This is a genomic window from Argonema antarcticum A004/B2, from assembly GCF_023333585.1.
Classification (GTDB): domain Bacteria; phylum Cyanobacteriota; class Cyanobacteriia; order Cyanobacteriales; family Aerosakkonemataceae; genus Argonema; species Argonema antarcticum.
This window is the reverse complement of sequence record NZ_JAIQZN010000017.1, coordinates 26926-84596: the sequence shown is the minus strand read 5'-3', so window position 1 is coordinate 84596 and position 57671 is coordinate 26926. Positions and strand designations below refer to the sequence as shown.

Sequence of the window (57671 nt, the reverse complement as noted above, 5' to 3'; positions counted from 1 at the left end):
CTACAGGATAGTTTTATAGGCTATATCAGAGCTATCTCTGATAATATCCAAAATCACTATTTCCAAAGATTAAATTTTGTGCTTCTGGGAGTCGCCAAGCCTTCTGAATTTTTGAGCGATAAAGGGGTCGCTTTGAATGTGGGGACGCAGATTGAAATAGGAAACCTGACGGGGGACTGCCAACCACTGCATAAAGGACTTGAAGAAATCACAAGCGAGACTAATAAAATTCTCGAAATTATTCTGGGCTGGACGGGGGGACAACCTTTCTTGACACAGATTATTTGCCATTTGGCAGCTCAGCAATGTAAAATAGATCGGCCAGTAAGTCGGGAAGGTTATATCAATGGTATAGTACAAGATAAAATCATTAATAACTGGAGGGAACAGGATAGACAATCACATTTGCAAGAGATTGAAAATTATTTAATCAGAATTGAGGAGAATCAGAAACCAGACAAGCTGGCCGCGTTAAATTATTATGAGCTAATTTTGGCACAAGGTTTTATTCTATGGGATCATAGAGAGAATAGCCATTGGGACTTGTTGATTTCAGGTTTAGTAGCTAAAGAGGTGACAGAAGGAGGTAAATACTTAAAAATTGCTAATAAAATTTATGAAAAGGTTTTTAATGATAATTGGCTTAAATGTGTCAAAAAACAACTAGGGTCAAAGGATGAGGTAGTGATGACTAATAGTGAACTGGTAGACAAAGGACTCAGATTACTTCGAGAGGAGTTGTTGCCTTTCGTTGAAAAGGAGATGACAGAACACTGTGGGAGTAATTGGCTACAGCGCCCAGAAGTTGAGAAGATTCTACAGTTGCGACCTAGACCAAGGAATGAGGCTTCTCCTAATTTTGATATTCAAGCATTACTCAACATCATTGAAAAAAATTGGAGGGATGTTTTCAGCCAAATTCTTGAGCGAGAGAATCGTAACTTAATCATCGAACTAATGAACTGGCGTAATAGAGAGGCTCACCAGGAAGTATTCACTACCGACGATACTTACCGAGCACTCGACAGCATAACTCGTTTGCTCAAAGCTGTTTCAGCTTCAACAGAAGGAGTAGCTGAAGTTGAAAGAATGAAAAGCGAACTGTGGCAGACAATGGCTCCTGAGCCGCAGCTTTTAGTTAATATTCCTGTATCCAATTCAAATCCTGTTAGGAGAGATTCTTTTATGCAACATAGAGCGCAAAAAATTACCAGTATTATTGAGAAGCGTCGCCCACTTGTACAGAAAATCGAAGGTGTAGAAGCAAATTTGAGGGAGCTTGACTCAGCACTTCGGGAACTTGAGTCTCACCGCAGTCAATTACTAACAAGGGTGGATGATATCAGCATCAAAGGACGATTGTTGGATGTTGATTTTCTAAGAATTCAGCTTAACATTAACACTGAATTAGATGCCCTAGCAAAACTTAGAATTAGATTCTCCCGTGACACACTGAATATTGGGGTTGTTGGGCGTGCAAGGCAAGGCAAAAGCCGCCTCTTGCAAAGCCTCACTGGTCTTACAGCGGCGGAAATTCCCGATGGCGATCGCCAGCATTGTACAGGCGTTCGCAGCATTATTCGCCACAATCCTAGCGTCGAAACTCACGGCGAAGTATTGTTTTATTCCGAACAATCATTTCTAAAAGATGTTATCTGTCCTTACTACGAAAAACTACGCTTAGGTGTCAAACCAACCACACTGGCAGAATTTACCACCAAACCCTTACCTCCCATGCCTAGCGACCTACCCGGCTACGCTGAACCAGGCGCTATGTACGAACATTTGACCAGATATCATGCTAATTATAATAGATATGGTAATCTGCTCAATTCACCCCCTCGTCGTATTTCCAAGGAGCAAATTCGGGAATATGTAGCTCAAGATGATGCCAATGGTCAGCGCGTATTTTTTAACTATTTAGCAGTTAAAGAAGTCAAAATCATTTGTAGTTTTCCCAATTCAGACGTAGGTCAGATTGCTTTAGTAGATATGCCCGGTTTAGGTGATACTGGGATTGGAGATGAAGAGCGGCTGATCAAAACACTAGGTCAAGACATTGATGCTGTGCTATTTGTCCGAATGCCTAAGCCATCTGGGGATTACTGGGCTGATGTTGATGTGCGATTGTATGATAGCGCTCGTACTGCTTTAGTTGATTTGCCGCTCAACTTATGGTCTTTTATGATTCTTAATAGAACCGAGGCTGGATCGAAAAATGGTGACAATTCTCATAATTGCCAAGACTTAGCCAGTGAAATTCATAAAAAACGCATTGAGGTGGTTGAGTGTCTGAATGCTAACTGTGCCGATGTTAACGAAGCAAACACCCTCGTTTTGGATCTAGTTTTGAACTACTTAGCTGCTAAAATCAATGGATTGGATCAGCAATATGCCTCTGCCTGTCAAGAACGGCTAATCCAACTTCAAAGTGCGGTGAGTGCAGAACTAGAAAAAGCACGTCAAGCTTTAGTAAAAGCGTCTCGATCTCAAAATGAGATGGGAGTATTTGAACCCCTCTTCAAAAAGCTAAACACCAGTTTAAAAGTTGCTCTGGTGAAACTGCTAGATGAATTTAATCAACAGCGGGATGCTGAAGACGTAAACTTTTTTAAGCCGAAAGTAGAGGCAGCTATCCAAGCTTGCCGAGAGGATACGGGAATTCCATCACTTGAAGAGATCGAAGAGCGACACGGCTCCACAGGCTCTTGGAATATTACCTACGATGGGTTTCTCCATCGACTCAGAACCACACTGACTAGGCACTTCGGCTCAATGGACACGGGGCTAAAACAAGCGGTAGATTATGCAAAAGATCGGGTAGCGGATACGCTAGTAAATGTGGGACGTTTGGGAGGTTTGACGACTGTACGAAGTCCTGAATTTCTCAAAGTCCTCGCAGATATCGTACCCGACGAACAAAACCATCTGAAAACAGCCTTCAAAAAACTCTGGGACTTCAAAATGGCTTATGAAGTCAATTTCCATTACCGGATTCGCCAGCATTTAGATGACTTGACACCCGATAAAACTTCTCTGCGCCCCTCTCAAAGTCCAACACCTCAAGAAATCCTAGAATGTCTTGATGAAGTGCAGAAAACTACTCTTTACAAGTGTCAAGAAGCCTTAGAATCAATGTATGCCGAACCCAGCCAAGCTGCTTTTGCGGCTGTCGAAGAGTTCATCGATCAGGTAATTCGGGCTGAAGAGGCTGAAACTGATTGGCGAATCTTTCTTTTTGAAGTGCGATCGCAAGTGTGGCCTTCTGAATTCGAGCCTGTAGGTGAAGGATCTGATGTGCGACGGGAGTGGCAACAATTAGTAGTACGGGCAGAGACAGCCAATCAACCCCACTCGATGCTATTTCTTAATTAAATTTTCAACCAGTCAAGGAGTTTTTCATAATGCCCGAAGAAATTAAAATTATCCTGCTTGGTTCCACTGGGGTTGGCAAGACCAGTCTCTTAGCTTCTATGTATGAACAGTTCCAGACAGTTGGTAGCCTGGGAAATCTGCAACTCATTCCTCAAGGGACGAGTGCAGATACTCTCAATAAGCGTTTGACTGAGTTGAAAAGTATGCTTGCTCGTGGCAAACAAGGAGATTTTACGGTGCGACCTGGGGAGGGAATTCAGGGAACATCAGCCACTGACCCCAACTCCATCCGCTCTTTCGAGTTCAATTTCAGTCGGAGGGGGAAAGACCCTTTTATGAAGTTGCATTTTTACGACTATCCAGGGGGCTACATTTCTGAAAAGGCAACAGATAAAGAGCGAGAATTTGTTCAGAAACTACTTAATGATGCAGCCGTAGTGATTGTGGCAATCGACACTCCCGCATTGGTTATGCGTAATGGAAAGTATAACGAATATGTCAATAAGCCCAATCAAATTACCCAGATGTTTAAGGAGGCTTACAAAAATCTCCAGAAACCACGACTCGTGATTTTAGCACCCGTTAAATGTGAGATGGAGATGCGAAAAGGAGAGAAAAGTGCAAACCAACTTCTGAACTCTATCAAAAAGGAATACGCAGCATTGCTTAACTTCTTTGAATCGCCCTTTTTAGCCTCACAAGTTGCAGTTGCTGTGACTCCAGTTCAGACATTGGGTTGTGTAGAGTGCAGCAGGATGGTAGAACCTACTACAGATTTTCGCCCCGTTTTTGGATTTAAGAAGTTCCCGACTGCTGATGCAGAATATAAGCCAAAGGATACCGACCAGCCCTTGCGATATCTGTTGGAATTTTTAGTGAAACTTCATTTGGATAACCGAAATTTTGCGGTGGAGTTGTTTGCCAGTTGGACAGGTTTAGATAAGCCTCTTAAGGATGCTATCATTGAGTTTTCTGAAGGTCGAAAGACTGATGGAGGATTTGCGGTAATTCAAGAAGGAAATCATTTATTAGACATTAGGAGTGAGTAAGCTGTGAAAATTTATGTTGATAGTCGTGGCTTTTCTCAGGATTACGATTACCGCTGGATTGAAGTAACTGAAACTGAACAAAAACGACCAGAAGAACTGCCTTATATCTTGAGGAAGACGGCTGAATTAATTGAGATTGATGCTGCTTCTGTGGTACTGGCAAGGAATGGTTCTTGGTTAGCTGATAGCTATTTAGCGGAATCCATACAATCAATTCGAGAAAAAGGGGTAAATCGAGAAGGCTTTAAAGCTTTTAAGGATTTACTTAGTCAAGATTTAAAGGCTTTTTATAATTCTGAAAATAGGGAATTAATTTTGTTAATTACCGCCATAGAACCAAGCGATCGCAGAGATTTTATCGATCGTCAAATTCGTATATCTATGGCTTGGATTTGTGAAGCATCTGATGATAATGAAAAATTATTGCGGTGGTTGGCGATTATGGCATTAGAGGAAGATAATCTAAAATCCTTAACCAGAGAAATTAACCAAGCAGTAATTTTTGGTGGTGAAGAAGGGTTTGAAGTTGATTATCAAGCTGTTCTTCAATTAGCTGAATCAGGTAAAATTCAAGAATTGCTTATGGATGAACCACCCGATGCCAATAACGTGAAACTTGGATATGTCTCGCCTGAATTGAAGGCAGAATTGGTTAACGATCTTAAAAAGTATCGCCTACCCCCAAGAGAATCACCATTAGTTGTTGTTACAGATATTCAGACAGAAGATACTCTGATAGAAGCGCAAGTCTGGCGGGGTTTATCCCGCCTAGTGAATGCAGATGGGTGGAAAGTTATTTCTAAGTCTGACAAGGCAACATTTTCAAATTTTAATAATGAAGATCGAAGTCAACATATTCTGAGGGTATTATTAAGTAGTGGAATTTCGCCTTTTCTATTAATAGTTTTTTTTTGGGTATTATGGCTTTAATATATGTCACAGTTTATTAATAGCTTCTATAACTTTTTGAAGCAATTTGAAAGCTACTACTATTCAGGAATTAAGGGTGAACCTTTACCCATTGATTCCCCTATCTATGTTCATAGAAAGGCCGACGATCAACTTTATCAATTTCTGCGAACTACGGAGCCTAATTTTTGTACTTACTATATTTTGTCAAGCCCTCAAATGGGTAAATCTAGCTTGATGATTAAAACAGCAAGCAGATTACGTTTTGAAGGATATATTTGTACTCAACTTGGTCTAAAAATATTAGATCCACCCTTATCTGATGACATTCTATATTTCGGAATTCTACAAAAAATTTGTCAAGGATTTACAATTTTAGGTGAAAGTCTCTATCCCCAGCTAGAGGTATTTTGGCAGAAGTCTCAAGAGTTGACTTCGGGAAGCCGATTTATAGAATTTATTAAGTATATTTTGCAGAAAATCAAGCCTGCAAAAATTATCGTATTTTTAGATGATATTGAAATTTTGATGGACTGGAATCTGCAATCTAGCTTGATGGGTGTAATTAAGATTTTATCCGAATCAGAGGAAGAATGTTTACAAAGGTTAGCTTTTCTGGTTTTGGGAATTGCTGCGCCTTCTGACTTGTTGTTTGATACTGATTATGTATTCAATACAGCTAAGATGATCGAGCTTTCTCCGCTACAGGGAGATTGTCAACCGTTACTGGCGGGGCTAAGTAAGGTTAGCCAGAATCCAGCCGGGGTTCTGAGGGAAATTCTTTGGTGGACAGGGGGGCAACCTTTCTTAACACAAATTTTATGTGATTTGGTGGCGAAAAGTATTAAAATCAAAGAAGGAGAAAATTCTGTTAATAATCAAATCGAGGGATTGGTTACAACTAAAGTTATACTAGCCCAAACAAGACCAGAGATAGTATTCCGGCACTTTCAAGCAATTGAAAGTTGGTTTAGTCAAGGCGATCCCAAAGAATCTGGGGATAAGTTATTAGCCTTAAGGTTATACAAAAGGCTACTACAGAATCCTCAATCTGTTAAATTTCGTGAAAGCAGTCGCAGCCAAAGGGATTTACTGATATCAGGGTTAGTAACTAAGTCCTATGAATTTCTAGGTATTTCTAACCCTATTTACCCACAGATATTTAACCTAAACTGGGTTGAAGAAACACAAAAAATAGTCAAACAAAAGAGAGATGTTATGGCAGATCAATTAGTTTACAATCGCGATGTTTTCTTTTTAATTGATCGGAGTGGATCGATGATTCTCCCCGACGCTAAAACTGGAGGAAAGAAACGTTGGGATTATTTGCAAGAGACTGTTCTCGGTCATGTTGATGAAATTCTCAATGAAGAAGATCCTGATTGCGGTAAAATTTGTGATGAAATAACACTTTACTTCTTTAATGGTAATCAACGTCCTGGAAGAGTATATACTCTGAGGGATGCTTCTCAGGTACAAGATCTCTTTCGTGCCAAGGAAAATAAGCCGGGTGGCGCAACTTATATAGCGCTTACTTTGCAAGAAGCTGTAGACACTTGGTTGGCTAATCGAACTGATGAGAAAGGTGCTTTTTTAGTTATTTATACAGACGGCAAACTTGACGATCGTGACGAATTTGTTAACGTCATTGGGAAAACCTGTGAAAGAGTTAACAGCCAAGATGATATTAAGATTTTGCTGATCGGGGTTGGCAGTGAGGTTGATAATGAGGCAACCATCGATTTTTATGTAGGGCTTGACGCTGGTGCTAAAAAATTCCGATCTAAACAAGGAGAGCTTTGCAACATTTTTGTCTTTGATTTGATAGATGATGTCATGGATGAAGGTCTCATTTCTGCTCTTCAGCGTCAACTGATACCCGATCCAAACAGAGGATTAGCATCTTGGATAGAAAAACGTTATCCAAATATTTACAAAAAGTATTCAAAGCCACCAGGGAGTTAAGGATGACGCTCTTCATTACAGTCAGTGGTCATGCTCAGAAAACTATCTTTCAACGAAACTGGAGTATTAATGAGGCATTATTGCAGCAAATTGTAGTTATTAGTAGGTATTGTTTTTCCTTATCCTAAAAGAATCCTGGGTAGAGTCAATACTAACACCCAGCATAATTTAGAGGTAATTATGAAAAACACTGCAATAAAAGCGACCATGCTTACCGCATTTACCTGCTTGATGGTGGTTACAAATCCTAGCAAAGAAGCTTATGTTGAATCTCTGGCGTGGCAGTTTCAAGGTACAACCTGCAAGCAGGAGCAGCTTCCGGTTGGTGTGAAAGCAGCTTGCTACACCCTCGCACCTTTGCCGCTTGATGCGACAAAATCCTTACTAAATGGCTACAGTCGTCGCCAAGATTACCTCCTTTTCAGTATTTACACCACCGACTTGTGGGGCATAAAAAATCGCAAGTTTGGGGCATTCGGCAACTTTTTGTGGTAGATAGCTCTCTGCCGAGTATTACACCGAATGAATCTGAAGTTTTACTATGTAATACTCGGAAAGATGTTTACTCAATGGTATCTATAGGCCCTAAAAACTAAGGCTCTTCCGTACTTAGTGTGCTAAGTTAACTTAAATTTATCGTCAAGGCTTTGCTACGTAAGGCGTTGAGTTATTTACACCCAAAGCTTGGTTATGGCAACTTGCTGCGGATGGGCAATCACCTTGAAATCCCTGCCAAGCTTTGCGCGTAGGACACAAAAAAACTAATCGTTTCGCACACTAAGTACGGAAGACCCGATTCTTTCTAGCAAATCGTATAGATATTCAGTCTTGACAGATCCGATGTTTTGAGAAACTTCTGGCATAAAAATTAAGGATTTTCTCCATTCTGGAATTTTTCAAACAGCTTGAAAAAATTATCTAGTGCATCTCTTTCATCCGCCGAATAAAAGAGAATAATGCTATCCCATCCGTGAGATGAAGTAATATTATATCTTTTCTGTATCCAATCTTGAAACCCGTTAAATTCCCGTTCTTGATCTGTTGGAGGCAAGCCAAGATCTTCTCTGGCACCCATGTATCCATCTAAAAACGATCGCAGACGGGTAATGGAACACCTACCTAAGAACATACCAGGTCGCTTTTTGATTTCTTGCAGCATCTCATAGAGATATTCAGATTTAACCTCTGCTATTCTCTGACAAACTTCTGTCATAACACTTTCCTTTAAAATTCCTCTTCTGTTACTTGAAACTGTTCGCCATAATGTAATTTCCCATAAAATAACAGATTATTCATCCATTCAGATCTGGTAATTCCATCATGGTGATGGTTATCAAAAACTATTTCTACTGCGTTGATAAAAATTGCAATTCCTTCATGGCGACCATTTGAGGAAATAGGATCTCCTGGCACGCTATCATCATAAATGTAGCTACTTCGACCTATCGTTGTTCCTGTGAAAAGTTTGATGCGCTTACCGCGAATGTTCTGAGATAGCAAATAGTTTTTTATTGCTGTAGCGCATTCAACGCACTTAAGGTTTTCATAAGTGCTGGCTCTAGCTCCAACTTGCAGGATTTGATCGGCACTAATCTCAGGTATGTTTAGCTCCTGCTTTAATTAGCTATAACGATAATACCATAACGGAAATTATTACCAAACTTAAACCTGAGCAATAAGCATTAAGGGGGTCAACTATCCTTGGGTCAAAAAACAGGATTCATATAGGCATTAAGGGTGCCATCAAATGTTCAGTCTGCTCGTGAGGCAATTTAGTGGGTAAATTGGTGAGTAGAGCTAAAGGAATTTTCCGTGCCAACCGGAAATATTACGGATGTTGAAATATTCTCATAGCTTGGTACGATCGATCGGTGCAGCTACAATCTAAAATACTTAGAGCCAAAATCAAAAATCGATATGAGTCATCGTCAAGATGGGATTGAGCCTCACGGCGGTCAGCTAATTAATCGCATTGCTACACCCGAACAAAAACAAGAATTTCTCTCAAAAGCCGACTTTCTGCCACGAGTGCAACTAAATGAGCGAGCAGTTTCCGACTTGCAAATGATCGCCATTGGTGCATTTAGTCCCCTCAGCGGCTTCATGGAACAGGCAGATTACGAGTCAGTCGTTGCCAATATGCGACTGGCGAACGGTTTGGTTTGGTCGATACCGATTACCCTTTCGATGACAGAGGAAGTTGCAGACGCTCTCACTGAAGGCGACTTGGTACGCTTGGACGACCCCACAGGAAGCTTTATCGGCGTTTTGCAGCTAACCCAGAAATATTCTTACGATAAAACTCGCGAAGCGATTAACGTCTACCGCACTGATGACGAGAAACACCCAGGTGTGCGGGTTCTTTATAACCAGGGGCCAATTCATCTGGCGGGGCCGGTGTGGTTGCTGGAACGGGATTCCCATCCTCTATTTCCCAAATACCAAATTGATCCAGCCTCCTCAAGGCAGTTATTTAAAGAACACGGCTGGAAAACCGTTGTAGGTTTCCAAACTCGCAACCCCATCCACCGAGCCCACGAATACATCCAGAAGTGCGCCTTGGAAATCGTAGATGCCTTATTTCTGCATCCCTTGGTAGGCGCAACGAAGGATGATGACATTGCAGCCGATGTGCGGATGCGCTGCTACGAGATTATGATGGAACACTATTTCCCGAAAGACAGAGTGATTCTCGCCATCAATCCGGCTGCGATGCGCTACGCGGGGCCAAGGGAAGCGATTTTCCACGCGATGATTCGCAAAAACTACGGCTGTACTCACTTCATCGTCGGACGCGATCATGCTGGTGTAGGAGACTACTACGGCACTTACGACGCTCAGTATATATTTGATGAGTTTGCGCCATCTGAATTAGGTATTGTGCCGATGATGTTTGAACACGCTTTTTATTGCACCGTTACGCAGGGTATGGCAACGACGAAGACTAGCCCCAGCACTCCGCAAGAGCGCATTCACCTGTCGGGAACGAAGGTGCGGGAGATGCTGCGGCGGGGTGAGTTGCCGCCGCCGGAGTTTTCAAGACCAGAGGTAGCGGCTGAACTGGCAAAGGCGATGCACCAATAGTTACAGCCGTTGTTAGGTGAGTGAGGGACGAAAGAAACCCGGTTTCTTGGAGAAACCGGGTTTCTGAGGAGTAGAGAAAAGCTTTTTAACTCAAATAGGCTGATAGCTGAATCCTAGAAGGCAAATAGCTAACTATGAAGCGACGGAGTTTTTTGCAACGAGCTGGCTGGGTAATGGCAGCCTTGGGAGTAGGAGAAGCTGGGCTGGTGATGACGGGAAATCGCTATTACCGAGTTTTAGCGCAACCCAGTCCTCGCAAGTTGGCAATGCTGGTGGGCATTAACCAGTATTCTGGGAGTTCGCTTACGGGTTGTCTGACTGATGTGGAACTGCAACAAGAACTCCTGATACACCGATTTGGCTTTGTGCCAAGCGATATTTTGGTCTTGGCCGATCGACAAGCTACAGGACAGAATATAGAAACGGCTTTTATCGAGCATTTAAGCAAGCAGGCTAAACCGGGTGATGCGGTAGTTTTCCACTTCAGCGGCTATGGTAGCCGCGTCGAAAGGATGAATGAGGAAGAATCATTAATCCAAAATCCAAAATCCAAAATCCAAAATTTGTTAGTGCCTGTGGATGGGGTGGCGAACGGGGTGCTGGAAGAAACGCTGTGGTTGTTGTTGCGATCGCTCGATACCGACGCAGTGACGGCGGTATTGGATACTAGCTATACTGACCTGGGTACTGGGCTTTGGGGTAATCTGCGATCGCGATCCCAACCCCAACAACCAGCAGGGCAGCCAAGTGCCCAGGAGCTAGCTTTCCAAGCACAACTTCGACTGAATTCAAAACTCAAAACTGCAATTCCAGGGGTAGTGCTGGCGGCAGCAGGCCCTGATCGGCAAGCATTTGAGGAGCAGTTGAATGGTGTGGGTACAGGGCTGTTCACATTTGCTTTGACTCAATATCTCTGGCAATCTACCCCAGCGACTACCGTTCAAGTCAGCTTGTGTCGGGTTGCTGCCACGATCGAGCAAATGGTGGGAAACAAACAGCAACCTATGCTGGTAAGAACAACCGATGATTTGGCCCTAAAAACCAATCCCAAGCAAAAATCGCTGACTTACCACCTTTTTCCCAACAGTTCGGAAGCTGATGGCGTAGTAACGGCTGTGGAAGAAGATGGCAAAGCTGCACAGTTGTGGTTGGGGGGACTGCCGATCGCTATTCTGGCGTCTTATGGGGTAAATTCTCTTCTTACTTTGTTACCGCTACCGGGTTCTGAAGCTGTTGGGAATAGCCCACGGCAACTTTTGATTCGTTCCCGCGAGGGTTTAAAAGCAAAGGCACGAATTTTCCCGTTGTTGACTGGCGAAACCTACCAATTGCAAGCTGGACAACTTGTGCAAGAATCCATCCGAGTTTTGCCCCGCAATGTCGGCTTAACCGTAGCTATTGATAGCAGTCTAGAACGAATTGAGCGAGTGGATGCCACCAGTGCTTTTTCTAGTATTCCTAATGTTTCATTGGTGGTGACGGGGGAACAACCTGCTGATTGTGTGTTGGCTAGAGTGCAAAAGAGGGGACTCTTGACTGGGGAAAAGTCTTCTTCTCCGATTTACTATTCCCAATACGGTCTGTTTTTACCCGGTTTTTATCTGAGTCCCAATACGGTGGGAGCAGAGGGAGAGGCGGTAAAGACGGCGGTGCAAAGGTTGGTTCCCACGCTGCAAACGCTGTTGGCGGTTAAGTTGTTGCGCTTGAGTGGGAATGAAGGCGCTTCCCGTTTAGGTGTTCGGGCGACACTGGAGATGGTCGATCCCACCGAACAGGTGCTGATGCAACGAACCACTGTCCGGGCGACTGGGCCTGCCCCTGCAAGTGATTCGGTTTCCGCAGATCTGGCTGAAAATGCGGCTCTTATGACAGATTCAGGGATGATTAGTTTGCCGATCGGTAGCCGCATTCAGTACCGAGTTCATAACTACAGCGATGTTCCTGTCTATTTTATTCTGCTCGGTACGGATAGCAGCGGTAATGCGATCGCTCTTTTACCTCCCCATTCTTTCGCCAATCCCAGCGGTTTGGAAACTAACCCGTTACAGCAGCAGGCGGTAGGCATTGGTGAGACGATCATTTTACCTGCTGCTTCCAGTCCTTTTAAATGGGTTGTCCAAGGCCCAACCGGATTGAATGAAATGCAACTCATCTTGAGTCGTAAGCCTCTGACTCAGACTTTGGCGGCTCTGGAAAGTACCCAACATCCCAGAGGAGATTTTCAACGCCTTGGTATCTTAGTCAGTCCTTTAGAGGTAGCGCGGGCAGTTCTGCAAGACTTACACCAAGCTAGTCTTCCTGCTGCCGAAACTGTAGCTGCAACCCCCGATTCCTTCGCTTTTGATATGAATGCTTGGGCAACTCTCAGTTTTATTTATCAGGTTGCATGAAGATTAACTATTGGATTGCCTGTGCTATTTTCTCTGTGGGGCTGAAGGTTTTTGCAGCCCCGACGCCCCCACAGCCGATATTTTTTGCCCAGCTAAAGCCCGCTGCTGAGATTTCGCAGACTGAGCGCGAGGAACTGCAACAGCTGCGCCAAGAGAAGGAAATACGCGATCGCGTCCAGACGGAAGTCGATCGGGCCTTTAGCCGCGCTACAACTTTAATCAATATTTTGCTATTCGTGATGACTCTGTTTCCCTTTGCGACGGCTCTTGGCGTTTGGCTTCTCCGTCGCAGCGTCATCAACCAAATTGTCTCTGAAACCAGAAATGAATTAGAAAAAGAAGTCCAAAAACAACTGGAAGCTGAAGTAGCAGATGAATTTAAAAAACAAGCCTCAGCTTTTCAACAAGAAATGCAGAAGTTAGAAGCGGAATTTGTATCTCATCTGTCTCAATTGCAGGCTTTATTTATAGATGCACAACAAGAAAAAGACAGAATAATTAAGGAACTTTCTCAACTGACCCCAGACTCTCTACAAGAAGAAATAACCCCAGAAGTACAGCAACGAATCCTAGATTTAACCCACCAACTAGAAGTTTTAACAGTAGAAAACTCACAGCTAATTTTTACAGCAGAAGATTACGTCAAGCAAGGAGATGCTTTCTTTTTTGATGGTCGATATGACGATGCCCTTGCCTACTACGATAAAGCGCTGAAAATTAAGCCAGAGGATGCAGATATCTGGTTTTTAAGAGCATATCTTCTCCAAAAAATGAATCGTTACGAAGAAGCGATCGCTGACTACGACAAAACCATTGAAATCCATCCCGATGAAATGGATAATTGGTATTACAAAGCTTGCTGTTATGCTTTGCTAGGAAATGTCAAGCTAGCAGTGGCAACCCTGGAACAGGCAAGCTACCTCAATGTTAGATGTATAAAATGGGCTAAAGAAAACCCTGATTTTGATGGGATTCGGGATGATATGCTATTTAAAAATTTGATTGCTGGTGGGGTTTCAGAAGTTAAAAATATATCGGGCAATACCGGCGAAAAAAATAATTTTAACGAACAAGAAAATGAAAGCTTGAGTCTTCAAGCTGCATCGGAGATACCGACTCTTGCCGAACCAGAAATCGAAACTCCTCAAGCTGAAAATGAAGAAACAATCTCTGCTAATCCTGGCGAAGTTTTGAGTGTCGATGAGTATTTAGAACAAGGTAATGTACATTTCGCTGAAGGTCGTTATGTAGATGCAAACAATTGTTATAACCAAGCGCTTCAAATTGAACGCGATTTCCCTGAAACTCGTTATCAAAACGCTCGTGCTTATGCTAGGCGAAGGAATATAAATCCAGCCATTGGAAATCTGCAATGGGCAATTGATATTGATCGTAAGTATAAAGAAAAAGCGAAAATTGACTCTGCTTTTGATGAAATGCGAGAAAATGAGCAATTTCAGAAATTAGTTGATGAATAGTCATTAGTCAAATTGTCTGTTGTCATCGTTGGTTAAATTTTTACCACAGATGAAGACAGATGAACACAGATAAACACAGATAAGAATAAGAATAGGAATTTTTTAGGTTATCGATGCGTAAGGACATGATATGATTAGTGACAATTATAGCCACAGTCAGATATGTTCCTTGTACCCAAACTGTGTTCGATTCATCTGAGAAACGCTATATTGGGGTTGTCGGATTGAGGAACTGCCATGAATTTAAGGTTGATTGCGATCGCAACAAGTAGTACCCTTCTGCTCGGTTACGCTGCTGCTGCCTTTGCCAATGAGCCCTACAAAACCAGCAGCAATCAGGTGATAGTGCCTGGACTGCAACCGCGACAGACATATTCAGTTCAGACGACCTATAATAACGGTCGGGAGGACTCCATGTTTGTGAGCAGCAATGCCTGCGGTGAAGCGGTAATTTATAATTCGACAAATTATCAGCGTGTCACTATAAACAACCAAACTATCAGACCTTTCACTCTATCAACCAAGGGTCAACCATACTGCAATCCGCAGCAGATTCCTACGAGTACTACAGGGCAACCATCCAACAACCGACCACCTGCTAACAGATAAATCTGTTTACAAATATTTTTTCAATAACAATCCTAATTTTTCTTTTGTAGCCGCCGAAACCTTATCCAGGGGAGTAAGAATGGCATACTTTAAGGCTGAGTGAGCATCAGATACAGGCGGATTTTCGACTAGACGCCGCACAGTTTCTTGGATAACTTTTTGGGCATTTATTGCATTGCGTTGCAGATTGGCAACCACCATTTCTACAGTAACGCCGTCATGGTCTGGATGCCAACAATCGTAATCTGTTGCTAGCGCTAACGTTGCATAGGCGATTTCCGCTTCTCTTGCTAACTTCGCTTCCGGTAAATTCGTCATCCCAATCACCGTTGCACCCCAACTGCGGTAAAGATGGGACTCCGCCTTAGTGGAAAATGCTGGCCCTTCCATACAGACATAGGTGCCGCCACGGTGCAGGGTGACATCTGGTAATTCGAGACTGGCAACTGCATCTGCCACAACTGCCGCTAGATTTTTACACACTGGGTCGCCAAAAGCAATGTGCGCTACAATTCCTGACCCGAAAAAGGTGGATACTCGATTTTTAGTGCGATCGATAAACTGATCTGGTACTACCATATCTAGAGGTTTAACTTCCTCTTTGAGAGAACCAACAGCTGAAGCTGAGATTAAATACTCGACGCCCAACTGCTTCATCGCATGGATATTAGCTCGGAATGGTAGTTCTGAGGGCAAAAGAGTATGATTGCGATCGTGACGCGCCAGGAAGGCAACCCTCGTCCCCTCTATGGTTCCCAGAATTAAAGCATCGGAGGGCAGCCCAAAAGGCGTCTCAATTTGCACTTCTTCGACATCCTTGAGGGCTTCCATTTTATAAAGGCCACTACCGCCAATAATCCCAATCTTCGCTTGAGCCATGTTAATAACCTTAGATCTTGTTGCAATCCAAGCTATTTTACTGGCAAATGACTTATCATTATATAAAGTAAGTTAATTTTGTCAGTGACCTGTATCACTCGCTTGGTAGGTACAGTTTCACAATTATTTTATAATTAGATCACCAAGTAATGTTAGAAAATGTCTGATACTGGGAACACTGAGTTAAGTTGGATACACAAGTTTTCATACAATGATGTCACTTCAAGCTAGTTTGCCTAAAGTCGAAGTACAACAGGTCATTGAGCGGATTTTGGCCCTTCGCCAAATTAGTAGGGCTGACCAACGCCTATTGATGTCAGCATTGTTATCTCAAAATTCACTTAGCGACATAGATGAGAGCCAAATCAAACGAATATTTGACGCTCTGCAAAAGGGTATGCTCAGAGTGGTGGATTAAAAGATATGTCTCAATCCTTTAGCGGAAGCAGAAGTCAATCTCAGAGATTGGCTGCTATTGTTCTTGGAATAAGCGATCGCACTTCTACGGCAGTTATATTTAGGTAGAGCGATCGCTTTATTGTTATCCATAATGTACGCCATTGTCTGAGTGAGATTAAAATAAATTTACATTATTCAAAATAGCTCGCTGTTATGGTATGGGAATGATAGCTCAATCCTCTCCTCGCAACAGCCAAAAACCAGTATAAGTCATTCCCGAATCATCAGGTTGCACCAACAAAAAGTGCAGTTTTTTACTCAGCAGCAGGCGTCCTTCGTACATCTGTGCAGACGCCGCAACTTCCTCATCTGCAAAAGTAGCGACAACCCACCTGTCGTTCAGCCCAGTTTCCAATACTAAACCATCTGGCGTACCTTGGATATAATTAAGAGATACTGGGTGGGATTCTTGTATCCAGCGAGCTATTTGCATCGATCGCTTTCCACCATCAATTACCACACCGGGAACTGCAACTGTTGATGAAATTCCGAGATTGATGGGTAAGAGAAAGTCTGGCATTTCCAGAATAGGAACAAGTCGCTCGGTAAATGTTTCTTGAAGATCGCCAGCACTAAGTGTCGCAAATCGCCAGCGCTCTCCCCAAAATTTTTCCGGTAGGGGTATCGGGGGTGGTTTTTCGATCGCTAGGGGAGCGTAAGTTTCGCCGGTGTAACCTTCCATGCTGGCGTATTGTTTAGCTCTTTCCTCCAACCATTGCTTTAAAGCATAAGTGCGGCGAGTTGCTTCTACCGGAATTCCCAGCTGCTTTCCAGTCGCTTCAATTAAACCTAAAGATTGGGGACGGAACACTTGAATTAAATCTGGCAGATTATTATACGATCCGGCTAGGATCAGTAACTGACAAACAATCCAATGGGGAGAGGCTTCCGACTGGGGACAGAAGGCGCTATGAGTTAAGCTACGCGATCGATCGCAAATCAATAACTCCCACAACGCACTCCCGACTTCATCCTGCAACGGACGACGATAAAAATCAATTTGCCAAATAGTCATTTGTCATTGGGCATTGGTCATTGGAACGGGGAAGTGACTAATTGTCTTTACCTTCTCCACCGCAAATTGTATCATTGCCGGGGTCGCCGTAAAGCAGGTCGTTATCTTTTTCGCCACAAACCTTGCGATCGCCTCTAACCGTCCCGTCAGGTATCGTTACCCGCACCCGCCGCCGATCGAGTGTCCTAGTCCGGTTTCAAGCCAACAAAGACGTGATGCGTGAGCGCTAAGCAGGGAAAATCAAGCAAGGGTTTCGGGATCTATGCCGAGACTACGCAATTTTTCCGTCAACACCCCTATTCGTTCTTCCGGCGTTAATAAGCGTTGTCCTCGATCGTCATACCAATAAAGCCACTCTCGCATTATACCCTGATAAGTTCCTCTTTCATTCCCAATTCCCAACCCAATTTCCGGTAACCAAATTGGATTTCCCGACTGCAATTCGTATTGACCATTAACTAAACGATGCACTTCCAAACGTGGCTTTCTCCGACGTTTCGGATTATAAATTACATAAAATAACACCCCCAAATCAGCATAATTTTGCATCTTGGTGCTGTATTCCCCTCGATAAGTTTGGGAAACCACTTCCAGCATCAAAATTGGAACTCGTTTTTCTTCCCAAATTGCATAACTGGGACGTAAATCTTCATCTATAATCCTTTCTACTCCCAAACTGAGAAATCCATCCGGTACATAGGGAGGTTTTTCGCCATCATAGTACACTCCCATATCAACGCCAAAAAACCAATCCATTCTATTCGCCCAAACTATTGCTAGTATTGCTTTGAGCAAACCGGGAATCAAATCTTGCAGTTCGTTATCCACAGGAGTATCATCTGAATCTGGTAGTTCTTCCGTAGAGGGCCAATAGCGTTGAACGTCGTAGTTTAGCATAGAGAAAATGTGAATTTAGATTTTTCTTTTTGCCAATCCAACCGTTACAAGTATTTGTTAACACACCGAAGGGAAAGAGGAAGATTGGATTTTTTTTACTTTTGTATTATAGCACAACTAAGTAGGTGGGCATAATTAAACGTAAAACTGCTGAGCCCTTAGAAACCGGGTTTCTCCAAGAAACCCGGTTTCTGGGTCTTCAGTTTATTTACACCCACCTACTTATCGCCAATAAGTATGGGGGTTTCCGTTTGCCCTTAGCAAGAGTACAATAAACTAAATATTAATTTCCAGTCCTGCCAAACAAAGATATCAATATGCCTGCCGAAAACCTACCACTTGCAGAATCTCAGCCAACTTTGTCAGTCAGCAATGCAACTGATAACAACCAAACGATAACTGACCCGCAAATTTTAAAATTAGCTTTGGCAACAAAGCTAAAAACTATGACCGCAGTTCAGGGAGATTTTTATTTCCCATGTGTGCCATCAATGGTGGAAGAATATGTACAGTTACTGGTAGGGTTGCTTAAGCTTTTAGGGCAAAATCCGACGCCAGAACATATTAATAATTTGCGTCAGTTAATTGAAAAAGGTATATCGGATGGATTTCACCTTTCACCTCATGCGCGGTTAATCGTCAACTACCAACCAGCGGAACCAAATAAAGGTTTAGCTGGTGGGATTACCATGAATACCAAAGTTCATGTAGAAACGCTAGCAGATAAATATAAAACTTGGCCGGAAACTAGGAAAGATCCTTTATTTGGAAGTCATCCCGATGCGAAAGTGATGGCAGTTTTATCCCAATTAGGCGACCCGGCGCGGACACCAATTTTAGATGTGGGTGCGGGAACGGGTCGTAACAGTATACCATTGGCAAAGTTAGGTCACCCGGTTGATGCGATCGAACTCACGCCTATTTTTGCCGAAAAATTGACGGCATCTGTTACATCCGAAAATTTACCGATCAAAGTCATCCAAGGTGATGTTTTAGATCCGTTGTTGCGGGTGAAGCCAGCTTACTATAAATTTGCGATCGCATCCGAAGTTTTGTCTCACTTCCGCTACACCGATCAAGTGCGTTTGTTCCTAGCTAAAATGTGCGATGGACTGCAAACTGGAGGATTGCTTTTGTTCAGCGCTTTTTTGGCTGCAAACGATTACGAACCAGATATCTTGGCGCGGCAAATGTCAGAACTATCTTGGTGTTATCTGATCTCACGAGATGAACTTAAATCAGCTATGGATGGTTTGCCATTGGAAATGATATCAGAAGAATCTGCCATCGAATACGAACAAAATCACCTACCAAAAGAAGCATGGCCTCCCACAAGTTGGTATGTTAGTTGGGCAACGGGTCGCGATTTATTTCCCCTGCCACAAAATCCGCCAATGGAGTTAAGATGGATACTCCTGAAACGAAAATAAGTACGTGGCGTAAATAAACTGAACAACCAGAAACCGGGTTTCTCCAAGAAACCCGGTTTCTAAGGCCCTGGAGTTTTACGTTTATTTGCTACGGTGGGAATTGGTGTGCTGGGGAAGGCTGTGAAATTGCTAGCTACAGCACTTTCGATCGCCAGAGCGTCAGCAATTTCTCCTCTGCTTTGTCCCAGAGAGGCTAATTGCGCCCAGCGATCCTGGGGGTCTACTTTTTCTGCTGGAGGCTTAGGGGTTCTAGTACGACCCATTGCGCTCCGCGAGAATAATCCACTAATCAGAAGCGCCGCTTTATAAACTAGGGGATATGTAGTAATTTGTAGTATACTACGGAATAATGCTCTGGACGATCCAAAAAGCGTCCTCCTGTCAAACTTTTGATTTAAACTCTAATGTCCCTTATACTTACCTGCCCTTCCTGTGGCTGTGATACACCTTCTGAACACAGTTTCTGCACTGCCTGTAACGAACAGACAAGATGTCTTAATAAAGATTGTAACAAAGTTTTACTTCCTGACAAAGAATTTTGCTTTGGGTGCGGTCAGCTAATTCTCAAAAAGGCGGCGTCTCAGGGACAGTTAAACAAGTATGTTAGAAGCATAAAACAGGTCGGAAAGAGCTATGAGGAACACACTGAGTTGAGTGTCTCCGATCATGCTGTAAGTGAGTTAGCTCCATTTATGGCAGCACAGATAACTTCACAACCACCGCAAAGACCAAATTATACACCAAACCAAAGTAATTCTACGGTACCTTCGCAAAAAATAGTACCTTCTACCAACTTACTGCCCATAGTTGAAGAAGCTCCGCAATTGCCTGCTGATACGTCTCAAAATCACCATGCTGAAACAAATGGCTCTGGAGTATCTAAATACTTTGAGCGTGATGGTGAAATGCTTATCCCAAATATTAAAGACTTCAAAGGAAAGAATTGGGCAGAGCAGCAACGGCGCTTTATACTGCTTTATACCAAAGCATACTACGATTTTTTTGGGCAACCAGTTCCATCTGAAGACCATTTTAAGTTAGCTGCTAAAAGGGCAAGTATTCTAGATACAACTAATTTTCCTAAATACTTAACTGGGCTTAAGCGCCAATACTTAAGCCAAATCAGTGGTGGCTACAAGCTTAATCACGATGGAGAGAAAGAAGTAAACAATATCATCGCTCAAATAGAAGACGAGAACGTTGAGGCAGGTCATCAATATTGGCAGAGAAGTGTGAGTGCAACAACTAAAAGAACTCGTCTGAGTAAAGATGATAAAGATAAACTAAAAAAATGGGCGCAGGATGATGTTGAACTTGGAGAATTAAAAATTCGTGATATTACAAAGGCAACAGATTATGCTTTAGTTGCTTTATGGATTATCACGGTGCATCTAAAAAAAGAGCAAGCTATTCGTTGGAATGATGGCTATTACTATCTAAAAGACAAATTTAAAACAATCTCAGTAGAAGCAGAATCATTCAGTCGTGCTATGTCAAAGCAAACTAACGAAAAATATTTTCGTAGAAGCGGGGAATTATATTACCTCACTTCACAAGGACAGCAAATAGTGGAGGGTTGGATAAATGGAAAACCTATTGATTCGTTGATTGACGTAGAAAACGATATGGATGACTAACGATGGGAATAGTAAAATCTCAAATTATTGCAGCTTTATCACCGCCGTTGCCAAATGAAATTGTGACACGCTTGCTTGATGAATATTTAGGCATCAAGCGACATTTAGCGTTCCGAAAATTTCGACCAAGTGAACTAAACGGTGGTCGATTTGCTGAATGTATCTTGCGTCTCATTCAACATTTAGATAACCCGCCCTATACCTCTTTCGGTACCTCTTTGGGAAACAGCGATGCTATCATAAGGCACGTTGAAGCGAATACAACATTACACGAATCCATCCGATTATTCATTCCTCGTCTTACACGAATACTTCTTGATATGAGGAATCGCAGAGATGTTGCTCATGTAGGTGGTGATGTTAGTCCAAACTACTCAGACTCTCTTTTCATAGCTCATAGCGCTGACTGGATTATGACTGAAATTCTTCGCATCTACTACAGTTGCTCGATTGACAATGCAAAAAAAATTGCTAACAGCCTTAACGAAATCGTTTTACCAGTTATCGCTGATATTGATGGTTTTATCCGGGTGCAAAATACGTCATTAGACTTTACACGTAAAACCTTGGTCATTCTTTACTATAAAAGCCCTGCTAAAGTCAAAGATTCTGCTCTAATAAAGTGGACAAGATACTCTAACCCATCAAAATTTAAGAAGGAGATTCTTGCGAAATTAGATGGTGATGCTCTCATACATTATGAAAATGGAATTTGTACTCTCTTGCCTAAAGGTATTGTGTATGTAGAAAACCATGTTCCATTGGAACTTATAGCTTGATTGCTTATTGCATGAATGGCATTAATACATAGAAGGATTATTGAGATTATGATGCAATCGTAGGTGAAATTGTGCTAGGGTTTCGGATTGGTAGAAAGATTTACCCCCAAGTGGACTGTCGCTTTGAGTCATTGATGTTCTTATCTAATAAGTAGTCAAGTAGAGGACTTACTAAGAGATCCCCCCAAACCCCCCTTTTTAAGGGGGGCTTAGATCGCAAAACCTAGATTATACCATTTCTCTAAAAGAATGCTACAGTCTGCGTCGTTGACTTTACTAGATACAATCAACCTACTATTGCTACTGTTGCATGATTTTGGAGAACTGGTATTATTTAGGCGCTGGCGCTGGCTAGAATTGGCTCAAGTTTAGCTGCACTTTCTGGTGCGTAAATTTGAGTTACGTAGTCAGCGATCATGCGATCGGTATTGAATGCAGGCGAGTTTGTTTTAATCGACGCCTTCATCATCTTAATCCAACCGTGAGGAATCCCGTTTTTATCTTGGTTATAGTAGAGAGGAACGATTTCCTCTTCCAGTAACCGATAGAGAGATTCAGAATCAATTCGATCTTGCAATTCTTGGTCGCTGGTGTTGGCATCTTCGCCAATTGCCCAACCGTTAGTTCCCTTTCCGTTAGCATCGGCAATATAGCCTTCGCACCACCAACCGTCCAAAACGCTGCAATTGATACCGCCGTTGAAGCAGACCTTTTGACCGCTTGTACCGGAAGCTTCCAAGGGACGACGGGGGTTATTTAACCAGACATCCACGCCTTGCACGAGTTTCTGGGCAGTGTAGATATCGTAATTTTCGATAAAGGCGACGCGATCGCGAATTGCGGGATGTTTGCACCACTCCATCAACTGCTGAATAATTCGCTTACCTTGTTCGTCTGCTGGGTGAGCTTTACCTGCGAAGATAATTTGTACAGGTCGTTCCGCGTTGCCAAAAATCTTCAAAGCTCGTTGGGCATCGCGTAAAATTAGATTACCGCGCTGGTAGAGGCTGAAACGTCGCGCAAAGCCTAGAGTCAAGACTTTTGGGTCTAGCAGCGAGTCCGCTATCTCGACAAAATCGGGTTCTTCCTCCAGCCGTTCTCGTGCTAGTTTAATGCGATCGCGCGTGTGGGCAATCAAACGTTCTTTTAGCATTTGGTGTCGCCACCACATCTCTTCATCGGGAATTTCGTCTACTTTCGCCCACATTTTGGAGTCGGCGGCGCGAGTTGACCAATCCTCGCCTAAGTAGTCAGAATACAAGTCTGCCATCAGAGGTGCTGTCCAAGTGCGGGCGTGGACGCCATTGGTAATGTGGCCGATGGGAACTTTATTTTCAGCTTTGTCAGGATAGAGGATGTGCCACATTTTGCGAGAAATTTCGCCGTGGAGTTTGCTGACGCCGTTAGCAGCGCGACACATCCGCAGTGCCAAAACAGTCATGCCGAAAGGTTCCCAGGGATCGCCCAGACGACGAGCTCCCAAAGCCAAGAACTGATCCCGTTCCAAACCCAGTTGCGGCCAATAGTGGGCGAAGTAGGAGTCCATCAAATCGGGAGAAAAAGCATCGTGTCCGGCGGGAACTGGAGTGTGGGTGGTGAAGACGCTGCGATCGCGCACCGATGCTTCCACATCGTAAAATGACTTGCCAGTGCGTTGAATTTCTTGCCGCGCAACTTCCAGGGTGCAGAAAGCCGCGTGTCCTTCGTTCATGTGCAAAACAGAAGGCTTGATTCCCAATGCTGTTAAAGCTTGTACGCCGCCGATTCCCAGTACCACTTCTTGGGCGATGCGTGTGTCTTGGTTACCGCCATACAGGTGTCCGGTCAACCAACGATCGATCGGGTCATTGTCCTTGCGATCGGTATCCAGCAAGTAAAGATTAACACGACCGATCCGTGCCAACCAGACTTGCACTTTGACAATCCGCTGCCGAATTTGCAGACTAACCGCGATCGGTTCCCCGCGATCGTTTTTCAACAGCTCGATCGGCATTTCCTCAAACGAATTGTCGTCGTAGTGTTCTTCTTGCCAACCTTGGCGATTCAAGCTTTGATGGAAGTAACCCTGACGGTACAGCAATCCTACACCAACTAAAGGCACGCCCAAATCCGAAGCCGATTTGAGGTGATCTCCCGCTAAAATCCCCAAACCACCTGAGTAGATGGGCAAAGATTCGTGGATGCCAAATTCGGCGCAAAAGTAGGCGACTGGGTTTTTGCGAGTAATTTCGGGCGCAACGCGAAAGGCCCAAGTGTCTTTTTCCGTCATGTAGCGATCGAACTGTTCCGCTAGTGCCTTCACCCTTTTGATGTAAACTGGGTCATTAGCTAGCTGCGTCAATCGCACGTAGCTGGTAGATTCTAGCACTGCAACGGGATTGTGCTTAGACTCGTGCCATTTTTGGGGATCGATGTTGCGAAACAAGGATAAGCGATCGCCCGTCCAACTCCACCAGTAGTTGTAGGCAATGTCCGCCAATCGCTTCAGAGGATAAGGTAACTTCTCACGCAACTTCTCAATCGTGGTCATAGAAAGGTCATTCGCCATAGTTTCGGATTCTGTTGTTTCTTGTGCTAGCCAAACAAAATGCGATCGAGTCGCCTCATCTTCAAAGCTCTTCAACAATCTGATCGACTCGATTAACTTATTCCTTAGTTGTATGTTTCGCGCATCTTGTTGAAATATAGCATTATCAGATTTTAAAACTGAGTAATGTGTTTTTTTGCACTTTTTAGGGTATGATTCTGAATCATCTCATTTCCCGTAGCATCGATTGCCTAAAAAATCGCTCTTTTATCTGTGTTTATCTGTGTTTATCTGTCTTCATCTGTGGTAAAAATCTAACCCCCGATCGCAACAGACAATTTCCAGGATCGCTCTTACACTACCGATGTAACCGGACACAATATCAAATTTTATAAAGCACTTTCTCAAAAATCCTCTCAGTTTGTCAAGTTTTTCTCAAACAGGAGAGGCAGAAGGGACAATAAGGAAAATCGTAATTGCCAAAACTTATGCAATTTAGCAACCTAATCGATTAGCATCGTTTATATGTACTTGGGAAACACACTAGCAAGTCCCTCCCCCACTCTCCCACTCCCCCACTCTCCCATTCCCCCACTCTCCCACTCTCCCACTCTCCCACTCTCCCATTCCCCCACTCTCCCACTCCTATGAACCCTGCCCTAACTCAATTTGGAAATCAAATGTCCCGCTTAACTGGCGTGCGGGCGATTATGAAAGATATTAAAGAAACTTTGCAAGCTGGCAAAGGGCAGGAATTTATTAACTTAAGTCCTGGAAATCCGGTGATTTTGCCGGAAGTTGAGCAGATGTGGCGGGATTACACCAAAGAATTGCTCGATAGTCCAGATTATGGTAAAGTAGTTTGTCGCTACGGTGATTCTCAGGGTTATGAACCATTAATTGATGCAGTAGTCACCGACTTTAATCGCCGCTATGGGTTGAATCTCACAAATCGCAACATTCTGATTACCCCAGGCAGTCAAAGTCTCTATTTCTACGCTGCTAATGCCTTTGGCGGATATACCACAAGTGGCGAATTAAAGCAAATCGTTCTGCCCTTAAGTCCAGATTACACGGGTTATGGCGGGGTGACTTTAGTACCGGAGGCGTTATTAGCCTACAAACCTAAATTGGATATTGATGAGCCTAGCCATCGTTTCAAATACCGCCCTGATTTCAGCCAACTCGAAATTAATGAAAGTACTGGTTGCGTTTTATTCTCCCGTCCCTGCAATCCTACGGGAAATGTCCTCACCGATGATGAAGTACGCAAAATAGAGGCTTTGGCTGCGCCTTACAATGTGCCGGTATTAATTGATTCTGCGTATGGGCTGCCCTTCCCGGCGTTGAATTTTACGGAAATGACGCCAATATTTGGGCATAATGTTGTCCACTGCATGAGCTTATCCAAGGCTGGCTTACCGGGAGAACGGATTGGAATTGCGATCGGAGATGAACAGGTAATTCAGGTGCTGGAGTCATTCCAGACGAATATGTGTATCCATTCATCTCGGTATGGACAAGCGATCGCCACTCGTGCGATCGCCAGCGGTAGACTAGCCGACATTGCAACCCAAGTAATTCGTCCCTACTACCAGAAAAAGTTTGATGTAGTAGAAAGCACCATTGAAGAGGCGATGCCCAAAGATTTGCCCTGGTTCCTCCATCGCGGTGAAGGAGCGATTTTTGCCTGGTTGTGGTTGCAGGATTTACCGATAACTGACTGGGAACTATATCAGGAATTAAAGAAAGTGGGTGTAATTGTTGTACCTGGTAGTTCTTTCTTCCCCGGTCTGCGCGAAGATTGGTCGCACAAAAATGAGTGTATCCGCATCAGTCTCACCGCCACCGACGAGGAAATTGTTGTTGGGATGCAGCGTTTGGCGAAGGTAGTGCAAGAAGTTTATTCAGTTGTCAGTGCTTAATAGAAATAAGAATTACAGCCGCAGCTATGTCAAATCAATTAACTCGTTTGCAAATCAAGAATTTCCGTTCTCTGGCGGATGTAGACATTGCAACAGATTCTCTCAACATTCTCTTCGGGCCTAACGGCTCTGGAAAATCAACCTTTCTGGATACAATATGGTTTGTTCGAGACTGTGCCATAAATGGTGTTGAGACAGCTTCCTCTGAGAGAAGCCACGGGATTGGCGCTCTTTGGGATGGAGCAGATGAAGGTGCGAATATATCTATTACTATCCATACTGATGCAGTCGAATACGAAGTTGTATTTGGATATTCTTCGGGAAGAATAGAACCTTTTGTCGGGGAAAAATTGTACTCAAAATCTAGCAATATTTGCCTGATAGACAGAAAGCTGGGAAGTGACAAAGTTGGTTTTTATAACTTTGGGTTAAGGCAACAAGCGATCGTTGAACTTAGAGAGCCAGAAAAACTTGCATTAAGTAGATATGTATATTTTGAAGAAAAAGCTTTTGAGGCTTCTGAGTTCGACAAATTACTTCACTTCGTGCATAGATATCACTCACGGTCAGCTGACTTGTTCCGCATCAAAAATAAAGGCTCAGACTCTAGCTATCAAACTTGGTTATGGGAAAGGTGCCAAAATTTATGGTCAGTTTTGAGGAATCTACAGAGTAGGCGGATGGTTGACGATCGCTATGACACGATTGTTCATTTTATGAAAGAAAGCTTTCCGTCCTTTAACGATATTCTTATCGAAACGACAGGGCCAACTACAGTCTACGGTAGCTTCTTAGATAAAGGACGCCACCAACCAATCCTAGCATCAGGAGTATCTGATGGTCATCTTCAGATGCTAATTCATCTGACAGCTTTATTTGCTGAGGGAGCAAACCGCGATTCCCTAATCTTGTTTGATGAACCTGAAATATCTCTTCATCCTTGGGCTTTGGCGGTTTTTGCCAAAGCAGCAAAACTCGCTACTGAAAAATGGAACAAGCAGGTCTTTATTGCCACTCACTCTCCTGTATTAATTAGTCAGTTCGATACAAAAAATATATGGGCTGCGACAGTTGATGAACTTGGGAAAACAGAGATGAAACGGGTTAGCGAAATGGAAAATATCCAAGATTTACTGGAAGAATATGCCACTGGTTCGCTCTACATGGCTGAGATGATTGCACCTCAGAGTAAGTCTCCATCCGGGGTGCAAAGTGAATGAACAGTCACGATGCCAGCAGCCAGCAGTCATGCTATTTTTTCTATTTTGGATTGATAGTTACAGGCCAAGGCGAACGCGACCATATACCAAAGTTATTCAGGTCGCTTATGGAGTCGGGGATTTGTTATTTTGAAGTCATTCGCAAGGTAGAACAGTTAACATCGATAACTTCAAATAAGCGAAAAATAACGATGGTTGGAAGCGGTCAAACCATCCCTAACAAAGATGCTGAAAGAATTGGATATCCGGCCAGAGATTATCTTAAAAAGCCATGTAGCTATGTAGTGCTGTTGGACGATCTTGAGTACGATCGCGCGGCTCAAGCACAACAAATTTTTGAGCGCTACAAAGATGCGTTAAACACCATTCTGAAAAACCAAAAACATCGTGCCTCTGTACACTTCTTAGTTAATATGCTAGAAGCCTACTATTTTGCTCATGCTGAAGCAATCAATACAGTGTTAGGAACATCTTTAACAGATTATCCGGGGGATGTAGAAACTATCCGACATCCCAAAGGCGATATCAAACAGATATATCGTGGTTTCAACGAGCGCGAAGATGGTGGTAAAATTCTTGATAGTCTAGATATTGAATATGTTTTGTCCCGTCCCGATACTTGTGCATCACTTAGAACTTTATTTGCATGGTGTTCAAAGTGCTTGGGTGAATCTCCGACTGATAAATATCAGCTTCTTGATGGAATATTGAGTGAAATAACGAAACCCCAGTTGGAGGATATCCCATGAATAATTCTGAGTGGCTAGAAATAGGCGAAATTGTCTCGGCGCAAGGTCTAAATGGAGAGGTGCGAGTCTATCCCGACTCGGACTTTCCAGAACGGTTTGAGAAACCTGGGAAGCGTTGGCTATTGCGATCGGGCCAGACTGAACCGCAACCGATCGAATTATTGTCGGGTCGCTATATTCCTCACAAGGGGATATATGTGATAAAATTGGCGGGAGTGAACGATCGCACCCAAGCAGAGGCGTTGCAAGGTGGCAAGCTAATGGTTCCCGAAAGCGATCGTCCACACCTAGAAGAAGACGAATTTCACGTCATAGACTTAATTGGTTTGGAAGTATTTAATCAATTGACTGGCGAATCTATTGGTATCGTTGTAGATGTTGCTTCCGCAGGTAATGATTTATTAATAGTTAATCCTCATTCATCTACTACAAATAAACCAGGAGAAAACACCAAAGAAAAACAAATTTTGATTCCGTTTGTGAAAGCGATCGTACCTGTGGTAAATCTTGAAAATGGGAAAATTGAAATCACACCCCCGCCCGGTTTGTTGGAAATTTGAAACTCAGATCTTGCTTAAGTAGAATTATATAGAATTATATCCGCAATCAGTACATTGGGTTTGTCGCAATTTGTTAGCGAATCGTCGCTTGAACCGTCCCAATCAACTTTCGTGTAGACAACAATAGAACTATTTGCCTTGAAAAGCAGACTCGGTAAAGCCTTCAGGCAGGGTTGTCATTTTCTTCTAGAATCGCTTCAATATCTTGGGCTGAATGGATTACTCTAACAACTTCTATAAATTCATCATTCGCTCTGTAAAAAATGAAGTATTTCTTAAAGTCTTTAATTGGCCATTTTCTTAGCTCTGTCTTGTATATTTTGCCCATTCCAGGCATCAGAGATAACTGAGCAAAAGTCTGTCTTGCCGAGTCAAAAAACCTCAATGCTATGTCGAAGTTATCTTCAGCAATGTAATCAAAAGCATTTTTAAGGTCGAGAGTTGCTTTCGGTTTGACAATAATTTTTATAGTCATGTCCATTCCGCTTATTGAACTTATCAACAAGCTCAGTTTTCATTTGTTCCCACCATTCGTCATTTATTTCAATAGATTCACCACTATTGAGACCTTCAAGCAGCATAGCATCGAGTTTTGCTTGGGCTACACGCTTCTGTTCTTCATGAATTAAATGCCGAAGATATTCACTCGTGGTACTATAACCTCCTTCTTGTATCTGCTCTTGAATGAAGTCTTTCATCGTATCTGGCAGAGTGATGTTTAATGTAGTCATAGGTGATTTCCGATCGACTCATATTTAATATTGGCAAAATTTAACAATATTTGTCAAGTGGCAACTTTGGCCCATCCAAATACGATCGCAACCAAAAGCTTCGACAATCATCTCATTAAAAGATTTAAGCTGTTCCGCATCTAAATTGTATTTTTTGGGCGGGCGGGACGCCCACCCCACAAGAATTTCATCAAACTTGACTTAAAAATTCCAAAATTTTAATTATGCCGTGTCCAAGTGCGATCGCGCTAGACTAAAGGCAACATAATTTCAAATTCTGTGCCGCTTTCAACGTCGGATTCTTCTATGTCTGACGACAGGCTATCGCCAACACCTAGAGAGACACTGCGCGATCGCATCACAAATTGTCCCCCATGCTTTGCCGTCACAATTCGATAACTAAGTGCCAAACTTGTTTCTTTTTCAGTACGTCTTTCGATGGAGAAAGATTCCAGAATCTGCTTTTGCGCGTTCTCAGATAAACCCGGCCCATTGTCGGCAATTTTAATTGAAACCCAGCGAGGTAATGGTTCATTTGTATTGGCCACAGGTTCCAGAGAACAAACTTTAGTTGTGATTTCAATCCGAGGTTTGCGGCCAGGATGCTGTCGAATTTTGCCTTGAAATTCCATCGCAAATTTTTGGTGAACTGCTTCGTTGAGCAAGGAATGAACAGCATTAATCAGAATATTCATAAATACCTGATTTAATTGCCCCGCAAAACAAGGTACAGGAGGTAAATTACCGTAGTCTTTAACTATTTCGATTTCACTTGTCAGACGGCTTTTGAGCAGTAGCACTATACTATCTAGCAAACCGTGCAAATCCGCTGGCTTCGGATAAACTTCATCAATATGGCAGAAGTTTTGCAGACTTATGACTAATTTTTTTAACCGTTCCGCTCCGGTTTTGATACTCTCGATCGCACGCGGCAAGTCTTGTCGTAAAAAATCAAATTCAATATCTTCTTTTAGTTCGGCGATATCGTTTGGTATCTGGGGCAGGTGGTTTTCGTAAGCAGAAACGATCTCCATCAAGCTGTCGGTGTACATCGATACATGAGTTAAGTTTCCCCAAATAAAACCCACTGGGTCTAAAATTTCGTGTGCAACCCCATCCACTAAACGCCCCAAACTAGCCATTTTCTCACTTTGAATCATTTGGGCTTGGGCGCGTTCGTACCGTACCTGAGTTTCTATGCCTCGAATTTGCCAGTAGGCGATATGTAATTCATGAATATCTAACATTTGATAGATGTTCGGTTCTGTTTTGACTACAACGGGTTCTCCCAAAAGTTCGGGCGATCGCCGCAGTGCGTGCTGAGCTGCCGCCAAAATCGGCATACTATCCGGCAGAACTAAAACGTCAGTGCGAGCATAGGTGTAGAGAATGTGCAGCGGTTTGTGCAAAAATAGTTCAAGTCTGTGAGGACGGATCAGGTATTCCAACAACCTCAGCCGCGAGAGCATCCCGGCAAATTTACCATTATCGACCAGGATAGCTCCAGGCAGTCGGGGATATTTCTCAAAAACGCGGGCAACTTCTATACCCAGGCAGTCGCTTGGAACTTGAAAACTGTACAGTCGCAGTTCTCGGAGGGTTGATTCTATAGTGAGGTCTCGATCGCTGCCTTCGGACAAGTGCGGGGGAGAGACAATTTTGTTGTTTGGCACGAGGTATAACTATGCAGGAAGATGGAATCAGCTTCTAAAATAGCCTACCATTTCCACAAGTTTTGGTTTCAATCCAAAGAATAAAAAATAGTAGGTGCAATGCCCAGCTACCCAGCCAATACCTCAACCCAGGGGCAGCAGGATCTCAAATTCTGTTCCAGTAGCCAGTTGGGATTCTCCTAGCGCATCCGCGTCACTTTGCGATCGCGATCGCAAATTTAATTTACCCCGGTGCTTTTCTGTCACGATTTGATGACTGATCGCCAACCCCAGTCCCGTTCCCTTCCCAACAGGCTTAGTAGTAAAGAAAGTTTCAAAAATCCGCCCCTGAATTTCCAGCGGAATACCAGACCCGTTATCAGCAATGCGAACTGCTGCCCATGTAGAATTATCAACTTCGATCACTTCAGTAGCAATTTCTATTTGCGGTTTCCATCCATACGTAGGTTCTGCGTCCGATTCTTTCTTATCCATCAGTGCATCGATCGCATTACTAATAATATTCATAAATACCTGACTCACCTGACCTGAGTAACAGGGTACTGGTGGCAGTTGGCCATATTTTTTCACCACTTCAATGCTGTGTTTGACGCGGTTATGTAGAATTAACAAGGTACTTTCAAGGCACTCATGCAGATCGACAGCTTTTTTATTACTCTCTCCTATATGCGAGAAATTACGCAGACTATTAACTATCTTGACTAATCGCTCTGTCCCCATTTTCATGCTGTCAATCATTTGCAGCATATCTTCTTGTAAAAAATCAAATTCTATTTCTGCCTTAATTTCCGCAATTAGCGGCGATTCTTTGGGAATTTCTCGCTCGTAAGCTGAAATTAATTTAATCAGGTCTTGGCTGTAATTCGATAGGTATTCCAAATTTCCCGAAATAAAGTTAACTGGATTTATAACTTCGTGAGCGACTCCAGCCACCATCTGTCCCAAACTCGCCATCTTTTCAGTTTGCATCATCTGAGACTTGGTTTGTTCCTTCAGTAGCCTTGTTGTCAGTTCGTGAATATGCGACTGGGCGATCAGCAATTGATGGACATCTAACAATTTATAAAGTCTCGGCTCAATTTCAACGACAATCGGTTCGTAAAGTAACTCCGGCGATCGCTGCAAAGACCGCCTAGCTGCCATCACAATTAAAGTGTCGCTTGGAAAAATTAAAATATCCGTATGGGCCAATACATATAAACACTTAATCGGTCGCTTTAAAAACAGTTCTAGTCCGTAGGGGCGGCTCATACACTCTAAAAATCGCCGTCTGGAAATCATTCCCGCAAACTGACCGAGGTCTGTCAAAACAACTCCAGGGAGCAGCTGGTTATCTTCTAACGCCTGTGCTACTTCACTGCCTGGGCGATCGATCTCTATACTCAAATCATAGAGAGACAAGTCTTGGAGGCTTGAGTCCAAACTCAGCCCTTGCGTTTCAGATGAGTGCAGAACTGACATTTCGGGATATGACTGTTTCAAAGCAAACATAATGTTATGTCTCAATAAGTTCCTTTAGTTTGTATAACATGATTCATATTATAATCTATCATCACATTTTTTTGGGGATATTTTTTTAAATCAAAACTTTATATTTGGGAAACTTTAACCTAATAGAAACCTTTTTTTAACTAAAATTTAACCTAGTTACTGTAAATAATTAGATTTCAGATTTTAGATTTCAAAACTTTCCTTTTAAATGTGAAATTTGAAATCTAAAATCTAAAATTTCCCACAATACCTAGTATGGCTATAGAACGCTGACGCGATCGCGTCCCAATGCTTTGGTGTGATAAAGGGCCCGATCTGCCGCCTCGATCAAGCTTGCAGGCGTTGATTCCGAGTCAGGAACCATAGTCGCTACACCCAAACTTATGGTCACATAAGGCATAACGCAAGACTTAATATGAGGGATTTCTAGCGCTTTGACATTCATTCGGATTTGCTCTGCTACAGATACAGCACCAGCTGCTGGGGTGTTAGGCAAAATCACAGCAAATTCTTCGCCTCCGTAACGCGCCACTAAATCCGCCGGTCGCTTTACAGAAGAGCTAATTGCTTGAGCTACTTGCTGCAAACAAGCGTCTCCTCCTAAATGGCCGTAGGTGTCGTTGTAGCTTTTGAAACAATCGATATCGCACATAATCAAAGAGAGCGGTATTTGCGCGCGGCAAAGTTCGTGCCACTTGCTGTCCAGGTATTCGTCAAATCGGCGACGGTTAGCAACTTTGGTCAAGCCGTCAGCAGTGGCGAGGAGCTGTAACTCGAGGTTAGCTTTCTCAAGCTGTTGATAAAGGTTACCAATTAGTTGAGATGCTAATTCGTGAATTTGCGATTGAGCGACAAGTAATTGATGGATATCTAACAATCTGTAAACCTTTGGCTTTATTTCAACCACAATCGGTTCGTAAAGTAGTTCTGCCGATCGCTGCAAAGACCGTCTAGCTGCCATCACAATTAAAGTATCGCTGGGAAAAATTAAAGTATCGGTATTGGCTAAAAGATATAAAGATTTAATCGGTCGCTTCAAAAAAAGTTCCAGTCCGTAGGGACGACTCATATATTCCAAAAATCGCCGCCGCGAAATCATGCCCAAAAGCCGATCGCGTTCTGTCAAGATAACTCCAGGTAGTAGCGGATTATCTTGAAATGCCATAGCTACTTCGCCACCTGGTCGATCGCTTTCCACTGGAAAATTGTAGAGCGACAACTCTTGCAGCGTTGACTGCAAACTGAGTTCCTTCGTCTGTAACGTGGCGAGAACTGATAAGTCGAAAGAGAGCTGTTTGGCAACAAACATTAAGGAATTCCTCGGTCAGTTCTTGGAGTCTATATTGCGAGATGCTAAAAAAACCCTGTAATACCACTACTAACGCAAGTTGCTAGTTATTTGCATCAAGTTACGTAGTTGAGCTTTCTAGCTCTGATCACAACTGGGATAAAAGCGCTAAAGCTCAACTACGTACCAAAGAGCAGCGCTAATCTCATAACTAGCAACTTACATTACTACTTAATTTTTTATTTCTACACAGACGCAGAAGACGCGCAGGTGTCCCAGGCGCAGCGTAGGTATTCATTGCCCATTAATCCTGAAATTTTATACTACCTTATTGTAACTACTTGGAAAGTCAAAATATACATAAAATAATATTTGATCAAAAAAGTTAAATAATCGATAAGTTTTTTTTAACCATGAATTAACCAATTATTAAAGATTAGATCGTTTTATTTAAGATTTGCAGGCTGAGGAGAGTTTTGTGCTATCTGGTTTGCAGCCGCTAAGAAGCTATTTGAAAAATACCAGTCAGGTCTAGAAACCTCGTTTATTGTTGGGGAAGAGTGCGATCGCGCTCGTTGGTAGCAAGAAAAGAAACCCGGTTTCTCGTCCCAAACAACAGAAAACAGTTTGGTATTTTTTTTGGTCAAGGCATTAACGCAAAAAAGAAATCATCCAGAGTAAACGGCACGTAGGAATGAAACTCCACCTTAGCAATGCCGTGCCGGTTTAATTCTAGCTGCTGGGGCAAAGATTCCGATTGCCCATCTGGTAGACTGGGCTGGTTAGCTACAGTGCTAGTTTGACCCAGGAAATGTCCCTCCCGGTTATATGCTGTTAAGACGACAATTCTGGTACTGGAAACAAAGGCTCCGGCCCAGCAGCTGGGTTTGTCAAAATAGGCACTTAGGCTCATTAGATTTCCCATTGGCATGAGGACTGTCGATCCGGATTTGGCCGTAAATCCTGGGTTAGAAGGTTCTATAGCGATCGCACCACTAAACCGGATACCCATGTGGCGATACTGGTCGGTCACGCGCTCAAATGCCGTTAAATCCTCGAAATCAAGCCGTATTAGCCTTGGACTTGCAAGTTCCATTTGGGCCAGTTGCAACATAAGAAGATTAATCTAAACAGCCTAGTAGATAACTACACAAAGCAAATGAATGATTCCCTGTAATCTTGGTCAAAAATTTTGACCGTATGTGCTTACAGAATATCGGTTAATACTGGGGATTGATTCGCCCTTGTGGGTGAAAAGAGGGACTCGATTGGTTAACTGAATCGCGCCTGTTGTCCCCCGAAGTCAGTCCGCTATGCCTAACGGCAGGCTAACGCCAACGCACTTAGCGGTGGGATGAAAGGCGGTCAATCGGAGGTACGGAGATTTCCAAATCTTCCAGAGCGGTGTTACTGAGATACTATATAATAGTAACAAAGCCGACTAAGGAGGTGATGTTAAGTGCTACGCAAGGTTGTCAAAATTCGGTTGTACCCCACACCAGAGCAAGAAATGCTACTGGCTCAATCATTCGGTTGTGCTAGATGGTGGTGGAATTACGGACTGAATAAATCAATTGAAACCTACAAAGAAACTGGCAAAGCATTGAGCCAGTCAGCACTTAATGCACTCCTACCAGGACTAAAGAAAGCCGAAGAAACTATTTGGTTAGGTGAATGCTACAGTCAAATATTGCAAGCTGTAACACTCAATCTAACAGTAGCTTACCGCAACTTTTTTGCCAAAAGAGCAAAGTTTCCTCGTTTCAAGTCAAAACACGGTAAACAATCTATCCAATATCCACAAAAAGTCAAAGTTTTAGATGGCGCTGTCAAGTTGCCGGGAAATCTTGGTACTCTTACTGCCAAAATTCACCGACATATTGAAGGGAAAATCAAAACAGTAACAGTTAGCAAAACACCATCAGGTAAATATTTTGCATCTATCCTGTCAGAAGTTGAAGGTGATGAACCCAAGACTTCAACAGAAGGAAACGTTGTTGGCATCGACTTGGGATTGAGACATTTTGCCATTGTCAGTAACGGCAGCAAAGTGTCTAAGTATGACAATCCCAAACATTTAGCCAAGCACGAGAAGAACCTGAAACGCAAACAACAAAAGTTAGCTAAAAAACAAAAGGGGAGTAATTCAAGATCTAAATGTCGAAAACTTGTAGCTAAAGTGTATGAACGGGTTAGCAATTCAAGGCAGGATTTTCTACATAAGCTTTCACGAAAGCTCGTCAATGAAAACCAAGTTGTCGTAGTGGAGAATCTTCATGTCAAAGGCATGGTTTGTAATCACAAATTGGCGAAAGCAATATCTGATGCTGGGTGGGGAACGTTTACCAATTTTCTATCCTACAAGCTAGAGCAAAAAGGCGGTAGGTTGGTTTCTATTGACAGATGGTTCCCTAGTTCCAAACTTTGTTCTAATTGCTATTACCAGATTGATGAGTTACCACTAGATGTTAGGAAATGGACTTGTCCAAACTGTGGCACTCATCATGATAGAGATGGTAATGCGGCAACGAATATTAGAGCAGAAGGTATCAGAATGCTAAAGGCGGATGGAACAGCCGTTTCTGCTGACGGAGGGGAAGTAAGACCAAAACTCGGACGCAAGTCTAAGTTGGGGCATTCCCCTATGATGTTAGAAGCTCCCGTCATAGTCGTTACTCCGACTTGACGGTGGGTAGTTCACAATGTCTTGACAATGCCTAGAAATAGATAAAGCTCCTCACCACGAATCGAATGACTCAATTGAACAATGCTTTTACCTTATTCCTGAGTTTGCTAGTAGAAGCGATACCGTTCTTGCTGCTAGGGGTTCTGTTCTCAGGTGTGCTGCTGTTGTTTATCGATGAGCGCAAATTGAGTGCAGCTATGCCTCGGAACCCCCTGCTAGGAGCTTTAGTTGGCAGTTTAGCGGGCTTCCTGTTTCCAGTTTGCGAGTGCGGTAACGTCCCCGTAGCGCGGCGGTTGCTGATGCAGGGGATACCTGCACCAGTGGCGATCGGGTTTTTACTCGCAGCTCCCACAATCAATCCGATCGTGATCTGGGCAACTTGGACAGCATTTCGGGATCAACCAGAAATTGTCGTGCTGCGGGTACTATGTTCCTTGAGCATAGCCACCATTGTTGGCTGGATATTCAGCGCTCAGACTGATTTGCGACCCCTGCTGCAACGACAAGTCGCCAGCGCGATGCCAACACCCAAACGCCGAATTGCTTGGTCTGAGATCCCCAAACTGGAAAATGCAGCTCCTGCTTTGTTGCAGTCCGGTACTTTTTTACTAAGCGAACCGGGTAAAGTCATCCGAATGGACGCGGCAACATTCCCCGTGACCGGAGCATCTGCGGCGGTGAGTAAACCTGTAAAATATCGTCTGAGTCTGCTTCTGGACAATACCGTGCAGGAACTGCGGGAATTAGGCGCAGTATTAGTACTGGGGAGTGCTGTAGCAGCTTCTATTCAAGTTCTAGTTCCCCGCGAAATTATCCTTTCCGTGGGTAATAGCCCGATCGCTTCTATAGTAGCGATGATGGTATTGGCAGCAGTGGTGTCAATTTGTTCAACCGTGGATTCCTTCTTTGCCCTCTCCTTTGCTTCTTCATTTACCAGCGGTTCCCTGCTAGCATTTCTGGTATTTGGCCCGATGATTGACCTCAAAAGCATGGGTTTGCTGCTGTCAATATTCAAACCAAGAGCGGTATTTTATTTATTGGCTCTAGCCGCTCTACTTACCTTCTTGTTTACCTTGATCTATCAATTGGCATACTAATGAGGATGGCAAATTGGCTCTTCTGTATTTACTATCCTATTTGAGCAGAGGAGCAGAGAGGCAGAGGGGCAGAGGGGCAGAGGAGCAGAGGAGCAGAGGAGCAGAGGAGCAGAGGAGCAGAGGTATGAAAATGTGATTTTTTGAACAAAAAGCATAAGAACTCCCAAAGAGCCGGACAGTATTGAGCTATTCCCCACTCTCCACTCTCCACTCAGCACTCCCCACTCAGCACTCAGCACTCAGCACTCAGCACTCCCCACTCCCCACTCAGCACTTTGCTATACCAATGACAATCCAAAATCCAAAATCTAAAACCCAAAATCCCTTATTACCCTGGCTCGATGTAGTTGCCATAATCGCCTGGGGCATTTTGTTGTTGAAATACTGGATAACAAGCAAGTTATACCTACTGATTCATCCCGATTACTTTTGGTTAGCGATATTAGGTGGCTTTGCTTTGCTTATCATCGGTATTTTAAAAGGATTATCTCTCCTCTACAACGAACAAATCCTCAAGCGTCAACCTTCATCTGTACAAAAGAGATTAATCGCGTCTCTACTTTGGTTAGTAATTTCAGTTGGTGCGTTGATGCGGCAATTGTTTGGGTTTCAGAAGGGGTCTTCGCTGCGCGGGGATAGCACCATCAAGAATGAGCCGTCTACCTTCCCACGTCCTTCATCCAACTCCCAACCTCAACACATTTCCCTATTTCCCCCCGGTTGGAGTACTGGTTTGCTTCTGACAACAGCGATCTTGGGTTTTCTAATTACACCCAAACCGTTTATGAGCCAAACAGCATTATCGAGGGGCATCACGGATTCCTTGTCGATGACGCGATCGCAGCCCCAAGAATTTCGGAGTGCAAAACGTCCCGAAGATCGATCGCTCATCGACTGGGTGCGAACCTTAAACGCCTATCCAGAACCCGACGCCTATACCGGACAAAAAATCAAAGTGCAGGGCTTTGTTATCCATTCTCAAGAATTACCAGAGCAATACCTACTGCTTTCCCGCTTTGTAATTACCTGCTGTGCGGCTGATGCCTATCCAGTAGGTTTGCCAGTCAAACTGTACGGCCAAAACATCAGTGTCAAAAGTTCCGATTCCGAATCTGAGTCTATCTACACCGATGCTTCGCCCCTAGTCCGCACAGCCTTTAAACCCGATTCTTGGTTAGAAGTTGAAGGTCAAGCAATCACCGAAAATCTGGGAGGTAAACGCCAATTGACTATCCAAGCTAGCTTTATAAAACCTATTCCAGAACCTAAAAATCCATACGATTATTAGTCATTAGTCATTAGTCATTGGTCATTGGTCATTGGTCATTTGACAACTGACAACTGACAACTGACAACTGACAACTGACAACTGACAACTGACAACTGACCACTGACCAATGACCAATGATTAATTCCAAATTCAAAACCCCAAATCTAAAATGGATTGAGCCCCTTGACCGCGTTGCTATTACGGTAATGCTGGTGCTGAGTGTAGTTATTGGGCTGCTATTGTGGCACGGAGATAGCTCATCAGCACGGGTGCGAGATTTCAGCTGGCAAAATAAACAAATTGGATCTGAAGATAACCGCTTCATCCTAACTTTTAGTCGCCCAATGGAACACGCCAGTGTAGAAGCAAATCTGCAAATTAATCCGCCCTTACCAGGAAAATTTAGCTGGGCTGGGCGTAAATTGGCTTATACCCTAATCGCACCAGCCCCATACGGCATTGAGTATAAAGTGCAGCTGCTCCAAGCAACAGACCGATTCGGTAGTTCAGGAGAAAAAGGAGCTAACCTCAAGCCTTTTGAGGCTAAATTCCGCACACGCGATCGGGCCTTCGTTTACTTGGGCGTAGAGGGTAAGGACGCGGGTCGGTTGATGCTGGTCAATCTCAGTGCCGCCGAGCCGAAACCGATCGCTCTGACGCCAGCAGACCTGGTAGTGAGCGATTTTATACCTTATCCCGATTCGCGTCGCATTTTGTTTTCCGCTAACGATCGCACATCCCAGCGTCAAGCAGTGCTGGAACAAAACCTCTACACCGTCACCACAGGTATCGCACCCCAATCCCCAAACACTGAAGTCACAAAAGAGGAACCAGCTGGTAAAGTCAGGCTGGTTCTAGACAAGAAAGACTACCAAAATCTGAAGTTCGACCTGTCACCGGATGGAAAAACCATTGTCGTACAGCGCCTAAATCGACGCAATCCTGGGGATTTTAGCATTTGGACAGTCAAGATGGATAGCTCAGATCGCCTTACTGCTAAACCCCTAGAAGGCCAACTGGGAGGCGATTTTTTGATTACCCCCGATAGTAAGGCGTTAGCGATCGCTCAAGCACAAGGATTAGCGATCGTACCCCTAGAAACACACCAAGATAAACCGCTCGATTTCTTGCCCAAATTCGGTATGGTGGCTAGTTTCAGCAGAGATGGTACAGCAGCGGCGATGGTGAAATTTAACACAGATTACACGCGATCGCTCTATTTAGTAACCAACCAGGGAGTTGAGAAAGAACTTTTGCGGATAACTGGCTCAATTATGAGCGCCCAATTCGATCCGATGGGGCAGACTCTTTATTGCCTCCTAACCAAACTTATCCCAGGACAGCAATACCAAGAACAGCCATATATTGCCGCCATTGACCTCAAAACAGCCGAAATGAAACCACTTTTAGTGCTACCAAATCAGCGACAGGTGGAAATGAACCTATCCCCAGATGGCATCGCCCTACTATTTGATCAACCTCTCGCAACACCCTTATCCGCAGGGGAACAATCTGATGCCCCGCGAACAGATAGTGGCGAAGCAGTTACTTCCAGTACCCTCTGGCTATTGCCTCTAGTTTCAGCCCCACCCACAGAAGGAAAGCCTGCCCAGATGCAGCCAGAACAGTTGCCCTTGCCCGGTTTTCATCCCCGTTGGCTCCCCTAAAGTCAAAAGTCAAAAGTCAAAAGTCAAAAGTCAAAAGAAAACAGGTGCAGAGGGGAGGGGGTAAGAGGGGAAAAGAAAGAATTGTTCACTTTTGAATGAGTGACTTTTGACTAATCTGCTGCCACTTTTGCCCAAATATTAGGGGTCGTAATGCAAGTACAGGATTTTCTGGCTCGATATAAACAAGGAGAGCGAGATTTTGCCCACATTGACCTTAGTGGAGCTATTCTCACCAGCGTCAACTTGCAGGATCTTGACCTTACAGGCGCTAATCTCACAGGCGCAAATCTCAGTTGGTCATTTTTGAGTCGCAGCAAACTTTACGGTGCCTGTCTTCGCCAAGCCGACCTCCGCCATACTACCTTGGCCGGTGCTAATCTCGATCGCGCCATTTTGAGCGGGGCAAATCTTAGCAAAGGGGATTTGCGTTTCGCTCACCTGCAAGAGGCTGATTTGAATTGGGCAGTGCTAGAAGAAGCAGATCTAAGCGGTGCCGATCTCCAGGGCGCTAAGCTGGATCAGAGCAATCTGGAACGCAGCAAATTAAATGAAACCCAGTTGACGAGAGCGGAATTGATGGAGGCGAATCTTCGTCGTTCCAGCTTGATCGGCGCTAATTTCACTAATGCCAATCTCCGCGAAGCAAATCTGGAATCGGCCAATTTGCGAGATGCGATTCTGATCGGGGCTAACTTAACCGAAGCAAATCTTACTGGTGTTTGTTTGCGATCGGCTAATTTGAGTCAGGCAGATTTGCACCGGGTAGTTCTTACAGGTGCTGACTTGAGTGAAGCGAACCTTCACAGTGCTGACTTGAGTCGAGCTAATTTAGCTGGTGCTTATCTGCTAAAAACAAGTTTGAAAAAAGCTTATTTATTAAGAACTAATCTTCAAGATGTATTGTTGCTGCGATCGGATTTGAGCGAGGCTAATTTGCGCGGAGCAGATTTGCGGCGGGCGGATTTGTCTGGTGCTTATTTAAGCGATACGACTTTGAGCGAAAGCGACTTGAGCGAAGCGTATTTAATGGAGAGTCATTTAATTCGCACAAATTTGGAGCGGGCGCAAATGACGGGCGTCTGCATTGAGAATTGGCATATCGAAGATGTCGATCTTTCTAAGGTTGAGTGTCGTTACTTTTTTACTCAGTTCAATCATGCAACTAAAAGTCCAAATCAGCGCTATCCTGTTGGTCGGGATTTGGAACCTGGAGAGCTAGCTAAAGAGTATCGAGAAGATTCTTCTAATATCGAAATCGATTTAACAGAGGAGCCGAATTGGTCAGCGCTGATCTTTACTATAACTAAGATGGAACAGGACTCTCCCGAACTTACTCTGACGATTAAATCTTTTGAATCAATGGCTGGGCAGTATTTGCTGCGGCTGGCGTCGAATCGGTTACTGAATGCGAAAATAGTGCGATCGCGCTTCTTGCAAATCTACCCGCAAATGCTCCAGCGCGTCTTAAGTCGTCATCAGCAAATCCTCAGCCTGCTTAATATTGTAGTTCGTCAGCCAGATTCCGAGCAAACATCAGGTGAAACATTAGACCAACCTGTTGCAAAGAAGCCGCCGGAGCGACCTTCAATGGATAAACAGATGCAAGTGTATCAAGAAGTGTTGCGTCAAATTGAAGCTATTTTGATGTCTCAAGCGCCAGAACAGTTTGTAAATAGCGTGGAACGTTTAATAGATTACTTAAAGCGCCAGGGGATTTCAACTGAGGAAATTCAGAAGAAGGTTATCGGTCAAGCGATCGCACGACGGGCCAAGCGAGATGCGGCTTTTCAAGAACATCTTTTGAAATGGGAAAAGACGGCGAGCGATTCGGCTCGTCTCTCTGCGGTTGGTTCGGCAGTAAGATTGGCGATCGCACTTATCTTGCAACAACCACCTACTTAATCAAGGGGTTAGGAAGTTCAGATGGTCGCCAGAGACCGATCGCATATCCTCCAAATTGCCTTGCATTTTTAACTTACCCTCCTCCACATACACGATCCAATCGGCTCGATTTATCACTCTGGGGCGATGACTGACCAAAATTGTGGTTTTACCTTGTCGATCGTACAACAGTTTATCGAGAACTTGCGCTTCACTTATAGGATCGAGACCGGCTGTTGATTCATCTAAAATTAGCACAGATGGGTCATTGACGATCGCTCTCGCTATTGCCAATCGTTGCCTTTGTCCCCCCGAAAGATTCGCCCCAAATTCGCCAAGCACGGTTTCATAGTTGTCCGGTAGATTACTGATAAAGTAGTCAGCATCGACAATTTGGCAAGCTTTTACAATGCTTTCAAACGTGACATTAGGGGAACCCAAACGGAAATTTTCAATAATCGATCGACTCCAAAAGTGAGGTTCTTGGGGAACGAGGACAACTTGTTGACGTAGACAATCAAGGGAGATATCTTGCTGGTTATAGTTGCCAAGCCGAATATTGCCAGATTGAAGTTGATATAACCCGGCAATTAATTTGGTTATGGTACTTTTGCCGCAGCCAGATCTACCGATAAGAGCAACAACTTTACCACCAGGAATTTTTACACAAAAATCCTCAAGTAACTCAACTCTACCAGAATGGTGAAAATTCAGGTTTGTGCAAATGATATCTGCATCATCAGGAATTTTGACAAAGTTTTTCTGAGACTTACCTTGATTTTCAGGTGTCGCGTCTATGACTTCTGCGATCCGCTCAGTGGCCGTTTTTACTCGCGTGAATTCCTCTACGAATCCGATCGCAGTGAGAATAAATCCTATAAAGTTAGCATTCATGGCGTTAAAAGCCAGTAGCTGTCCAATACTTAACTCTTCTTTAATTACTAAGCTACTGCCAAACCAAAGCAAGGCAATTACACCGATACCAGAAATTAGTTCTGAGAAAGTTTTATTGATAATAGCAATTTGAATAGTGCGAAATGAGACGTTTGCTAAACGACCAAACCGGCTTTGTAACTCTTCCCAAAATTGAGGCGCAGACGAAGTTATTTTTAGTGTCAACGCTCCTTTGAATGTTTCTACCAAAACTCCTTGGTTTTCTGCTTCTAATACTAATAACTTACGAATCTTTTGCTGTAAAGTAGGCAGCAATATCGCTGGACATAGCATTATCGCTATAGCAATGAAACAGGCAAAAGTTGCCAGTTCCCAGGAGTAAAACAGCATTAATCCAAAAGATACAAATGCAATAAACATCTGGCTTGGCAAAACGATCACCACTTGCGAAACCAGCTGATTAATCTCTTGAATATCTCGCAATCTGCTGACAATTTCACCACTGCGACGGGATTCGTAATAGGTGAGGGGCAAGCGCAGAATTTGCCGACCAAATTCCAAAACTAAATTTAATTCCAGACGTTGTGCAAAGTGTGCGACGAGGTTAGATTGCACCAATCCTAAGCTACTGCTAATCAGGTTCATCACCAAAACTGCGATCGCTACACCCCCAAGCAGCTTGGTATCGCCCCTCACCAGCACGTCATCAGTTAAGATTTGAATCAGAAATGGTGACGCTAAAGAAAGTAAACCTAACACAAAGTTGATTAACAGCGCTTCCGCCAGAATACCCCGGTAAGTCCAAACTGGCTTCAAAAAACGCCCAAAACCACCAACTTTATCATTAGGTTGCTCTAAAAATCGGATTGGATCGGGTTCTAGTAAAAGCATTACCCAATCCGTCCAACATTCTGCTAACTGCTTCCTAGAAAAATAAAGAATACCAACTGCCGGATCGGCAATGACATACTTTCTGCCCCGCTTTCCATACAAAACAACCCAATGATAGCCTTTCCAGTGAATAACTGCTGGCAAGGGCGCTTCATTAATTCTGTCTAAAATTTCAGGTGAAGCTCTAACTGGGCGAGCATTAAAACCTAGTGCCTCTGCACCCTGCTTCAATCCCAGCAATGTCGTCCCCAGTTGCCCAGTACCCACAGCTTCGCGAATGCGATTGATAGCAAAGCTGCGCCCGTACTTTTTCGCAATGGAAGCAATACAAGCAGCTCCACAGTCTTCTTCATTATGCTGTAGAACATTTGGATATTTCATCGGCTTTTTATAGGCAAAAATAAGGCATCTGTATCTTCACAGATGCCTAGTTTAACTAAATTTCCTGATTCAGTTATATAGCGTGAAGTACACAATGCTTCACGCCTGGAACTCAGGCATCCTCTGAGTTATTTGCTCCGAGCACCTAAGCTTCCATTGGCCGACCGACTGTGAAGGCATTGAGCTGGGCATCCACCGTTAATAGAAGCAGCCTTTTGGGCTGGAATTTCGGTGAATAGGGGGGTTTTTTGGTTATTCTTCATGGCTGTAATCGTCCTTTTTGATGGGTGCGTAGAATTTGAGAGTTCTGCCTTTGAACGCAGGCATTTTTGCCTGAGTCTGGTAAACCAGGGCTTTCTTTCCAAAGCCCCCGCTGTACCCTTTGGGTAGGCGGTGGTTTGTTTACTTGGGCTACATCAGGATAGTGGAGAAAATTATTTATCTTCTCCATAAAGCAGTATAAGAACTTTACTTAAATTTGTCAATAATTTTCTTTTTTTTTAAAAGCTGTAAAGGCCAGTTATCATAAAAATTTAGCTTTGTAAATACCCTGGTATGGCATTTAAAGAAGTATGACACGCCGTCATAGATAAAATCATGATCTACTTAAAGAAGTATGACAGGTCGTCATAGACAAAATGAGAATATAAAGTTTAAACTATTGAAACAAATGGAGAATATATGTGAGGAGTGAGCTAATGGTTGTAGGTGCTGTAAAAATGTGTTTGATAGGGATTCCGATAACTGTAGCAGTTGCTACCATACCCAACGTAAACTTAGTTCTCGCTCAGAGCAATCAGCCTAAAGATTCAGCTTTAATTCAGACTCAACCTGAGAACGCAGAACTACTTCTACTCCAAAAACATCTGAATGAGGATGTAATCGTTCAACTTTTAGCAGAGGAAGTTAACTCATTGTTAATCGAAGGTAAAATTGACGGTCTTGAATCCCAGAAATTGTCCTACGAAGCGGCAGACCTGTTACCGTCTGGCAACGCCAACGGTTTCAAGGGCCCCACTAATACTATTACGAAACCTGAAGCGATCGCACAAAGCGAACAGGATCGGTCAAAACCAATAGAGGTAGGGCGATGGTCGGTGCAGGCGGAAGCACTGTTCCTCACCCGCAGTATTCCCCAAGGTATCGTAACTTCAGAGGTTGTAGATCTGAGTACCACAACCGGAGATCAGATCCAAATCAGAGGGGAAACTTTACGCACTGACAATCTAAATTTTGACTATGAGTTAGGCACTAGGATTACGGTAGGCTATAGTTCCAATCGAAAAGATAGCTTCAGTTTTTCCTTCTTTGGCTTGCAGGAGTACAGTTCATCAGCAACGCTTGTTTCTCCTGAACCTGGTGTGCCAAGCGATGTTGTTCTTCAAGTCCCTACCGACAACAGCCCTATACTTGAACCTAGCGATTCCGTGGGAGACAAACTTAACATTCTTAATCAGCCGCCGCCTCTCGGTCAAGGAAATGGCACTTTCGCTATTAGTCAGGCTTTTCTGGTAAGTTACGAACACCAGATCGATTACAGTTCAAACCTTTACAACTTCGAGTGGAACTACGAGCGACAGATAGATTCATCGAATAACTTTCGACCCTCTTTGCTGGTGGGAGTGCGCTACATCAGCGCTCCAGAAAAATTCAACTTAGCAACATTCGGTACTGCTGAATTTCCCGATGAAGGAATTCAAGCTTATCCAACTGGAGATTACAATATCGAAACTAGAAATAACTTGTTTGGTCTTCAAATTGGAGGCAATGCAAATGTCGGTATCAGTCGTAACTTTAGTCTGGGTTTGCGAGCCAAAGCTGGTATATTTGCTAACAATGGAGCGCAAACAAGCACCATCAGCGCGTCTGATTTTAACACGGGAGAGTTGCTAGAACGAATTAAGGGAGATAGAAGTGAATGGGGGATATCTCCTGTGGTGGAAGGGAGCGTGTCTGCAAACTGGCAGGTTCATCCCAATGTGAGTTTAACGGCTGGATTTAATGTAGTTTACTTGAGTGGTTTGGCATTGGCTCCGAGGCAGTATAGGGATTTTGCTCAGTCGGGTGAATTTGGCAGGTTGGATATGAATGGCGATACACTGTATTACGGCCCTTCGGTAGGGATAAGAGTTGTTTTTTGATCTGATATGTTTAGCGATCGCAATCCCGAATTTCTTCGCCCAGTTACTAGCGATGAGTTTCTCCCTCCTATAGGCAGGTGGACAACGCTGGGGGGGCTGTTTTTAGTAGGAACTGTTGGCGCGGCTGTCGCTCTTGCTGCCCTCACAGAGTACAATGTCACGGTGAAAGCTCCCGCGACGGTTCGTCCTTCTGGAGAGGTGCGGCTAGTCCAGGCAGCCACGGAAGGAACGGTGAAAAGCATCTTAGTCGAACAAAATATGGTGGTAAAACAGGGAGATGCGATCGCTACCATTGACGATTCTCAACAGCAAACCAAAAAAAGCCAACTTATCGGCAATATTCAACAAAATCAGCTGCAATTGGCTCAAATCACTGCCCAACTAAACTCCCTGCAAACGCAATTATTAGCCGAAAGTAGGGCAACGGAGCGCACTGTCGTGTCTGCACAAGCAGATCTCGATCGCAGCCAAAGAGACTATCGCGATCGGCAAATTACCACTGTTACTGAAGTCCAAGAAGCGGAAGCCAACTTAAAAATAGCTCAAGCAGAATTGCAAAGAGCTTTAGAAGAATTGCAAAAAGAGCAGGCGAATTTGCTTTCTGCTGAAGCTAATTTAAAGGGAGTCGAGGCTAACTTAAAATCAGCAATTTCCAGACGCGATCGATATAAGCCCTTAGCCGAGTCGGGAGCGATTTCTCGCGATCGATTGGAGGAGACAGAACTAACGGTTCAGCAGCAAGAACAATCAGTATTAGGGCAAAAAGCAGCAGTTGAAGCCCAGAAAAAAGCCATTGAGGGGCAACTACAAACAGTGGAAACGCAAAAACAAGCTGTGGGCGTGGCTCAAGCCAAATTGCAGGGAGTTAAAGCCGCGCTCAACCCCAGTACAGCTCCAGTTGCGATCGCTAATGAGCGAATTGCTCAAGAAAAAGCCAGGGGTGAAGCAACTATAGCCACATTGAGAAAAGAACGAGAAGCTTTAATCGAGCGCCGGATTGAAATTCAAAATCAAATCAACCGCTCTAGTAAAGAAATCGAACAAATTGAAACCGATCTCCAAAAAAGCGTTGTTAGTTCTCCGGCTGATGGCACAATCCTACAATTATATCTGCGAAACCCCGGTCAAACTGTGCGATCGGGCGAAGCTATTGCCCAAATTTCTCCCAGTAACGCTTCTATGGTAATAAAAGCTCGTGTTGGGGCTGAGGATATTGCTAAAATCGCCCTCGGTCAAAAGTCCCAATTGCGAGTTTCTGCCTATGCCTATCCCGATTATGGCGTCCTGAAAGGCAAAGTGAGTGCGATCGCACCCGATGCGATCGCCCTTCAAAACAGTAACGCCCCTTACTATGAAGTAACAATTCTGCCCGAAAAAACTTATCTGGTAAAGAGCGATCGTCAGTATCCTATCCAACCGGGCATGGAAATTACAGCAGACATTATTTCTAGAGAAGAGACGGTACTGACGTTTATTCTTAGAAAGGCAAGGCTGCTAACTGATTTGTAGCGTCTGGTGATGGATGCTATGCTTTTGTTAGATTTGCGATCGCACTTATTTTGCAACAACCTAAACAACCGTAAAAGGAGAAAACAACTTATTTTAGTAATCCAAAATATTGGATACAATCAAATTATATATTCTTAAACTGCTTATTATGGTATACTCTAATCAAGAAACCCGTTTACCAACCAGTGCTGAACTAGCTAAGCGATATTTGACAGCCGAATCAAAGCTAGCTCGATATCGCTAGGCATTTGGGGAGTTACCGCAATGAGGGCGATATGCGGCTAGGCAAGATACGCGATCGCATTCTGACGAAATGGGAAATGCGAATCGCGATTCGTGTCGTAGGCATATCGCATTCTCTAATTTCACAAACCCGATTGCCTACGGCACGCTGCGCGAACGCATCGATTGTAGGGGCAGGTTTAGCATATATTTCTGTGGTAAAACAGATAACCTAACAACAAAACCTGCCCCGATCTCTGCCGCCAAGCCTAAACCTACCTATTACCATTTAGATGGATTTTTGGGATGTAATTGAGCTAATTCCCACTGAGACATTGGTGAGGGCGGGTTTTGTTGGGAGGTTGTCTGTGTTTGTCGAGAGATGTCTGCTAAACCCGCCCCTACCAATCATTTGGGTGATGCGATCGCATTTGGAATAAATGGTCAATGCGATCGCGTTTGGTAAAAAATTACCCAAACTTATCCTTATATACCCCTCTTCTGTCACTTTCCGAGCTAACCCTTACGCAGAGGGGATTTCAGCTATCGCTCCCAAGGAGCTTATTCGAGTAGAAAAAAATCGTAGACCGCTTTCTCTGAAAAGGCTTGAGGATTGGGAAATCGGAAAAGTTCCCGGAGAGTGACAGAAGAGGGATACAGCGGTTCCCGCTGTAATGAAGTACATTTTAAGTAGGGGCGAAGCATTCCGGCAGATGATTTATTGGTAATCAGCAAAGATAAAATACGGTCATGCTTCGCCCTTCCCCTTCGCATACTGTACCTCTTAACAGCGGGAACCGCTGTAATAGTAGCTGCGGTAAGATCGACTAGCTAATGAAGGTGAAATCGTCGGGTAATAAAATATCTGTTCCTGATTTATCTACAACAACAGCAAGTACATCACCGTTTTTCCAAATTACGGTATCTATTTTACTGGGGTTGCCAGATCCGGGTTCATAGCGTGTTGTCAGTTTGTATTCTTCTTTCTTTCCACGGACTTGGATTTTATCACCTTCTTGCCAACTAAAATCCATAATGTATGCCCAGCTAGTGGTACCTGTGTAGCCAGTTCCGTTCCCATCACCAAGAACAAAAGTATCCTTACCAGACCCGCCTGTTAAATAGTCAACATCTCCGGTAGAACCAGCCCAATACCCATCAAGGTAATCATTTCCATCTCCGCCAATGAGAGTATCTTTGCCCGATCCACCGTAAAGAGAATCATTACCCCAATAACCGTTCAAAGAGTCGTTGCCAGCCTCCCCTTTTATATAGTCATTGTAAGTATTGCCCCATATCGTATCATTACCATCCCTGCCGTAGGCAGATAGAGGTTCAGATTTGAGCCAATTTAGGTAATCATTTCCAGATGTTCCATACCATGTTCCCATTTTTTATTTCTCCATGTTTAAGTGTTATAGATTTAGCCATCAACCAGCTACCTTTCTAGATTGCTTGAAAAAAACAAGTTTTACAGTTCACTTTTTGGCTCACTCCTAGTTCATCACTGTAACTGAGCTACAGGTGAGATATAGCAACCGCCAAGGCGGTTAGGGCAACTCCAACTCTTACTTCTTTTCCAAATCCCTTACGGAGTAACCTTTTCCCTCTCCCCTCTTCCCTAGCCCCTAGCCCCTAGCCCCTAGCTATACTATCGTCGGGTCTTGCGGCATCATGGGGTAAAATGTAGCTATCACTACATTTTAGCCGGAAAGAACAATGGACTTTCATCTAGATACCTTATTAAACTTACCGAACGTTACGGTTTTCACCGCTTATCAAAAAGAAGGATTCTTCATTCTAAAATTAGAGTTGTTAAATGAAGGAATAATCTAAAAAGGAATGACTGTTGATGAGTATTAGGGCATCTATCAAAGGGCTAGAAACTGTTGACAAGCTTAGGAAAAAGAAGAACTGGAGAAAAGATGCTTCTAAGTGGGCTGATGATGCTAATACTTCACCAGCTACTTTGAAGCGGTTTTGGCGACGGCTACCAATTCAAGAGAGTGCTTTTATTGCAATCTGTAAAGGTGTAGGGCTGGAAAACTGGGAAGAGATTGTTGATAAGAGTCCTGTTCAGCAAAAGTTACAGATTAGCCCCTACCTCGATCGCGAAAATCGCTGGGTAGCCCGATCGCAACTGATTACCCAGTTGAGTGCTAAACTTCAAGGAGCCTGTCGAGTCCTAATCCTCACTGGCATCACTGGTATCGGGAAAACCGCTTTGGCTGAAAGATTGGCGGTAGAGTTGCAAAGGGATTACCCTGATTTTTTCAGGGTAAACTTTGACGAGCGGGAAAATGCCGACTTTGCCAGTGTAGCTGCACAATTACTTACAAGTTGGGGCGAAAATCCTACGCCAGAGGATCGTAAGGAAGTACAGCGTTTGCTAAATTGGGTAGTCAGCCACTTGCGGCAAAACCGCTATCTGCTAGCGATCGATTCACTAGAACTGATCTTGGAAGGGGATGCGGAAACAGGATGGAGTAATTTTAAGGATGAGTGGTGGGAGAAATTCTTTCAAAGTCTGCTATCTGCAAATTCTTGCCAGAGTCGCATCGTTCTCACATCCCAGGATTTGCCAGGACAGTTGGAAGTTATGGGTTTGCGTTATTCAAATTTTTGGCATTGCCAATCTTTGAGCGGATTTACTGAAGCAGAACAGTTAGAGTTTTTCCATAAAAATGGCTTAGATGTTAGCGCTGAATCACCTGCCAAAACTTATTTGGAAAGGATTGGTGTTGCTTATGAAGGACATCCTTTAGCGTTGCGTGCGATCGCAGGGGAAATTGTCAACCATCCTTTCAACTCCAATGTTGTCGCTTACTGGAAACAATACGGACATGAGATAGAAGAAGTTGAGCAGAGCAAGCAGCAAGCAGAAATCGAGTCAGCAGACGATTGCTTGAAGCTCGATCGATACACTCGCAGCTTACAAAGAGCAGTGCAACAGCGGATTGAAAAGACTTTTGAGCGACTCGCAAAGGATGTCCCCAATGCTTATTTACTGCTTTGCTTTGGCTCAGTATATCGTCGCGCCGTACCAGAAAGTTTTTATCTCAAAACTTTGGAACGTTTCGGTTTGGATGAAGATCCGCAACAGATAGCATTGGATGCGTTGCGCGATCGCTACCTAATCGAAGAAGATGTGATTAACGATGATTTGCTTTTGAGACAACACAATTTAATTCGCTGTGTAGCGCTAGTTCACCTTCAGAACTGGAAAACCAGGGGGCAAATATGACGAATGATTTTCCTGAATTAGATGTAAAAAATCAAGCATCTCTGGAAGGTGTTAACTTTACTGCAGGCGGCGACTTGGTGCTGAATCAGCTGGGTATTGATTTGGCAACACCGCAGCTTGCCGATATTTCTCCTTGGGAATTTGCCCATTACATGGCTGTAGAAAATTGGCTCACTGAGTACCAACCTAAACCAGATTCTTCCAATTTAGAGCAAGTACGCGGATACCTGGAAGCATTCGACCATCTCTGCGAAGTTTCTGATTGGGAAAAAGCGAGTAAGATACTTTTTATTCACCTAAATCTTGCTCACAGTAAAGCATTACACGAACAATTAGGTACTTGGGGATACTATCGCGAACAAATCGAGTTTTACATTAACCTTTTACACAAGGTAAATCGAGATTTAGATTGTATTTGTTTGCATGGCTTAGGTTGGGCTTATTGTCATTTAGGACAGCCTCGGATTGCCATTGATTATCATCAGCGACTTTTAGATGTTGCCTGTGAAATTCAAAACCGCAAAGCAGAAGCGCAAGCAAGAGGTGGCTTGGGTCGGATTTATTTTTGGTGTTTAGATCGATTCGAGATTGCACTGCAACACTATCAGGAAAAGTTAAAAATTGCTGGTGAAATTTGCGATAGACAGCAGGAAATAGAAGCGCTGGATGGTCTAGCTAGTGTTTATAGCGTTATAGGACAGCACCAAAAGTCGATTAAATATTGCCAACAAGCATTGGTGATAGCCAGTGAAATTGGAGAGGTAGAGATGGAAGTAACGATCTCAGCCACCATAGGTAGCACTTACAGATTGATGGGGCGACCAGATAAGGGACTTGAATTTTTTCAACAAATATTAGATGCTCCCTATAAAATTAGAGATCGCCATCAAGAATGGTCAATACTTCACGATACTGGTGCTATTTATTGTACACTCGGTAAACATCAAAATGCGATAGAATACCTTGAAAAAGCTTTGCAAATTATTCAGGAACTTGGCGATAAATTTGGAGAAAGCTGGACATTAGCCAGTATCGGCGCTACCTACGCTCGTTCGGGACACTATGATACTGCAATTGGTTACTTTCAGCCACTTTTAACGATTAGTCATCTAATTGGAAATCGATTCTTGGAAGGTTTTACAAGCTCGAATATTTCTTATTGTTACGGGTGTCTAAAACAACACAAAAAGGCAATTAGGTATGCTAAGTTGGCGATGAAGATTGCTCGTGAAATCAACGATCAACAGTTAAAAGCTGCATCCGTGATAACGCTTGCGTGTGCCTACTGGTACAAGGGAGAATATTTGCGTGGTTTGGTCTTAGCAGTAAGGGCGATTTTAATCATTCCTCCTTGGAAAAGTGAAAATGGTAAACTTATCTTTAATACAGTAATCCAGAAACTAAGTCAACCTTTGGAAAGAATCGGTCAGTATTTTCTAACCCTTTTCCAATTTAAAAATAGGAATAAGAAACCAACATAGACTTGTGAACATCGCACTGACAATAACCAATATTGAAAAAGCTATACCGCGATCGTACAACCAACCACCCAAGATAGCCCCTACTGCAAAAGCAAAATTTGAAATTGATACCAGTAAAGCATAGGTCGTTCCCTCCACGCCCTTTGGACAAGCGCGTGCTGAAATTTCCAAAACTCCCAGTACGGCAATCATGCTTGTAAAACTGTTTAAAAATAACACTACAATAGCACTATTTCTGTCATACATAAATACCAAACAATGCGTCGAAATTACGCTGAGTCCTATAATTTGGTTAAGTAACAGACGCCGGGAAACATTCCGGGCAAAAATACCAAAAAATAAAGCTCCTAAGCCAATACCTAAAAATTTCACTGCACCTAAAATACCTAAAAACTCTTCGGTAAATTTCAAAACATCCCGCTCGTAGAATAAAAGCGGCGGTACTGGACTAAATCCCATAAAAATAATAAAGCAAATAATTGCTAAAAAATTCCGTGATTTGGCTACGGAAAACAAAACCTGGATACTTTTTTCGCTCGAAACTTTGTCTAACTCTACCTTATTTTCTCGAAGCAAGAGCAAAGTTGCAGCCAAACCAACTAAAGGTACGATCGCACTAAGGAGAAAGACACTTGATAAAGTAGCATTTTTGGCAAGCCACCCGCTAAAATAATACATAATTGCGCCGCCAAAGCCAAGCGCTGTCCACTGAGCGGCTTGCAAAATAGCTGTTTTTGATCGCGCCTTTCCCTCCATCACCATCAATTTATCAGCCAGCACATCTGAAAATGCTATGCACGCTGAAACTAAGACAGCGCCAAATAGCAGTGAGAATGTCGTGTACGATCGCAACTGGCTCAAACCCAAAAATATCAATAACGCTAGGGTATAGCAAATCAGCAAGTAGCTTTTGATTTGGTAGCCAAAAAGGGTAAAACTATCAGAAATTATCCCCCAAAGCGGTTTTATCATCCAAGGAATAAAGGCAATTGCGCTGAATTTTCCTAACTCTGCTGCTGATAATCCAATTGTTTCTTTTAAATACAACGCTAGTGGTAGAGAGGCGAGCCCTGGATTACTTCCAAAAGCCTGTATTAGATAAAATATTCCCATTAGCGAGAGTAGACGACCCATAATCTTGCGGCTCTTCCGTACTTAGTGTGCTAAGTTAACTTAAATTTATCATCAAGGCTTTGCTAGGTAAGGCTTTGAGATTATTTACATCCGCTTGCGCTATGGAAACTTGCGGCTTTGGGGGAAATCGCCTTGAAATCCTTGCCAGCTATGGTGTAGGACACCCAAAAACTAATAATTTGGCACACTAAGTACGGAAAAGCCATATTTCTCTGCGAGATACTTACATAAGTTGTCAAATTGCATCCGATTTTTAGATTACTCCTTTCGGTGGTGGAAGACTATAGTGGGAGGGCGAAGCATTGCGGAATAAATCTTAACTCAAAACAGAAACGTTAATTCCGCAATGCTTCGCCCCTACATAATCTTGTAGACCGAAGGGATTCGTTTCTCCTATTTTATTTACTCACAATTCCCGACCACTGCACTTTTTTTAGCTTATCTCGGCGATAGGAAAAGAAATGTTCCCGTTGTTGATATGTACAATAAGGTGCGATCGCAATCTGTTCCCCACTTATCCCCATCTGTTCCAATTGCAACTCATTCACCCGTCGCACATCCAACCGCACTTTTCCCTCTTCTGGATCTGGCAATATCGGTGAATTGGACAATTCCTGCAAAGTTGACAAAATTCCTTCTTGTTGTGGTATAATACTGGCTCCAACTTCAGCGGCCACATCCACAGAAACTTGATAGACTTCGCCTGCGATCGCAGGTCCCATCGCAATCCGAAGATCTTGGAGTTGGCTACCTTGGGCCACAAGACGTGCGATCGCTTCCGGCACAATCTTCTGTGCAGTACCCCGCCAACCCGCATGAACCGCCGACACCTGTCCAGTTACCTCATCCGCAATCAGCACTGGCGTACAATCAGCCGTGCAAACCCATACCGCCTGCTGTCCCTGCACCGTCAAAATACCATCAGCCGATGGTAAACCATCCACTTCTGGGATTTCCATTCGATCGCAAATTTCCGAAGCAGAGAGAACCCTATTACCGTGTACCTGTTTTACCCGGTAAACTTGGGCATCAGGTTGCAGCACCGCCACCAATTCTGCCGGGTTGCGGGGCGAGAACACTTGCGTAAAAAAGCCGTGCGGCCAAGGTTTCAAAAGACTACAAGTCAGATAAGGCAATCCTTCCCAGGTGCGCCAGTGCCAAACGTGCATAGAATTAATTGATTTTGTCAGATCGGGTTCAGTCGTGTGTGAGGAGATCGGGCCAGCTACAAAACTTGGCAAAATAACAATGAATTCTATGCTAACGTAAGCCTCGATTCGGCATAATTTTTGGATAGTGGAATTCGATCGCCAACAGTTTGCAGCAGCACTTGAGTCAGTGCGATATCGCCGGAAAGCATTAGAGCGATCGCTTGCTCACCAGTCAAACACTCAAGATCTAGACTTTTCCCTTCATATTTTTGAAACCCTCCCCTCAACCAACCAGAAACTGTGGGAATTGCTCGACGCTGGCGCTGGCCCTCTCACAGTTGCGATCGCCATTCAGCAAGAAGCTGGGCGCGGACAGTGGGGACGACAGTGGCATTCTCCTCCTGGTGGTTTATACTTATCTGTGGCGCTAGCTCCCAACCTACCAGCTCAGCAGAGTGGACAACTGACAATTTGCAGCGCTTGGGGAATTGCTACAATTTTGCGGGAGTACGATCTACCAGTATTGCTCAAGTGGCCCAACGATTTAATACTTTCAGGGCGCAAGTTGGGCGGCATTCTTACCGAAACCAGGGTGCAGCAGGGACGCATTACCAAAGCAGTTATTGGTGTCGGCATTAACTTGGCCAATCCAGTTCCAGAAACCGGCATTAATATCCAATCTTTCCTGACAGATCGTACAGGCCCAGTACTTTCATTAGAAATGTTAGCTGCTATTACTCTAGTCGGATTAATGTCTGGATATCATTTTTGGCAACGAGAAGGCATCGATACCCTTTTGCCCTCCTACGCAAATCTACTGACAAGCATTGGGCGATCGGTTCTTGTCGATGGATGTCCTGGAGTCGTAGTCGGTGTTGCTCTCAACGGCGATTTGCGAGTTCGCCTCTTACCAAAAGGGGTTATGCCCTCTTCAGAAATTTGCCTCAAGCCCGGTACAATCAGTCTGGGTTTTGAATGAAGCGGCATGGCAATCAGTATGGGATCTTTTGCAGATTTCAAATATAAGGAAGAATTCTCGATCATCTATGCCATTTGCCCAATTTCCAAATTAAAAAATTTGAGTAATTATACTGTGTGGTGGAGATAATGGAACCAGTTAACCGCAACAAGCAACTAAAATTTCAGTCCGCAGAAGATCGGCAAATTGAAGTAAATATAAGTCAGTCAACCCCTGACGACCAGGGGAAATCTGCCCCGACTAACTCTAGCAGCAGCTTTTGGCAGCGTTTCCTGCTGGTACAGGGAATAGGTTGGATAGGCGGTTTAGGAATTCTCGGTGGAGGCATGGTTTGGGCAAAAAACCAAACACCATCGGAGGGGTTTCTTGTCGCCCAAATTCCTGATGTTATGCCGAAAGCTGTGCCTCAAGACCCCGCACCAGAAGCTCGAAGAGAAGCGGCACCAGTTTTTACGAGAACGACTCGTCCTAGAACCGCCCAGAGGTCGAGGCTGGGACGCGCTAGGACAACATCCTCATCTGTGGTTAAGAACAATAACAACTCTTATATTGACCCCACTGATTACAATCTGGGTGCTACAAGGAGGCAGGACTTAGGTACTAGCTCTTACAAACCACCAAGTTCTATAGTGCTGTCGGAACGTTCAACCGGCTGTCAAAGAGTTTTTAAAGGGGGAGGATTGGCAAGCGGTCGTTGCGGTGGCGCGGCGGTATCTAGAATAAGGGTTAGAAGGAATGCTGTTGCTAGCGATACAGTCAGTGGACTTCGCCGTTCCAGCAGGCGAGATATTCCCCGTTCCTACCAAGCTTCACGGCAAGTGCGTCCCACTCCAACCGATCGCGCCGTCCGTTCCTACCAAGCTTCACGGCAAGTGCGTCCCACTCCAACCGATCGCGCCGTCCGTTCCTACCAAGCTTCACGGC

At 43.7% G+C, this 57671-nt stretch carries 46 protein-coding genes and 1 pseudogene (1 of these 47 running past the window's edge); 28 read left to right on the top strand and 19 right to left on the bottom strand.

The window, feature by feature from the left end; translation table 11 throughout:
• The 5 genes from LAY57_RS10305 to LAY57_RS10285 form a co-directional block, all read left to right on the top strand.
• Positions 1–3375: the 3' portion of a Swt1 family HEPN domain-containing protein gene (locus tag LAY57_RS10305; RefSeq protein WP_249066330.1), read on the top strand. 537 nt of this gene lie to the left of the window's left edge; only the last 3375 of its 3912 coding nucleotides appear in the window; its start codon lies off the left edge, out of view; the stop codon is at positions 3373–3375.
• 29 nt (positions 3376–3404) lie between these two features.
• A complete protein-coding gene (locus tag LAY57_RS10300; protein ID WP_249066329.1) occupies positions 3405–4424 on the top strand; it encodes a TRAFAC clade GTPase domain-containing protein in 1020 nt (339 codons plus the stop codon).
• Between the two features lie 3 nt (positions 4425–4427).
• Positions 4428–5354, top strand: coding sequence for a hypothetical protein (locus tag LAY57_RS10295; protein WP_249066328.1), 927 nt, complete (start codon positions 4428–4430; stop codon positions 5352–5354).
• A gap of 3 nt (positions 5355–5357) precedes the next feature.
• The gene (locus LAY57_RS10290) at positions 5358–7298 is read left to right on the top strand and encodes an AAA-like domain-containing protein (protein ID WP_249066327.1); all 1941 of its coding nucleotides are present in this window, start codon (positions 5358–5360) and stop codon (positions 7296–7298) included.
• 180 nt (positions 7299–7478) lie between these two features.
• Positions 7479–7793 (top strand): DUF4359 domain-containing protein, encoded by a 315-nt coding sequence (locus LAY57_RS10285; RefSeq protein ID WP_249066326.1) that lies wholly within the window; start codon positions 7479–7481, stop codon positions 7791–7793.
• A gap of 373 nt (positions 7794–8166) precedes the next feature.
• Here the strand turns inward: LAY57_RS10285 and LAY57_RS10280 are convergent, their stop codons facing one another.
• Both LAY57_RS10280 and LAY57_RS10275 read right to left on the bottom strand, forming a co-directional pair.
• Positions 8167–8511, bottom strand: a complete 345-nt coding sequence (locus LAY57_RS10280; protein WP_249066325.1) for a hypothetical protein — start codon at positions 8509–8511, stop codon at positions 8167–8169.
• Between the two features lie 11 nt (positions 8512–8522).
• Positions 8523–8873 carry a papain fold toxin domain-containing protein gene (locus LAY57_RS10275; protein ID WP_249066346.1) on the bottom strand — a complete coding sequence of 117 codons (351 nt, stop codon included), beginning with the start codon at positions 8871–8873 and terminating at the stop codon, positions 8523–8525.
• Between the two features lie 342 nt (positions 8874–9215).
• On the opposite strand from LAY57_RS10275, the gene sat reads away from it, so the two are divergent.
• The 4 genes from sat to LAY57_RS10255 all read left to right on the top strand — a co-directional run bounded on the left by sat (position 9216) and on the right by LAY57_RS10255 (position 14859).
• Positions 9216–10382: a sulfate adenylyltransferase gene (gene sat / locus LAY57_RS10270; RefSeq protein ID WP_249066324.1), complete on the top strand. Its 1167-nt coding sequence runs from the start codon at positions 9216–9218 to the stop codon at positions 10380–10382.
• A 134-nt stretch (positions 10383–10516) separates the two neighbouring features.
• Positions 10517–12772 (top strand): caspase family protein, encoded by a 2256-nt coding sequence (locus LAY57_RS10265; RefSeq protein WP_249066323.1) that lies wholly within the window; start codon positions 10517–10519, stop codon positions 12770–12772.
• Positions 12769–14250: a tetratricopeptide repeat protein gene (locus LAY57_RS10260; protein WP_249066322.1), complete on the top strand. Its 1482-nt coding sequence runs from the start codon at positions 12769–12771 to the stop codon at positions 14248–14250. Before LAY57_RS10265 ends, LAY57_RS10260 begins: the two co-directional genes overlap by 4 nt.
• A gap of 237 nt (positions 14251–14487) precedes the next feature.
• Positions 14488–14859, top strand: coding sequence for a hypothetical protein (locus LAY57_RS10255; protein WP_249066321.1), 372 nt, complete (start codon positions 14488–14490; stop codon positions 14857–14859).
• Positions 14860–14865: 6 nt separating this feature from the next.
• On the opposite strand, the gene LAY57_RS10250 is transcribed toward LAY57_RS10255, so the two are convergent.
• Positions 14866–15738, bottom strand: coding sequence for an S-methyl-5'-thioadenosine phosphorylase (locus LAY57_RS10250; RefSeq protein WP_249066320.1), 873 nt, complete (start codon positions 15736–15738; stop codon positions 14866–14868).
• Positions 15739–15949: 211 nt separating this feature from the next.
• On the opposite strand from LAY57_RS10250, the gene LAY57_RS10245 reads away from it, so the two are divergent.
• A complete protein-coding gene (locus LAY57_RS10245) occupies positions 15950–16156 on the top strand; it encodes a hypothetical protein (protein WP_338022388.1) in 207 nt (68 codons plus the stop codon).
• On the opposite strand, the gene LAY57_RS35800 is transcribed toward LAY57_RS10245, so the two are convergent.
• The 4 genes from LAY57_RS35800 to LAY57_RS10230 form a co-directional block, all read right to left on the bottom strand.
• Entirely contained in the window at positions 16153–16287 is a 135-nt protein-coding gene (locus LAY57_RS35800) for a hypothetical protein (protein WP_275993816.1), read from the bottom strand. The two genes, LAY57_RS10245 and LAY57_RS35800, sit on opposite strands and share 4 nt — an antisense overlap.
• A gap of 82 nt (positions 16288–16369) precedes the next feature.
• Positions 16370–17212, bottom strand: a complete 843-nt coding sequence (locus LAY57_RS10240) for a Tab2/Atab2 family RNA-binding protein (RefSeq protein ID WP_249066319.1) — start codon at positions 17210–17212, stop codon at positions 16370–16372.
• A gap of 37 nt (positions 17213–17249) precedes the next feature.
• On the bottom strand, positions 17250–17378 hold the full coding sequence (locus LAY57_RS36185) for a hypothetical protein (protein ID WP_249066318.1): 129 nt from the start codon (positions 17376–17378) through the stop codon (positions 17250–17252).
• A 74-nt stretch (positions 17379–17452) separates the two neighbouring features.
• Positions 17453–18109: a Uma2 family endonuclease gene (locus LAY57_RS10230; protein ID WP_249066317.1), complete on the bottom strand. Its 657-nt coding sequence runs from the start codon at positions 18107–18109 to the stop codon at positions 17453–17455.
• A 317-nt stretch (positions 18110–18426) separates the two neighbouring features.
• Here LAY57_RS10230 and LAY57_RS10225 point away from each other — a divergent pair, with 317 nt between their 5' ends.
• Positions 18427–19539 (top strand): class I SAM-dependent methyltransferase, encoded by a 1113-nt coding sequence (locus LAY57_RS10225; protein ID WP_249066316.1) that lies wholly within the window; start codon positions 18427–18429, stop codon positions 19537–19539.
• A gap of 59 nt (positions 19540–19598) precedes the next feature.
• On the opposite strand, the gene LAY57_RS10220 is transcribed toward LAY57_RS10225, so the two are convergent.
• Positions 19599–19802 carry a hypothetical protein gene (locus tag LAY57_RS10220; protein WP_249066315.1) on the bottom strand — a complete coding sequence of 68 codons (204 nt, stop codon included), beginning with the start codon at positions 19800–19802 and terminating at the stop codon, positions 19599–19601.
• A 429-nt stretch (positions 19803–20231) separates the two neighbouring features.
• Between LAY57_RS10220 and LAY57_RS10215 the strand changes: the two genes are divergently transcribed.
• The gene (locus tag LAY57_RS10215) at positions 20232–21176 is read left to right on the top strand and encodes a hypothetical protein (RefSeq protein WP_249066314.1); all 945 of its coding nucleotides are present in this window, start codon (positions 20232–20234) and stop codon (positions 21174–21176) included.
• 2 nt (positions 21177–21178) lie between these two features.
• Entirely contained in the window at positions 21179–21955 is a 777-nt protein-coding gene (locus LAY57_RS10210) for a hypothetical protein (protein WP_249066313.1), read from the top strand.
• A gap of 334 nt (positions 21956–22289) precedes the next feature.
• On the opposite strand, the gene glgP is transcribed toward LAY57_RS10210, so the two are convergent.
• Positions 22290–24581 (bottom strand): alpha-glucan family phosphorylase, encoded by a 2292-nt coding sequence (gene glgP / locus LAY57_RS10205; protein ID WP_249066312.1) that lies wholly within the window; start codon positions 24579–24581, stop codon positions 22290–22292.
• 548 nt (positions 24582–25129) lie between these two features.
• Here glgP and LAY57_RS10200 point away from each other — a divergent pair.
• From LAY57_RS10200 to rimM, 4 genes are read left to right on the top strand one after another with little or no spacing between them, the layout of a single operon-like run.
• Positions 25130–26407, top strand: a complete 1278-nt coding sequence (locus tag LAY57_RS10200; RefSeq protein ID WP_249066311.1) for a valine--pyruvate transaminase — start codon at positions 25130–25132, stop codon at positions 26405–26407.
• Between the two features lie 26 nt (positions 26408–26433).
• Positions 26434–27627 carry an AAA family ATPase gene (locus LAY57_RS10195; RefSeq protein ID WP_249066310.1) on the top strand — a complete coding sequence of 398 codons (1194 nt, stop codon included), beginning with the start codon at positions 26434–26436 and terminating at the stop codon, positions 27625–27627.
• A complete protein-coding gene (locus LAY57_RS10190) occupies positions 27624–28376 on the top strand; it encodes a DUF4276 family protein (protein WP_249066309.1) in 753 nt (250 codons plus the stop codon). Before LAY57_RS10195 ends, LAY57_RS10190 begins: the two co-directional genes overlap by 4 nt.
• Complete coding sequence (gene rimM, locus LAY57_RS10185) at positions 28373–28936, top strand: ribosome maturation factor RimM (protein ID WP_249066308.1); 564 nt, start codon at positions 28373–28375, stop codon at positions 28934–28936. The genes LAY57_RS10190 and rimM overlap by 4 nt, the downstream gene beginning before the upstream one ends.
• A gap of 163 nt (positions 28937–29099) precedes the next feature.
• On the opposite strand, the gene LAY57_RS10180 is transcribed toward rimM, so the two are convergent.
• The 6 genes from LAY57_RS10180 to LAY57_RS10155 all read right to left on the bottom strand — a co-directional run bounded on the left by LAY57_RS10180 (position 29100) and on the right by LAY57_RS10155 (position 35215).
• Entirely contained in the window at positions 29100–29411 is a 312-nt protein-coding gene (locus LAY57_RS10180) for a type II toxin-antitoxin system RelE/ParE family toxin (RefSeq protein WP_249066307.1), read from the bottom strand.
• Complete coding sequence (locus LAY57_RS10175) at positions 29365–29667, bottom strand: type II toxin-antitoxin system ParD family antitoxin (protein WP_249066306.1); 303 nt, start codon at positions 29665–29667, stop codon at positions 29365–29367. The genes LAY57_RS10180 and LAY57_RS10175 overlap by 47 nt, the downstream gene beginning before the upstream one ends.
• Before the next feature lie 248 nt (positions 29668–29915).
• Positions 29916–31340 (bottom strand): sensor histidine kinase, encoded by a 1425-nt coding sequence (locus LAY57_RS10170; protein ID WP_249066305.1) that lies wholly within the window; start codon positions 31338–31340, stop codon positions 29916–29918.
• Between the two features lie 123 nt (positions 31341–31463).
• Positions 31464–32831 (bottom strand): sensor histidine kinase, encoded by a 1368-nt coding sequence (locus LAY57_RS10165; RefSeq protein ID WP_249066304.1) that lies wholly within the window; start codon positions 32829–32831, stop codon positions 31464–31466.
• 259 nt (positions 32832–33090) lie between these two features.
• Positions 33091–34140: a GGDEF domain-containing protein gene (locus LAY57_RS10160; RefSeq protein WP_249066303.1), complete on the bottom strand. Its 1050-nt coding sequence runs from the start codon at positions 34138–34140 to the stop codon at positions 33091–33093.
• Positions 34141–34762: 622 nt separating this feature from the next.
• Positions 34763–35215: a hypothetical protein gene (locus LAY57_RS10155; protein ID WP_249066302.1), complete on the bottom strand. Its 453-nt coding sequence runs from the start codon at positions 35213–35215 to the stop codon at positions 34763–34765.
• 363 nt (positions 35216–35578) lie between these two features.
• Here LAY57_RS10155 and LAY57_RS10150 point away from each other — a divergent pair, with 363 nt between their 5' ends.
• The 5 genes from LAY57_RS10150 to LAY57_RS10130 all read left to right on the top strand — a co-directional run bounded on the left by LAY57_RS10150 (position 35579) and on the right by LAY57_RS10130 (position 42741).
• Positions 35579–36805 carry an RNA-guided endonuclease TnpB family protein gene (locus LAY57_RS10150; protein WP_249066301.1) on the top strand — a complete coding sequence of 409 codons (1227 nt, stop codon included), beginning with the start codon at positions 35579–35581 and terminating at the stop codon, positions 36803–36805.
• 65 nt (positions 36806–36870) lie between these two features.
• Positions 36871–37902: a permease gene (locus LAY57_RS10145; protein WP_249066300.1), complete on the top strand. Its 1032-nt coding sequence runs from the start codon at positions 36871–36873 to the stop codon at positions 37900–37902.
• A 181-nt stretch (positions 37903–38083) separates the two neighbouring features.
• Positions 38084–39190 carry a TIGR03943 family putative permease subunit gene (locus tag LAY57_RS10140; protein ID WP_338022387.1) on the top strand — a complete coding sequence of 369 codons (1107 nt, stop codon included), beginning with the start codon at positions 38084–38086 and terminating at the stop codon, positions 39188–39190.
• A 116-nt stretch (positions 39191–39306) separates the two neighbouring features.
• A complete protein-coding gene (locus tag LAY57_RS10135; protein WP_249066299.1) occupies positions 39307–40839 on the top strand; it encodes a TolB family protein in 1533 nt (510 codons plus the stop codon).
• A 150-nt stretch (positions 40840–40989) separates the two neighbouring features.
• On the top strand, positions 40990–42741 hold the full coding sequence (locus LAY57_RS10130) for a pentapeptide repeat-containing protein (RefSeq protein WP_249066298.1): 1752 nt from the start codon (positions 40990–40992) through the stop codon (positions 42739–42741).
• Here the strand turns inward: LAY57_RS10130 and LAY57_RS10125 are convergent, their stop codons facing one another.
• The gene (locus LAY57_RS10125) at positions 42742–44886 is read right to left on the bottom strand and encodes a peptidase domain-containing ABC transporter (RefSeq protein ID WP_249066297.1); all 2145 of its coding nucleotides are present in this window, start codon (positions 44884–44886) and stop codon (positions 42742–42744) included.
• Positions 44887–45584: 698 nt separating this feature from the next.
• Here LAY57_RS10125 and LAY57_RS10120 point away from each other — a divergent pair.
• Both LAY57_RS10120 and LAY57_RS10115 read left to right on the top strand, forming a co-directional pair.
• Entirely contained in the window at positions 45585–47027 is a 1443-nt protein-coding gene (locus LAY57_RS10120) for an Lpg1974 family pore-forming outer membrane protein (RefSeq protein WP_249066296.1), read from the top strand.
• Between the two features lie 6 nt (positions 47028–47033).
• Entirely contained in the window at positions 47034–48536 is a 1503-nt protein-coding gene (locus LAY57_RS10115) for a beta-barrel domain-containing protein (protein ID WP_249066295.1), read from the top strand.
• A gap of 1049 nt (positions 48537–49585) precedes the next feature.
• Here LAY57_RS10115 and LAY57_RS10110 read toward each other — a convergent pair.
• A complete protein-coding gene (locus tag LAY57_RS10110) occupies positions 49586–50149 on the bottom strand; it encodes a calcium-binding protein (RefSeq protein WP_249066294.1) in 564 nt (187 codons plus the stop codon).
• Positions 50150–50610: 461 nt separating this feature from the next.
• On the opposite strand from LAY57_RS10110, the gene LAY57_RS10105 reads away from it, so the two are divergent.
• On the top strand, positions 50611–52002 hold the full coding sequence (locus LAY57_RS10105; RefSeq protein WP_249066293.1) for an ATP-binding protein: 1392 nt from the start codon (positions 50611–50613) through the stop codon (positions 52000–52002).
• Entirely contained in the window at positions 51999–53483 is a 1485-nt protein-coding gene (locus LAY57_RS10100) for a tetratricopeptide repeat protein (RefSeq protein WP_249066292.1), read from the top strand. Before LAY57_RS10105 ends, LAY57_RS10100 begins: the two co-directional genes overlap by 4 nt.
• Here LAY57_RS10100 and LAY57_RS10095 read toward each other — a convergent pair.
• Positions 53439–54617, bottom strand: a complete 1179-nt coding sequence (locus LAY57_RS10095) for an MFS transporter (protein WP_249066291.1) — start codon at positions 54615–54617, stop codon at positions 53439–53441. The two genes, LAY57_RS10100 and LAY57_RS10095, sit on opposite strands and share 45 nt — an antisense overlap.
• 398 nt (positions 54618–55015) lie before the next feature.
• Positions 55016–55786 (bottom strand): peptidoglycan editing factor PgeF, encoded by a 771-nt coding sequence (gene pgeF, locus LAY57_RS10090; RefSeq protein ID WP_249066343.1) that lies wholly within the window; start codon positions 55784–55786, stop codon positions 55016–55018.
• Between the two features lie 127 nt (positions 55787–55913).
• Between pgeF and LAY57_RS10085 the strand changes: the two genes are divergently transcribed.
• Positions 55914–56747 (top strand): biotin--[acetyl-CoA-carboxylase] ligase, encoded by an 834-nt coding sequence (locus LAY57_RS10085; protein ID WP_249066290.1) that lies wholly within the window; start codon positions 55914–55916, stop codon positions 56745–56747.
• Positions 56748–56875: 128 nt separating this feature from the next.
• Positions 56876–57671 (top strand): annotated as a pseudogene (locus LAY57_RS10080) (hypothetical protein); the annotation flags it as partial.

Excerpts from the sequence above, each read along its gene's own strand:
- LAY57_RS10300 (WP_249066329.1), top strand. The coding sequence starts at position 3,405 with ATGCCCGAAGAAATTAAAATTATCCTGCTTGGTTCCACTGGGGTTGGC.
- LAY57_RS10290 (WP_249066327.1), top strand. The coding sequence starts at position 5,358 with ATGTCACAGTTTATTAATAGCTTCTATAACTTTTTGAAGCAATTTGAA.
- LAY57_RS10285 (WP_249066326.1), top strand. The coding sequence starts at position 7,479 with ATGAAAAACACTGCAATAAAAGCGACCATGCTTACCGCATTTACCTGC.
- LAY57_RS10280 (WP_249066325.1), bottom strand. The coding sequence starts at position 8,511 with ATGACAGAAGTTTGTCAGAGAATAGCAGAGGTTAAATCTGAATATCTC.
- sat (WP_249066324.1), top strand. The coding sequence starts at position 9,216 with ATGAGTCATCGTCAAGATGGGATTGAGCCTCACGGCGGTCAGCTAATT.
- LAY57_RS10265 (WP_249066323.1), top strand. The coding sequence starts at position 10,517 with ATGAAGCGACGGAGTTTTTTGCAACGAGCTGGCTGGGTAATGGCAGCC.
- LAY57_RS10260 (WP_249066322.1), top strand. The coding sequence starts at position 12,769 with ATGAAGATTAACTATTGGATTGCCTGTGCTATTTTCTCTGTGGGGCTG.
- LAY57_RS10255 (WP_249066321.1), top strand. The coding sequence starts at position 14,488 with ATGAATTTAAGGTTGATTGCGATCGCAACAAGTAGTACCCTTCTGCTC.
- LAY57_RS10250 (WP_249066320.1), bottom strand. The coding sequence starts at position 15,738 with ATGGCTCAAGCGAAGATTGGGATTATTGGCGGTAGTGGCCTTTATAAA.
- LAY57_RS10245 (WP_338022388.1), top strand. The coding sequence starts at position 15,950 with ATGATGTCACTTCAAGCTAGTTTGCCTAAAGTCGAAGTACAACAGGTC.
- LAY57_RS35800 (WP_275993816.1), bottom strand. The coding sequence starts at position 16,287 with ATGGATAACAATAAAGCGATCGCTCTACCTAAATATAACTGCCGTAGA.
- LAY57_RS10240 (WP_249066319.1), bottom strand. The coding sequence starts at position 17,212 with ATGACTATTTGGCAAATTGATTTTTATCGTCGTCCGTTGCAGGATGAA.
- LAY57_RS10230 (WP_249066317.1), bottom strand. The coding sequence starts at position 18,109 with ATGCTAAACTACGACGTTCAACGCTATTGGCCCTCTACGGAAGAACTA.
- LAY57_RS10225 (WP_249066316.1), top strand. The coding sequence starts at position 18,427 with ATGCCTGCCGAAAACCTACCACTTGCAGAATCTCAGCCAACTTTGTCA.
- LAY57_RS10220 (WP_249066315.1), bottom strand. The coding sequence starts at position 19,802 with ATGGGTCGTACTAGAACCCCTAAGCCTCCAGCAGAAAAAGTAGACCCC.
- LAY57_RS10215 (WP_249066314.1), top strand. The coding sequence starts at position 20,232 with ATGGCAGCACAGATAACTTCACAACCACCGCAAAGACCAAATTATACA.
- LAY57_RS10210 (WP_249066313.1), top strand. The coding sequence starts at position 21,179 with ATGGGAATAGTAAAATCTCAAATTATTGCAGCTTTATCACCGCCGTTG.
- LAY57_RS10200 (WP_249066311.1), top strand. The coding sequence starts at position 25,130 with ATGAACCCTGCCCTAACTCAATTTGGAAATCAAATGTCCCGCTTAACT.
- LAY57_RS10195 (WP_249066310.1), top strand. The coding sequence starts at position 26,434 with ATGTCAAATCAATTAACTCGTTTGCAAATCAAGAATTTCCGTTCTCTG.
- LAY57_RS10190 (WP_249066309.1), top strand. The coding sequence starts at position 27,624 with ATGAACAGTCACGATGCCAGCAGCCAGCAGTCATGCTATTTTTTCTAT.
- rimM (WP_249066308.1), top strand. The coding sequence starts at position 28,373 with ATGAATAATTCTGAGTGGCTAGAAATAGGCGAAATTGTCTCGGCGCAA.
- LAY57_RS10180 (WP_249066307.1), bottom strand. The coding sequence starts at position 29,411 with ATGACTATAAAAATTATTGTCAAACCGAAAGCAACTCTCGACCTTAAA.
- LAY57_RS10175 (WP_249066306.1), bottom strand. The coding sequence starts at position 29,667 with ATGACTACATTAAACATCACTCTGCCAGATACGATGAAAGACTTCATT.
- LAY57_RS10165 (WP_249066304.1), bottom strand. The coding sequence starts at position 32,831 with ATGTTTGCTTTGAAACAGTCATATCCCGAAATGTCAGTTCTGCACTCA.
- LAY57_RS10160 (WP_249066303.1), bottom strand. The coding sequence starts at position 34,140 with ATGTTTGTTGCCAAACAGCTCTCTTTCGACTTATCAGTTCTCGCCACG.
- LAY57_RS10155 (WP_249066302.1), bottom strand. The coding sequence starts at position 35,215 with ATGGAACTTGCAAGTCCAAGGCTAATACGGCTTGATTTCGAGGATTTA.
- LAY57_RS10145 (WP_249066300.1), top strand. The coding sequence starts at position 36,871 with ATGACTCAATTGAACAATGCTTTTACCTTATTCCTGAGTTTGCTAGTA.
- LAY57_RS10135 (WP_249066299.1), top strand. The coding sequence starts at position 39,307 with ATGATTAATTCCAAATTCAAAACCCCAAATCTAAAATGGATTGAGCCC.
- LAY57_RS10130 (WP_249066298.1), top strand. The coding sequence starts at position 40,990 with ATGCAAGTACAGGATTTTCTGGCTCGATATAAACAAGGAGAGCGAGAT.
- LAY57_RS10125 (WP_249066297.1), bottom strand. The coding sequence starts at position 44,886 with ATGAAATATCCAAATGTTCTACAGCATAATGAAGAAGACTGTGGAGCT.
- LAY57_RS10120 (WP_249066296.1), top strand. The coding sequence starts at position 45,585 with ATGGTTGTAGGTGCTGTAAAAATGTGTTTGATAGGGATTCCGATAACT.
- LAY57_RS10115 (WP_249066295.1), top strand. The coding sequence starts at position 47,034 with ATGTTTAGCGATCGCAATCCCGAATTTCTTCGCCCAGTTACTAGCGAT.
- LAY57_RS10110 (WP_249066294.1), bottom strand. The coding sequence starts at position 50,149 with ATGGGAACATGGTATGGAACATCTGGAAATGATTACCTAAATTGGCTC.
- LAY57_RS10105 (WP_249066293.1), top strand. The coding sequence starts at position 50,611 with ATGAGTATTAGGGCATCTATCAAAGGGCTAGAAACTGTTGACAAGCTT.
- LAY57_RS10100 (WP_249066292.1), top strand. The coding sequence starts at position 51,999 with ATGACGAATGATTTTCCTGAATTAGATGTAAAAAATCAAGCATCTCTG.
- LAY57_RS10095 (WP_249066291.1), bottom strand. The coding sequence starts at position 54,617 with ATGGGTCGTCTACTCTCGCTAATGGGAATATTTTATCTAATACAGGCT.
- pgeF (WP_249066343.1), bottom strand. The coding sequence starts at position 55,786 with ATGCACGTTTGGCACTGGCGCACCTGGGAAGGATTGCCTTATCTGACT.